Source organism: Lachnoanaerobaculum sanguinis, assembly GCF_033242365.1.
Taxonomy (GTDB): Bacteria; Bacillota; Clostridia; order Lachnospirales; family Lachnospiraceae; genus Lachnoanaerobaculum; species Lachnoanaerobaculum sanguinis.
The window spans coordinates 57,672-113,897 of record NZ_BTHK01000003.1; the positions used below are offsets into that span (position 1 = coordinate 57,672).

Annotated in this window: 67 protein-coding genes, 3 pseudogenes and 1 riboswitch (2 of these 71 running past the window's edge); of the genes and pseudogenes, 18 read left to right on the plus strand and 52 right to left on the minus strand. The window is 38.0% G+C overall.

The genetic code is table 11. The features are described from left to right. Positions 1-510, plus strand: partial view of a GNAT family N-acetyltransferase gene (locus SBH76_RS02605; RefSeq protein ID WP_317976685.1) — the 3' portion only. Its footprint begins 234 nt before the window's first position; only the last 510 of its 744 coding nucleotides appear in the window; its start codon lies beyond the left edge, outside the window; its stop codon occupies positions 508-510. Between the two features lie 109 nt (positions 511-619). Then, positions 620-1,408, plus strand: a complete 789-nt coding sequence (locus tag SBH76_RS02610) for a ZIP family metal transporter (protein ID WP_317976686.1) — start codon at positions 620-622, stop codon at positions 1,406-1,408. 80 nt (positions 1,409-1,488) lie between these two features. On the opposite strand, the gene SBH76_RS13965 is transcribed toward SBH76_RS02610, so the two are convergent. From SBH76_RS13965 to SBH76_RS02625, 3 genes and pseudogenes are all read right to left on the minus strand, one after another. Then, a complete protein-coding gene (locus tag SBH76_RS13965; RefSeq protein ID WP_490338593.1) occupies positions 1,489-1,626 on the minus strand; it encodes a hypothetical protein in 138 nt (45 codons plus the stop codon). A gap of 282 nt (positions 1,627-1,908) precedes the next feature. Further along, a pseudogene (locus tag SBH76_RS02620) lies at positions 1,909-2,163 on the minus strand (ORF6N domain-containing protein); the annotation flags it as partial. 22 nt (positions 2,164-2,185) lie between these two features. Continuing rightward, positions 2,186-2,401: a hypothetical protein gene (locus SBH76_RS02625; protein ID WP_317976688.1), complete on the minus strand. Its 216-nt coding sequence runs from the start codon at positions 2,399-2,401 to the stop codon at positions 2,186-2,188. A gap of 188 nt (positions 2,402-2,589) precedes the next feature. On the opposite strand from SBH76_RS02625, the gene SBH76_RS02630 reads away from it, so the two are divergent. Next, a complete protein-coding gene (locus SBH76_RS02630) occupies positions 2,590-3,159 on the plus strand; it encodes a nitroreductase family protein (RefSeq protein ID WP_317976689.1) in 570 nt (189 codons plus the stop codon). Between the two features lie 77 nt (positions 3,160-3,236). Here SBH76_RS02630 and SBH76_RS02635 read toward each other — a convergent pair whose 3' ends face one another. From SBH76_RS02635 to SBH76_RS02660, 6 genes are all read right to left on the minus strand, one after another. Next, positions 3,237-3,479, minus strand: a complete 243-nt coding sequence (locus tag SBH76_RS02635; RefSeq protein WP_315084866.1) for a type II toxin-antitoxin system Phd/YefM family antitoxin — start codon at positions 3,477-3,479, stop codon at positions 3,237-3,239. 97 nt (positions 3,480-3,576) lie between these two features. Next, a complete protein-coding gene (locus SBH76_RS02640; protein WP_317976690.1) occupies positions 3,577-4,668 on the minus strand; it encodes an ABC transporter substrate-binding protein in 1,092 nt (363 codons plus the stop codon). A gap of 23 nt (positions 4,669-4,691) precedes the next feature. Beyond that, complete coding sequence (locus tag SBH76_RS02645; protein ID WP_317976691.1) at positions 4,692-5,480, minus strand: ABC transporter permease; 789 nt, start codon at positions 5,478-5,480, stop codon at positions 4,692-4,694. Then, positions 5,477-6,298, minus strand: a complete 822-nt coding sequence (locus SBH76_RS02650) for an ABC transporter permease (protein WP_007593541.1) — start codon at positions 6,296-6,298, stop codon at positions 5,477-5,479. Before SBH76_RS02650 ends, SBH76_RS02645 begins: the two co-directional genes overlap by 4 nt. Next, positions 6,291-7,367 carry an ABC transporter ATP-binding protein gene (locus tag SBH76_RS02655; RefSeq protein WP_007593544.1) on the minus strand — a complete coding sequence of 359 codons (1,077 nt, stop codon included), beginning with the start codon at positions 7,365-7,367 and terminating at the stop codon, positions 6,291-6,293. Before SBH76_RS02655 ends, SBH76_RS02650 begins: the two co-directional genes overlap by 8 nt. 14 nt (positions 7,368-7,381) lie before the next feature. Next, on the minus strand, positions 7,382-7,915 hold the full coding sequence (locus tag SBH76_RS02660; RefSeq protein WP_007593546.1) for a helix-turn-helix domain-containing protein: 534 nt from the start codon (positions 7,913-7,915) through the stop codon (positions 7,382-7,384). A 313-nt stretch (positions 7,916-8,228) separates the two neighbouring features. Here SBH76_RS02660 and SBH76_RS02665 point away from each other — a divergent pair, with 313 nt between their 5' ends. The 4 genes from SBH76_RS02665 (at position 8,229) to SBH76_RS02680 (ending at position 10,059) form a co-directional block, all read left to right on the plus strand. Next, positions 8,229-8,480 carry a hypothetical protein gene (locus SBH76_RS02665; protein WP_317976692.1) on the plus strand — a complete coding sequence of 84 codons (252 nt, stop codon included), beginning with the start codon at positions 8,229-8,231 and terminating at the stop codon, positions 8,478-8,480. Positions 8,481-8,700: 220 nt separating this feature from the next. Next, positions 8,701-9,135: a hypothetical protein gene (locus tag SBH76_RS02670; protein WP_317976693.1), complete on the plus strand. Its 435-nt coding sequence runs from the start codon at positions 8,701-8,703 to the stop codon at positions 9,133-9,135. Between the two features lie 57 nt (positions 9,136-9,192). Further along, positions 9,193-9,609: a hypothetical protein gene (locus SBH76_RS02675; RefSeq protein ID WP_317976694.1), complete on the plus strand. Its 417-nt coding sequence runs from the start codon at positions 9,193-9,195 to the stop codon at positions 9,607-9,609. A 30-nt stretch (positions 9,610-9,639) separates the two neighbouring features. Further along, a complete protein-coding gene (locus SBH76_RS02680; protein WP_317976695.1) occupies positions 9,640-10,059 on the plus strand; it encodes a hypothetical protein in 420 nt (139 codons plus the stop codon). 73 nt (positions 10,060-10,132) lie between these two features. On the opposite strand, the gene SBH76_RS02685 is transcribed toward SBH76_RS02680, so the two are convergent. After that, a complete protein-coding gene (locus SBH76_RS02685) occupies positions 10,133-11,041 on the minus strand; it encodes an alpha/beta hydrolase (protein WP_317976696.1) in 909 nt (302 codons plus the stop codon). A gap of 210 nt (positions 11,042-11,251) precedes the next feature. On the opposite strand from SBH76_RS02685, the gene SBH76_RS02690 reads away from it, so the two are divergent. From SBH76_RS02690 to SBH76_RS02700, 3 genes are all read left to right on the plus strand, one after another. Next, positions 11,252-11,521 carry a type II toxin-antitoxin system RelB/DinJ family antitoxin gene (locus SBH76_RS02690; RefSeq protein ID WP_288916060.1) on the plus strand — a complete coding sequence of 90 codons (270 nt, stop codon included), beginning with the start codon at positions 11,252-11,254 and terminating at the stop codon, positions 11,519-11,521. Continuing rightward, complete coding sequence (locus tag SBH76_RS02695) at positions 11,518-11,793, plus strand: type II toxin-antitoxin system YafQ family toxin (protein ID WP_317976697.1); 276 nt, start codon at positions 11,518-11,520, stop codon at positions 11,791-11,793. The genes SBH76_RS02690 and SBH76_RS02695 overlap by 4 nt, the downstream gene beginning before the upstream one ends. A gap of 77 nt (positions 11,794-11,870) precedes the next feature. Then, complete coding sequence (locus tag SBH76_RS02700) at positions 11,871-12,119, plus strand: hypothetical protein (RefSeq protein ID WP_317976698.1); 249 nt, start codon at positions 11,871-11,873, stop codon at positions 12,117-12,119. 8 nt (positions 12,120-12,127) lie between these two features. On the opposite strand, the gene SBH76_RS02705 is transcribed toward SBH76_RS02700, so the two are convergent. The 36 genes and pseudogenes from SBH76_RS02705 to SBH76_RS02885 all read right to left on the minus strand — a co-directional run bounded on the left by SBH76_RS02705 (position 12,128) and on the right by SBH76_RS02885 (position 41,274). Then, a complete protein-coding gene (locus SBH76_RS02705) occupies positions 12,128-13,456 on the minus strand; it encodes an alpha-amylase family glycosyl hydrolase (protein WP_317976699.1) in 1,329 nt (442 codons plus the stop codon). Positions 13,457-13,532: 76 nt separating this feature from the next. Further along, complete coding sequence (aroC, locus tag SBH76_RS02710) at positions 13,533-14,639, minus strand: chorismate synthase (RefSeq protein ID WP_317976700.1); 1,107 nt, start codon at positions 14,637-14,639, stop codon at positions 13,533-13,535. Next, entirely contained in the window at positions 14,639-15,697 is a 1,059-nt protein-coding gene (locus SBH76_RS02715; protein ID WP_315084879.1) for a lactonase family protein, read from the minus strand. The genes aroC and SBH76_RS02715 overlap by 1 nt, the downstream gene beginning before the upstream one ends. Before the next feature lie 113 nt (positions 15,698-15,810). Further along, entirely contained in the window at positions 15,811-16,746 is a 936-nt protein-coding gene (gene metA, locus SBH76_RS02720) for a homoserine O-acetyltransferase MetA (RefSeq protein ID WP_317976701.1), read from the minus strand. 44 nt (positions 16,747-16,790) lie between these two features. After that, positions 16,791-18,743 carry an NAD-dependent DNA ligase LigA gene (ligA, locus tag SBH76_RS02725; protein WP_317976702.1) on the minus strand — a complete coding sequence of 651 codons (1,953 nt, stop codon included), beginning with the start codon at positions 18,741-18,743 and terminating at the stop codon, positions 16,791-16,793. Continuing rightward, a complete protein-coding gene (locus SBH76_RS02730; RefSeq protein WP_317976703.1) occupies positions 18,736-19,464 on the minus strand; it encodes a pseudouridine synthase in 729 nt (242 codons plus the stop codon). The genes ligA and SBH76_RS02730 overlap by 8 nt, the downstream gene beginning before the upstream one ends. Next, positions 19,451-20,308: a prolipoprotein diacylglyceryl transferase gene (gene lgt / locus SBH76_RS02735; protein ID WP_317976704.1), complete on the minus strand. Its 858-nt coding sequence runs from the start codon at positions 20,306-20,308 to the stop codon at positions 19,451-19,453. Before lgt ends, SBH76_RS02730 begins: the two co-directional genes overlap by 14 nt. Positions 20,309-20,829: 521 nt before the next feature. After that, positions 20,830-20,967, minus strand: coding sequence for a hypothetical protein (locus SBH76_RS13890; RefSeq protein WP_331619371.1), 138 nt, complete (start codon positions 20,965-20,967; stop codon positions 20,830-20,832). A 144-nt stretch (positions 20,968-21,111) separates the two neighbouring features. Then, positions 21,112-22,164 carry an exonuclease/endonuclease/phosphatase family protein gene (locus SBH76_RS02745; protein ID WP_315036689.1) on the minus strand — a complete coding sequence of 351 codons (1,053 nt, stop codon included), beginning with the start codon at positions 22,162-22,164 and terminating at the stop codon, positions 21,112-21,114. A 302-nt stretch (positions 22,165-22,466) separates the two neighbouring features. Next, positions 22,467-22,652, minus strand: a pseudogene (locus tag SBH76_RS13895) (conjugal transfer protein TraE); the annotation flags it as partial. A gap of 31 nt (positions 22,653-22,683) precedes the next feature. Then, positions 22,684-23,073, minus strand: a complete 390-nt coding sequence (locus SBH76_RS02755) for a PrgI family protein (protein ID WP_315036688.1) — start codon at positions 23,071-23,073, stop codon at positions 22,684-22,686. A gap of 3 nt (positions 23,074-23,076) precedes the next feature. After that, a complete protein-coding gene (locus SBH76_RS02760; protein WP_315036687.1) occupies positions 23,077-23,340 on the minus strand; it encodes a hypothetical protein in 264 nt (87 codons plus the stop codon). Between the two features lie 17 nt (positions 23,341-23,357). Further along, complete coding sequence (locus SBH76_RS02765; protein WP_317976705.1) at positions 23,358-24,221, minus strand: VirB6/TrbL-like conjugal transfer protein, CD1112 family; 864 nt, start codon at positions 24,219-24,221, stop codon at positions 23,358-23,360. Between the two features lie 11 nt (positions 24,222-24,232). Beyond that, complete coding sequence (locus tag SBH76_RS13900; RefSeq protein WP_082749901.1) at positions 24,233-24,394, minus strand: Maff2 family mobile element protein; 162 nt, start codon at positions 24,392-24,394, stop codon at positions 24,233-24,235. A gap of 21 nt (positions 24,395-24,415) precedes the next feature. Beyond that, on the minus strand, positions 24,416-26,026 hold the full coding sequence (locus SBH76_RS02775; protein ID WP_002569232.1) for a recombinase family protein: 1,611 nt from the start codon (positions 26,024-26,026) through the stop codon (positions 24,416-24,418). A 111-nt stretch (positions 26,027-26,137) separates the two neighbouring features. Next, positions 26,138-26,326: a transposon-encoded TnpW family protein gene (locus SBH76_RS02780; RefSeq protein ID WP_002569233.1), complete on the minus strand. Its 189-nt coding sequence runs from the start codon at positions 26,324-26,326 to the stop codon at positions 26,138-26,140. Further along, positions 26,323-27,177 carry an ATP-binding protein gene (locus SBH76_RS02785; protein ID WP_002569234.1) on the minus strand — a complete coding sequence of 285 codons (855 nt, stop codon included), beginning with the start codon at positions 27,175-27,177 and terminating at the stop codon, positions 26,323-26,325. The genes SBH76_RS02780 and SBH76_RS02785 overlap by 4 nt, the downstream gene beginning before the upstream one ends. Further along, a complete protein-coding gene (locus SBH76_RS02790) occupies positions 27,174-27,923 on the minus strand; it encodes a phage replisome organizer N-terminal domain-containing protein (protein WP_002569235.1) in 750 nt (249 codons plus the stop codon). The genes SBH76_RS02785 and SBH76_RS02790 overlap by 4 nt, the downstream gene beginning before the upstream one ends. Further along, positions 27,913-28,125, minus strand: a complete 213-nt coding sequence (locus SBH76_RS02795; protein ID WP_002569236.1) for a hypothetical protein — start codon at positions 28,123-28,125, stop codon at positions 27,913-27,915. The genes SBH76_RS02790 and SBH76_RS02795 overlap by 11 nt, the downstream gene beginning before the upstream one ends. 185 nt (positions 28,126-28,310) lie before the next feature. Then, complete coding sequence (locus SBH76_RS02800) at positions 28,311-29,933, minus strand: relaxase/mobilization nuclease domain-containing protein (protein WP_002569237.1); 1,623 nt, start codon at positions 29,931-29,933, stop codon at positions 28,311-28,313. After that, entirely contained in the window at positions 29,905-30,303 is a 399-nt protein-coding gene (locus tag SBH76_RS02805) for a plasmid mobilization protein (protein WP_002569238.1), read from the minus strand. Before SBH76_RS02805 ends, SBH76_RS02800 begins: the two co-directional genes overlap by 29 nt. Before the next feature lie 624 nt (positions 30,304-30,927). Next, positions 30,928-31,131 carry a helix-turn-helix domain-containing protein gene (locus tag SBH76_RS02810; protein WP_003505336.1) on the minus strand — a complete coding sequence of 68 codons (204 nt, stop codon included), beginning with the start codon at positions 31,129-31,131 and terminating at the stop codon, positions 30,928-30,930. Next, positions 31,121-31,567, minus strand: coding sequence for an RNA polymerase sigma factor (locus tag SBH76_RS02815; RefSeq protein ID WP_003505338.1), 447 nt, complete (start codon positions 31,565-31,567; stop codon positions 31,121-31,123). Before SBH76_RS02815 ends, SBH76_RS02810 begins: the two co-directional genes overlap by 11 nt. Positions 31,568-31,771: 204 nt before the next feature. Next, positions 31,772-32,539 carry a class I SAM-dependent methyltransferase gene (locus SBH76_RS02820; RefSeq protein WP_317976706.1) on the minus strand — a complete coding sequence of 256 codons (768 nt, stop codon included), beginning with the start codon at positions 32,537-32,539 and terminating at the stop codon, positions 31,772-31,774. Positions 32,540-32,752: 213 nt separating this feature from the next. After that, positions 32,753-33,208: an XRE family transcriptional regulator gene (locus tag SBH76_RS02825; RefSeq protein WP_003505401.1), complete on the minus strand. Its 456-nt coding sequence runs from the start codon at positions 33,206-33,208 to the stop codon at positions 32,753-32,755. Between the two features lie 81 nt (positions 33,209-33,289). Beyond that, complete coding sequence (gene tet(32), locus SBH76_RS02830; protein WP_003505402.1) at positions 33,290-35,209, minus strand: tetracycline resistance ribosomal protection protein Tet(32); 1,920 nt, start codon at positions 35,207-35,209, stop codon at positions 33,290-33,292. A 361-nt stretch (positions 35,210-35,570) separates the two neighbouring features. Next, a complete protein-coding gene (locus SBH76_RS02835) occupies positions 35,571-36,092 on the minus strand; it encodes a P-loop nucleotide/nucleoside kinase family protein (RefSeq protein ID WP_003505403.1) in 522 nt (173 codons plus the stop codon). Positions 36,093-36,354: 262 nt separating this feature from the next. Continuing rightward, positions 36,355-36,495, minus strand: coding sequence for a Maff2 family mobile element protein (locus tag SBH76_RS02840; protein ID WP_007593623.1), 141 nt, complete (start codon positions 36,493-36,495; stop codon positions 36,355-36,357). A 2-nt stretch (positions 36,496-36,497) separates the two neighbouring features. Continuing rightward, positions 36,498-36,809: a single-stranded DNA-binding protein gene (locus SBH76_RS02845; protein ID WP_007593624.1), complete on the minus strand. Its 312-nt coding sequence runs from the start codon at positions 36,807-36,809 to the stop codon at positions 36,498-36,500. A gap of 369 nt (positions 36,810-37,178) precedes the next feature. Further along, positions 37,179-37,532: a cupin domain-containing protein gene (locus SBH76_RS02850; RefSeq protein WP_007593636.1), complete on the minus strand. Its 354-nt coding sequence runs from the start codon at positions 37,530-37,532 to the stop codon at positions 37,179-37,181. A gap of 2 nt (positions 37,533-37,534) precedes the next feature. Continuing rightward, positions 37,535-38,968: a peptide-methionine (S)-S-oxide reductase MsrA gene (gene msrA, locus SBH76_RS02860; RefSeq protein ID WP_432706861.1), complete on the minus strand. Its 1,434-nt coding sequence runs from the start codon at positions 38,966-38,968 to the stop codon at positions 37,535-37,537. A 21-nt stretch (positions 38,969-38,989) separates the two neighbouring features. Then, positions 38,990-39,190, minus strand: a complete 201-nt coding sequence (locus tag SBH76_RS02865) for a hypothetical protein (protein ID WP_060932323.1) — start codon at positions 39,188-39,190, stop codon at positions 38,990-38,992. A gap of 30 nt (positions 39,191-39,220) precedes the next feature. Next, positions 39,221-39,727 carry a hypothetical protein gene (locus SBH76_RS02870; protein ID WP_060932322.1) on the minus strand — a complete coding sequence of 169 codons (507 nt, stop codon included), beginning with the start codon at positions 39,725-39,727 and terminating at the stop codon, positions 39,221-39,223. A gap of 97 nt (positions 39,728-39,824) precedes the next feature. After that, on the minus strand, positions 39,825-40,682 hold the full coding sequence (locus SBH76_RS02875; RefSeq protein ID WP_315035957.1) for a hypothetical protein: 858 nt from the start codon (positions 40,680-40,682) through the stop codon (positions 39,825-39,827). Positions 40,683-40,757: 75 nt separating this feature from the next. Next, positions 40,758-41,054, minus strand: a complete 297-nt coding sequence (locus SBH76_RS02880) for a hypothetical protein (protein ID WP_317976707.1) — start codon at positions 41,052-41,054, stop codon at positions 40,758-40,760. Between the two features lie 10 nt (positions 41,055-41,064). After that, positions 41,065-41,274, minus strand: coding sequence for a hypothetical protein (locus tag SBH76_RS02885; protein WP_060932320.1), 210 nt, complete (start codon positions 41,272-41,274; stop codon positions 41,065-41,067). A 149-nt stretch (positions 41,275-41,423) separates the two neighbouring features. Here SBH76_RS02885 and ychF point away from each other — a divergent pair, with 149 nt between their 5' ends. Genes ychF through SBH76_RS02905 form a run of 4 tightly spaced genes read left to right on the plus strand, consistent with a single transcriptional unit; the run spans position 41,424 to position 43,958 of the window. Beyond that, positions 41,424-42,521 (plus strand): redox-regulated ATPase YchF, encoded by a 1,098-nt coding sequence (gene ychF, locus SBH76_RS02890; protein ID WP_317976708.1) that lies wholly within the window; start codon positions 41,424-41,426, stop codon positions 42,519-42,521. Positions 42,522-42,542: 21 nt separating this feature from the next. After that, positions 42,543-43,025 carry a methyltransferase family protein gene (locus tag SBH76_RS02895; RefSeq protein ID WP_317976709.1) on the plus strand — a complete coding sequence of 161 codons (483 nt, stop codon included), beginning with the start codon at positions 42,543-42,545 and terminating at the stop codon, positions 43,023-43,025. Between the two features lie 42 nt (positions 43,026-43,067). Continuing rightward, positions 43,068-43,535, plus strand: a complete 468-nt coding sequence (locus SBH76_RS02900) for a hypothetical protein (protein WP_009663029.1) — start codon at positions 43,068-43,070, stop codon at positions 43,533-43,535. An 18-nt stretch (positions 43,536-43,553) separates the two neighbouring features. Then, positions 43,554-43,958, plus strand: a complete 405-nt coding sequence (locus SBH76_RS02905; protein ID WP_314098775.1) for a hypothetical protein — start codon at positions 43,554-43,556, stop codon at positions 43,956-43,958. A gap of 132 nt (positions 43,959-44,090) precedes the next feature. Here SBH76_RS02905 and leuS read toward each other — a convergent pair whose 3' ends face one another. The 6 genes and pseudogenes from leuS to SBH76_RS13905 all read right to left on the minus strand — a co-directional run bounded on the left by leuS (position 44,091) and on the right by SBH76_RS13905 (position 52,596). Then, positions 44,091-46,505 (minus strand): leucine--tRNA ligase, encoded by a 2,415-nt coding sequence (gene leuS / locus SBH76_RS02910; protein WP_317976710.1) that lies wholly within the window; start codon positions 46,503-46,505, stop codon positions 44,091-44,093. A gap of 96 nt (positions 46,506-46,601) precedes the next feature. Continuing rightward, a complete protein-coding gene (locus SBH76_RS02915; RefSeq protein ID WP_282669577.1) occupies positions 46,602-47,990 on the minus strand; it encodes a glycine--tRNA ligase in 1,389 nt (462 codons plus the stop codon). 11 nt (positions 47,991-48,001) lie between these two features. Beyond that, complete coding sequence (locus SBH76_RS02920) at positions 48,002-48,562, minus strand: hypothetical protein (RefSeq protein WP_317976711.1); 561 nt, start codon at positions 48,560-48,562, stop codon at positions 48,002-48,004. A gap of 229 nt (positions 48,563-48,791) precedes the next feature. After that, positions 48,792-48,905, minus strand: a riboswitch (FMN riboswitch). Positions 48,906-48,995: 90 nt separating this feature from the next. Next, a complete protein-coding gene (locus tag SBH76_RS02925; protein ID WP_317976712.1) occupies positions 48,996-50,027 on the minus strand; it encodes a hypothetical protein in 1,032 nt (343 codons plus the stop codon). Between the two features lie 15 nt (positions 50,028-50,042). Further along, positions 50,043-51,032 carry a hypothetical protein gene (locus SBH76_RS02930; protein ID WP_317976713.1) on the minus strand — a complete coding sequence of 330 codons (990 nt, stop codon included), beginning with the start codon at positions 51,030-51,032 and terminating at the stop codon, positions 50,043-50,045. A gap of 87 nt (positions 51,033-51,119) precedes the next feature. Next, a pseudogene (locus SBH76_RS13905) lies at positions 51,120-52,596 on the minus strand (transposase). A gap of 273 nt (positions 52,597-52,869) precedes the next feature. On the opposite strand from SBH76_RS13905, the gene SBH76_RS02955 reads away from it, so the two are divergent. From SBH76_RS02955 to SBH76_RS02970, 4 genes are all read left to right on the plus strand, one after another. Beyond that, the gene (locus tag SBH76_RS02955; RefSeq protein ID WP_317976718.1) at positions 52,870-53,040 is read left to right on the plus strand and encodes a hypothetical protein; all 171 of its coding nucleotides are present in this window, start codon (positions 52,870-52,872) and stop codon (positions 53,038-53,040) included. A 358-nt stretch (positions 53,041-53,398) separates the two neighbouring features. Further along, positions 53,399-53,587, plus strand: coding sequence for a helix-turn-helix domain-containing protein (locus SBH76_RS02960; RefSeq protein WP_317976719.1), 189 nt, complete (start codon positions 53,399-53,401; stop codon positions 53,585-53,587). Beyond that, positions 53,588-55,426 (plus strand): DNA methyltransferase, encoded by a 1,839-nt coding sequence (locus SBH76_RS02965; RefSeq protein WP_317976720.1) that lies wholly within the window; start codon positions 53,588-53,590, stop codon positions 55,424-55,426. It abuts the gene before it with no gap. Between the two features lies 1 nt (position 55,427). Then, positions 55,428-56,226, plus strand: partial view of a DEAD/DEAH box helicase family protein gene (locus tag SBH76_RS02970; protein ID WP_317976721.1) — the start only. Its footprint extends 1,811 nt past the window's final position; 799 of the gene's 2,610 nt are visible here — the first part of the coding sequence; its start codon is at positions 55,428-55,430; its stop codon lies off the right edge, out of view.

A 56,226-nucleotide genomic window follows, 5' to 3' on the forward strand; every position in this document is an offset into this window, starting at 1 on the left:
AAAGGTTATTTTAAAGCTGTTTTAGACTACCTTTATACTGATTTGAAAGCCGGTACAGAGCTTTCTTTTATATGCGAAAGAAACTATTCACCTTCACTTGAATGTGCAAAAAAGCTTTCATTTGACTATGAATGTACTGAAACTATGATGGAACTCGACTTATCCACATATTCCTGCAATGAGATATCCGATATCGACATTTATGAGGAAGATGATGACATTTTTTATATTTATTATAAGGATGAAGAAATAGGATCATTCAGTTTTTATACTTTTAACTTTGATGTTGGTGATATTTATTTCCACAGTTTTAATATATATGAGGAGTTTCAGAATAAAGGACTTGGAAAACTTTCTATGAGAGCTATCCTTTTATTTTTAAAGAATATAGGAAAAACAAAGATTCATTTGCAGCTGCTTTTGGAAAATACTCCTGCTTATAAAATATATACAGACTTGGGATTTAACATATCAAGTGAGATAAGTTATTATAAAACATTTATACAGTAATACATTCTTTAAGTTTATATATTGCCATTTGTATTTATAAATGTTATCATATGTATATATCGATAGCGTACAATTAAATTTATATAAATCTAATATAGGAGGTGTATTTATGTTATATGAAGCAATACAAGGAATTCTTATTCCTTTTATAGGTACATCATTAGGTGCGGCCGGTGTACTTTTTATGAAAAACGGACTGAGCAGAAGTGTCCAAAGAGCACTGACAGGCTTTGCCGCAGGTGTTATGGTAGCTGCATCCGTCTGGAGTCTTATAATTCCCGCTATTGAACAAATGGAAGAATCCGGTGCAGGCAGGCTCAGCTTTCTTCCGGCATTTATAGGCTTTTGGCTCGGAACTTTATTCTTGCTGAGTCTCGACCATATAATTCCTCATTTACATATGTATGCAAATGAAGCTGAAGGTAGAAAAAGCAAGCTTGCAAGAACAACTATGATGGTACTTGCAGTAACTCTTCACAACATACCTGAGGGAATGGCAGTCGGTATAGTATATGCAGGATTTTTAAACGGAACAATAGGTATATCTGCAGGAGCCGCTCTTGCACTCTCTCTGGGTATTGCAATTCAAAACTTCCCTGAGGGTGCCATTATATCCATGCCACTACATGCTGAAGGAGAGAGCAAAATGAAAGCACTGTTCTACGGTATTCTCTCAGGTGCGGTAGAACCTATTGCAGCTTTTATAATGCTTGGAGCATCAAAGATTTTTATCCCTGTGATGCCATATCTTCTAAGCTTTGCGGCAGGAGCTATGATGTATGTTGTAGTAGAGGAACTTATCCCTGAAATGAGTGAAGGGGAACATTCAAATATAGGAGTTATATTATTTGCCTTCGGATTTACAGTGATGATGGCACTTGATGTGGCTCTGAGCTAAAAACAATAAAACACCGGACATGCCGGTGTTTTATTGTATAAGCACAAACTCAATAAACACTAACTCAACTTCAACTACATTTAACTTCTTACAATAATAGTATCCACTATTAGGGCTATAGCAAAAGCTACGTTGATTAAAATAGTCATAGCCGAGTATTTATCATGAATATATCCACTGTTAGTTATAAGTATATTGGCTGTAAATATAACTGCCAAAATACCTCTGTATAAAGTATGCCTTTTGTCATCTTTATTCTTAATACTCTGCGTATCATTCACAAAAAAAAATGAAAAAAAACAATAAAAACTAAAAAAATGAAAAAATGCTACATTATCAAATACAAATCCTAAAAATCCTAAAAAACCTAACAATCCCAAGAATCCTAAAAATTTTTTAAATCTGTATATTTTTTTATTCTCCAAATTTTCCATCAAAACACTCCCTAATTAAATTACATGTTTTCTAATATAAGCTTTATATGTTCAGATAAATGAACTTGTCAATTTTACGCATGTTAGCTTGTTATACATTTCTTGATTTTCTACAATGTAGTCTTTTATTTGTTTAAAAGTACGAACTAAAGCTCTACTTTGCCTTAATGCAAGGTCACACTTTAATACAGTAATAAGCATATAAATCCCCTGTTCAGTAAAGGCATAAGGATTGTACTTAATATTACTCCATCGTCCGGTGCCTCTGTTCAAGGTGAAATTTTTGCACCTTGAAAGTTCCTCAACTTCCTGAGTTGTCAGTTAAAACATAAAATCTTCGCCTTCATTTATTATCCTTATTTTCATAATAATTTATAGCGGCAATTATTGCAGATACGCCGAACCATATTCCAAAAACATAAACCGCACTTTTTCCCAGCCTATAAAGGTTTAATCCCTTATATATCCACATATCCATAGGAATAACAATTACAACAAAAGAAATGATATAGATAAGTGTATTTATAAGAAACCTTCTATGCCTTTTTATAAACTCCATACTTCCCTCCTTTATTCCATGCAAACAACATATATGGTAACAACTATATTGTATCACAAACCGAAAATAAAAACCCGGTTTTATATATTAAAAGTATCTTACTTTAAAATAATTAAAAAATAGACTATAATAATCAGACATTCCATATTGCATACATGTTTATTATATAGGAATAGATTGGAGATTTTATGAAACTTATAGATAATTTAAAACAAAGAAGGACTTACTATAATCTAAACAAAAAACTTCCGGTATCAAATGCTGAAGTCAAAAAGGTCATTGAAGAGATCACCAAACTGATACCTGATGCCTTTAATATGAAGAGTGCTCGTGTACTTGTAGTTATGGATAAGAAACAGGATGAGCTTTGGGATAGAATATTTGATACCTTTGATGGCAAGGTCCCTCGTGAAAAAATCGACGGATTTAAGGCTGCAGCAGGTACAATACTTTATTTTTATGATGAAGAAGTTGTGAGAGCACTGCAAAAAAAGTTCCCGACATATGCAGATAACTTTCCGGTTTGGGCTAATCAAGCAAACGGAATGCTGCAAATAAATATATGGACAGGTCTTAGAGAGCTTGGAATCGGTGCAAACTTACAGCACTATAATCCTGTAATTGACAACCTTGTGCAAGAAATGTTTGAAGTTCCTAAGTCATGGAAGTTAATCGCACAAATGCCTTTTGGAGGAATTGTTGCAGAACCTGATCCTAAGGAAAAAGAAAATATCGCTGATAGGGTAAGATTTGTTTAAAACCAAATAAAACTTTACATTTATAAAACATCCCACAGACTACACTAAGTCTGTGGGAGTATTTTCTATTATTTTAACTATTTATCCTTCAATTTTTCCATTACTTCTTTTCCATCATTTATTTTCTCATTTGCAAAATCCACAATACCTTCATTGATAAAATCAGCCTCTGCAATTTTAGCAATCTTAGACTCGTAGTATTCCATGTTCATAACTACAAGCTTTCCGTAACCGTTTTTAGTCACAAATACCGGGCCGTTTTGACATTTCTTCTCAATCTGCACAGTATCTTTCAAATCCCTCATAGGCACAATCTGCATAATATCACCTCCGAATTATGCCTAAATTATATACCAAATTTGGTCATAAGTAAACACAATAAAAAACGCCATGGACTAAGTCCACGGCAGTACTTTTCTAGTTTCCTTTCACTTCTTTCCAAAGGTCATTGTAAAGGCTGTCGCCCTCATCTCCGAGATATTTAAATACTTCGCTGTTCTTTAACATATCATCTGTCGGGAAGAGCGCCGTATTGTCCTGCAAATCCTTATCAAGTAAATCATATGCAGCCTTGTTAGGTGTAGGGTATGTAATATATTCAAAGTTTTTCTTTGCAATCTCAGGTCTGTTTAAGAAGTCTATCCACTTCTCCGCATTTTCCTTATTCTTTGCATTCTTCGGAATTACCCATGAATCAATCCATACATTTGTACCCTCTTTAGGTATCACATACTTAAGTTCAAAGTCTCCGCCGGCCTTTGCAACCTCATTTTGAACATAGAGCATCTCACCTGAATAGATAACTCCTATAGCAGCCTCACCGCCGATCATCTTATCTCTAACCTGATCCACAACATAAGCCTGAACAAGAGGCTTTTGCTCTATAAGTTTATCCTTTACCTTTTCAAGTTCCGACTTGTCGGTAGTGTTCATAGAATATCCGAGCAGCTTCTCACCCACCATAAAAGCGTCTCTTACAGAGTCCTGCATAAGGATGTTTCCCTGATACTTGGGATTCCAAAGGTCTCCCCAGCTTGTTATATCGTCCTTTACCATGGAAGTGTTATAAAGTATACCCACAGTTCCCCATGTATACGGTACCGAGTACTTGTTCTCAGGGTCGAAAGCCTTTGACATCTCCATATATTTAGGGTCGATATTCTTTACATTCGGAACATTGTTAAAGTCAATCTCTGCAAGCATATCATTTTGTATCATCTTCTCAATCATATAATCTGAAGGGCATACTACATCATATACCACACCGCCTGCCTCAAGTACCGGATACATCTCCTCATTGGTCTCAAACATATCATAAACAACCTTGATACCGGTTTCTTTTTCAAACTCCTCTACAACACTCTCGTCAATATACTCACCCCAGTTGTATACATAAAGCTCGCCTGCACTGCCTGCCTTGGCACCTGCATCGCTTTTTCCGCACCCTGATAATACAGCCACAGAAAGCAGGCTCATCAATGTCATTATACTTACAAATTTCTTTTTCACGTTTATTTCCTCTTATCTTCTATTTATTTTTTCTTTATTTTATTCTGTGCAATATTTGATACTATCAGCAGTATCAAAACGGTAGCAAAAATGATTGTAGAAAGGGCGTACAGACTCGGCTTTATACCTCTTCTAACCTCTGAATATACCAGAGTTGATATAGTGTTTATACCTGCACCCTTTGTAAAATGTGTTATTATAAAATCATCCAGTGACATGGTAAAGGCAAGTAAAAATCCCGATATTACTCCCGGTAATATATCCGGAAATACCACCTTAAAAAATGCCGTAACAGGTGTAGCACCAAGATCCAGCGCCGCCTCATATGTAACTCTCTCAGTCTGCTTAAGCTTCGGCATTACAGACAGTATTACATACGGAATATTAAATGTTATATGACTTATAAGAATAGTCTTAAATCCAAGGCTTATTCCGAAAGCTATAAATCCAAGCATCAAAGAGATACCTGTTACAATATCCGCATTCAACATAGGAATATTGTTGACAGCCATTACCACAGTTTTAGGTACCTTTCTCATATTGTTGATACCTAATGCCGCTACAGTTCCTATAATGGTTGCAATAAGTGCCGATAAAAATGCAATAACCAATGTGTTTCTGAAGGCAGACATTATTGTGGCGCTTTTAAAAAGCTCTCCATACCAGTCAAAAGTAAATCCACCCCATCTGTTCCTTGACTTTGAAGCATTAAAACTCAGTATCATAAGAGTTGCTATCGGGGCATATAAAAAAATCAATATAAATACCAGGTAAAAATCCCCCAGTACTTTTCTTATCTTTGAATATATCAAACGCTCATGCCCTCCCCGTCTTTATCATACTTGGCAATAAATGCCATACTGATAAGTATAAAGATCATCATTACCAGTGAGAGTCCGGAACCGAGATTCCAATTGCTTCCCTTTGTAAATTCCTGCTCTATTACATTTCCTATCAAAAGCACCTTGCTTCCGCCAAGGATATTACTGATAACAAATGTTGTCAGTGCCGGCACAAATACCATTGTTATGCCGCTGACAATACCCGGAATGCTCAGAGGAATTATTACCTTTGTAAGTGTCTGCATTGTATTTGCACCAAGATCTCTTGCGGCATTTATTGTATTGTCATCTATCTTTTCAAGTACATTGTATATAGGAAGTACCATAAAAGGCAGATAGTTGTAAACCATACCGAGTATAATAGCTGCCGGTGTATTGATGATATTTAAACTCGGCAGATGCAAGAAGTTTAAAATCGTATTTATTATTCCGTTTTTCTCCAAAAGTGAAAGCCATGCTAGAGTTCTAAGCAGGAAGTTCATCCACATAGGTAAAATAAATATAAATACTATAAGACTTCCCTTATTAAGCTTTTTGCTTTTCAAAGTAAGTGCCAGCGGAAATGCCATTACAAGGCAAATAGCCGTACTTACAATTGATAATATTATGGACAGTACAAGTGCCTTAAAATGGTCCTTTGCAAATATTGAAAGCACATTTGCCGCTGTAAAGCTTCCGCTCCTATCAGTCAATCCATATATAAAAATCAGTGAAAGAGGTATTATTGTAAAACCTATCATCCAAAGAATATATGGGAATGCAAGTACTTTTCTTAAATCCTTATTCATTTACACCCACAGCCTCCTCATCCTCAGACTCAGGCTTGTTCATTATCTGTATATCAAAAGGATCCACACTGATGCCGACTTCCTTGCCTACCGGGAACATATCTGTAGAATGTACCAGCCACTCATATCCGTTCGGAGTAGTAACTTCCATCTCATAATGCACTCCCTTAAATATCAAATGAGTAACTCTTCCTACCAAAGTTCCCTTTTCAGGTTCTACAAGGTCAATATCCTCAGGTCTTATTACAACGTCAACAGGCTTATTTGTTCCAAATCCCACGTCCACACAGGCAAATTTTGCTCCGAATATATCTACAAGCTTATCCTGTACCATAGTTCCGCCGATTATATTTGATTCACCTATAAAGTCCGCTACAAAGGCATTTTCAGGCTCGTTATATATCTGCTCAGGAGTACCCATCTGCTGTATATATCCCTGATTCATAACCACAATAGTATCGGACATTGTAAGTGCCTCTTCCTGATCATGTGTAACATAGACGAAAGTAATACCCAGCTCATTTTTAAGTCTGATAAGTTCATATTGCATATCCTGACGAAGTTTTAAATCAAGTGCCCCAAGCGGCTCATCAAGTAAGAGTACCTTCGGCTCATTTACTATAGCTCTTGCAATTGCAATTCTTTGCTGCTGTCCGCCTGAGAGTAAATTTATATTTCTGTTTTCATATCCGGAGAGATTTACCAGCTTAAGCGCATATTTTATCTTATCATCAATATATGCCTTTGATTTATTCTTTATCTTCAAACCGAAGGCTATATTTTCCGCAATGTTCATATGAGGAAATAATGCATACTTTTGAAATACCGTATTTAAATTTCTTTTATTCGGCGGCAGATTTGATATATCCTTGCCGTCAAAAATTACTCTTCCGGTATCCGCCTGTGCAAATCCACCTATTATTCTAAGGGTGGTCGTCTTACCGCAACCAGAAGGACCGAGTAAAGTTACAAATGAGTTTTCTTTAATTGATAAATTTAAATCATCCAAAACAATCTCTCCGTCAAAACTCTTTGAGATATGCTCCAAATCAATAAGGGATGTCGACATACTTCCTCCAATTTTTAAAAATTAGGCGGTGTGCTGACCCAAATAAGTCTTGCACCTCGCTTTGAGCTGATATAATGCTTTTTATCAGATGTAAAATAAAAAGCCTCTCCTTTTTTTGCCAAATACACATCATTTCCCCTATGTATCTCCACAGTTCCGGAAAGAATATATCCGAACTCCTCTCCGTCATGTGGATTGTCAGGATATGTCATACCTCCCGGTTCAATAGTCTGAAGTATAGGTTCCATCATATTTTTTTGTGCATTCGGTATTATCCATTCGATGGTATTATTAAGTTCTTTATCCTCTTTAATAAAGTAGTCTTCTTCGGTAAAAACCACCTGCGTTTCGGTTTCTTCATCAAAGAAGTCCTTTATTTCCACTCCAAGGCATTGCAAAATATCAAGAAGAGTTGCTATAGACGGTGAAGTCAGATCATTCTCCAGCTGCGAAATAAATCCTTTGGACAATTCCGCTCTATCAGCAAGCTCTTCTTGTGTAAGTCCCGCAAGCACTCTGAGTCTTTTTAGTTTTGAACCAATCTCCATAAAAAGCCTTTCTTTGTGTTGCACACTATTTCTAAGTAAAAAGTTTAGTGTTATTAAACAAAGAATATTATACATTATCTTAAGCAACTGTCAAGCACTTTATTTTTATTCATTATTTTATTTTTTACTAACTTCCTAAATAAATTTTATAGCACTATGCATAAATAAATCTGTAAAGTTATATTAAACCGAAAAATAAACTTTTATCATTTTCTTTATGTTTTTTAAATTGTACTTTGATACTTGCTATGATATATTGAAGTCAGTAATGCATAATTTATTTTATATCATTGTAAAGGGGGATTTATATTATATGAATAAAACTGATAATTTTAACCTTAATTTAAGCCTGTCTGTAAAAGTTGTTATACTGATATTATTGATTATATGCATACTTAACGGAAGTAAAATCTCCGATTTTATTTATTCCTTAAATACCGAAGGTTTTAGTGAATTTGAGGGAATGAGAACATATATATCGATACAAATCATCCTAAGTATTTTATCAATCCTTGATGCATTGTTGATAGCTGTGGATTATTACAAACTTTCAAAAACTTCATAGATTATGTATTTATAAATATAGCAGGTGTAGATAGACTGTATGGGGTGATATTTTTTGGAATGGAACTAATAATGTACAATCTATTAAAGCTTCTATGACATAGATTTTGGATTAATACAGGAGAACTTTATGGATCAATACATTTGTAATTATCGTACTATCAGAGATATATCTACTACAGATAGCAGTTTTTTGCCGTCGGTTTATAACTTTTATAAAAATGATATCATTATACCAAAAAAAATCACAGGATGATATAATTTTACTGCTTGGCAAAGAATATGGACTGAATAAAGTATTATATAGTGAACTTGACAGGATGACAGCAGACTCAGCTATCTCATTGATTAATTATAACAAACCTGAAAATACCCGGAATATTCATACTCATGATATTTGGCAACTTCCACAAAATTTAGCGACTTCCCGCTTTTATAAGGATTTTTATGAGAGATTTGTAAAAATAGGAGATTCTCCTAAGATTATATTAGTTTATATACCGGATAAAGATTATTTTATGTCTAATTCATCCTTTTTTGAAATTGCAATTTATGTTTATAGAGGAATAAACGAAGATGACTTTAATAAAAAAGGGCCGGAGTATAAACATTATCTCAACAGTATGTTTTTATTAAGTGAAGCTCTAAAAAACTAAAATCAGTCTTGATCCTATAGTTTTATAATAGACAATTTTATAGAGGAGATTAAACCATTGCTAAAGTACTATAGTTTTGAGCTTGATGACTGGCAAGATAATGGGTGGCTACTTGAAGTATTGAAGCTGTTTTTAGATAAAGAAAGAGAAGTGGAAATAAATTGCTGGAATGATGAAATTGATGCTATAAATCTGGCAATTGATTTGGGCTTTAGAGTAATAGAGATAAAACAATTCTTAATCAGACTTATTGGGACTACAGATATGCTCGATTTAAATAAAATTATGAGTCTAAAAAGTTTTGTTCAAACTACAGAAGAAGATGTAGAAGAAAATTTGTTGCCGTTTTTCTCCCTATTTATTAAAGATGAAATATTCATTGAACACTATGCCAGAGAAAATTATGTTTATAAAAAAGAAAAGTTTGATTTGACTGTAGATATCTTGAATCGTCATAATGTAGAATTTCACTAATTTGGTATCGTAAGAAAGATATGTGTATATATGAATAATGATTTATCAAATAGTACCGCTAAAAAAACAGTTAATTTCTTGCTAATTGATGACCTGCAAGATAAAAATTTACCTGTTGAGGTATTGAAACTATTTTTATATGAAGAAAAGGAAATAGAACTTGATTGCTTAAATAATGAAATTGACACTATAAATCTGGCATTTGATTTGGGCTTTAGGCTAATAGAGATAAAACCATCTTTGATTAGATTAAAAGGGACTACAAGTATGCTTGATTTGAGAAAAATCATGAACATTAAAGAAGATAGTTTGTTTCCATTTTTCTTTGTAAATATAGACGACAGCATTATAGCCGACCAATATTTTAAAGAATTATTGATTTACAAAAAAGATAAATTTGATTTGATTACAGATATACTAAAGCGTAATAATGTAAATTTCCATTACTAGAGGAGTTTATATCCTGACAAGTCACAGTGCCAATGCCTTTTGCTTGTCAGGATATTTTTAATCTCAAAAATCTTTATTTAAAGTCTATATTATTTAAAAAATCACCGATTATACCCCTGTACTCCGCCTCTCCAAGTACTTCTCTTGACTGTGCATGTGCCGCATTCGGTACCAAATGAAGCTCTGAATACCCTGCTGTAGCTGCCTTATTTACCTGCGAATTCTCAGGCAAAATAAAGGTATCCGCCTCACCGTGTATAAAGCATACAGGTACTTCATTTCCGACAAGAGCATCCTTTGGCGAAGTCTTTTTAAGATCATAGCCATATCTTAATTTCATTGCTAAATTTACACTTGGAAGTACTGCGCCCACCTTTGCCACATCATAGGCTGCATGAAGCAAATCATACAAGTTTGAAAATCCGCAATCTGCCACAACAAAATCTACCTTCGGCTTTTTTGCAAGTACCATCAAAGAAGTGGCTGCACCCATAGACTCTCCGTGAAGCCCAAGCTTAATATTGCCATATCTGTTATAGCTGTCTTCGATAAGCTTTTCAAGATCTTCCGACTCAAACTGTCCGAGGCTTAAGGCTGTTTTTGCATTCTCACCATGATCCCTTAAATCATAAATAATACAGTTAAATCCAAGGTCCATATATGTATCCACATATTTTACAGCACCATATCTGTTTGACTTAAAACCGTGGCTTATAATCACATATTTATCGGTCTCTACAGGATTTTTTACAAGAGTCACATGGAGCTCATAGTCTTTATATCCCTTTACTGTATATTCTTCCTTTTCATAGGAATCATAATTTCCCCAAAGTCCATGTTCCTTTTCCCAAGATATCTCTTTATCAAGTGTGGATACCTCAGGTGCGGCTATTTGAGATGCAAGCCCCAGAATAAATCTGCAATACCATCCGATTGCAACCAGTACAATTACTATTGCAATCGCAATTATTATTTTCTTCATCTAATTTATATCACCTTTCTATAAATACAAAGCTAAAAATCAATCGCTAACAGTATAAACATTTCAATTGTATCTATCAAGTTTTTTATTCTGTTTTCAATATAAAATATATACTTATAAATATGGCTTATAATAAACTGTTTATTATTATTACAATGTATTGACATTGCACGAATTTTAAACTATATTTTAGATATTGGAGGTAGATGTATGACTACAAATCTAAATATAAGAACAGATAAAAATATAAAGGATCAGGCTGAAGAAATTTTCAACCAACTTGGTCTCAATATGACAACAGCTATAAATATGTTTTTGAGAACAGCAGTCAGAGAAAACGGCATACCGTTTGAGCTGAAGCTTGACACACCTAACAATAATACAAAGGCTGCTATTGAAGAAGGACGCAAGCTCTTTAATGACGATTCTGTCAAAGGATATAAAAGCATTAAAGAACTAAGAGATGCTTTGGATGTATGAAGTACACTATAAAATTTACTACTCAGTTTAAAAGAGATTTGAAACTTGCAAAAAAGCAAAATAAGAATATCGATAAACTGTTTGAGATAATTGAGATTTTAGCAGACGGAAATCAATTGCCGGCAAAGTATAGAGATCACGAGCTTACAGGTAATTATAAAGATACCAGAGAATGTCATATAGAACCGGATTGGTTACTTATATATGAAATTCGTGAAGAGATACTTGTACTGATGTTAAATAGGGTGGGAAGTCATTCTGAATTGTTCTAATGACAGATATCTTTGCTGTAATAGAGTAGATTAACATTTTTCAGTAGTGGACTGTGAATACATTTGAACAATTATTTATGAATAGAAACGATGATAACAGCATAACCTATATAGCTTACAAGGGTGCAATACTGCTTGTACTGTTAATATTGATATTTAATGCGGATAACATTGCACCACGTATATTCCTTTATTATTATGCAGATAACAACTACAGTTATTTCGAATTTATGCAGGCATATATTACAACACAGATAATACTTTCTCTTTTGTCTGTTTTGGATATAGGTTTGATAGTAGTTGATTATCTTAAATTAAAGAAATAGGATAGGTTTTACCCTATCCATACCTGTCCGGAATTTCCGGGGATATTCACATGCATATTCCCGTCGAAATTCCTTTTTTCTCCCGAAAAGATTTCTGTAAATTCACCGTTAATATTTAAATGAATATCTGCATTATTGTCATCATTATTTACTATGGCAACAAGTCTTTTATCTCCATATTCTCTTAAAAATGCATACTGTCTGTTTGTAAGCAAAAGCTCTCTATAGCCTGCCTCTCCAACCCATGGATTTGAAATTCTCATATTTCCCAAAGCTGCAATCAATTTGGTATTTTCATTTGATTCTAAGGCAGTCTTATAATCCTCAAAATTTAACTCAGGTCTAAGTATTTCATCCGCATAAGGTTTCTTCTCACCCTCAATAGCAAACTCAGAACCATAGTATATGGACGGCTTTCCCGGCAATGTATATAAAAGCACATGTACAGGTGCAAAATGATTCTTATTATTTAGCTTTGTATAAATTCTTGCCACATCATGATTGTCAACAAAGTTATAAAAAGCATTGGCGATATGCATTCCCATATCTGTACAACGCTTTACGGTATGTGCTATCTCAAAGTAGTTGTGATCATTGTGTCCTGAATAAAGAGCCTTGTGCAACCAATAATTGGTTACCGACTGAAGCATATTTTCATTTACCCATCTGGTGTAATCTCCGTGAATCACTTCACCCATAAGCCAAAAATCCTGCTTGCAAGAATCCGTCACAGACCTCAGCTCACTCATAAAGTTAAAGTCAAGTACATCTGCAGCATCAAGTCTTATACCGTCTATATTAAATTCACTTATCCAAAATCTTACCACATCCAGCATATACTCTCTTACTGCCGGATTTTGATGATTAAGATTTACAAGAGTACCGTGCCCGTCCCAGCTGTCATAATATAATCCGTCATTATAATCATTATTCCAATCAAAATGCAGGTTTTTAAACCAGTCCTTGTATGCACTGTTTTCTCTTTTCTCTTTTACATCCTTAAATGCAAAGAATTCTCTGCCTACATGATTGAATACACCGTCCACTATAACTTTTATATCATTTTCATGACAGGTATTTATAAAGGCCTTTAAGTCCTCATTGTCTCCAAGTCTTGAATCAAGCTTTTTATAGTCTACAGTCTCATAACCATGTCCTACAGACTCAAATAGCGGCCCGATATATATCGCATTGCAACCAAGCTTTTTTATATGACCTATCCAAGGTATAAGCTTATTTAATCTGTGCTCGCTTATTTCAAATGAATTTGTTCTCGGTGCTCCTGTCATTCCGATAGGATAGATATGATAAAACACCGCACTGTCATACCACTTCATAGTATCTCCTTAAAAACAAGGCTTTTAAATCCACAAATCCATCGTGAATTAAAAGCCCCTATACTCATATTTATATTTAATTTTTGTAAACCTTCAAAACATTATCCATTTTGGATTTCATATTCTCAAGTACCATATCAAACAAGGTAATTGCAACCATGCTCTCTACCACCACTACAGCTCTTGGAACTATAACTGGGTCATGTCTGCCCTTTATCTCAAGTTCCACCTCTTCATTTATCGCATTCACAGTTTCCTGCTCTCTTGTAATAGATGGTGTGGGCTTTACTGCCGCATTGATAATTATAGGAGAACCGTCACTGATTCCTCCAAGTATACCGCCTGACATATTTGTCTTTTTTCTGATATGAAGTCCGGTATCATCCTCATCTACAAAGAAAGGATCATTATTTTGTGAGCCCTTCATAGTACTTACATGAAAGCCTGCACCGAACTCCACTCCCTTTATAGCACCTATACTCATAACAGCTGCAGAAAGTCTTGCATCAAGCTTATCAAATACAGGTTCTCCAAGTCCCGGCATTACACCTGTAGCTATACATCCTATGATACCGCCCAAAGAATCTTTCTCTTCCTTGGCTCTTTTTATAAGCTCTATTGCCTGACCGGCAGCTTCATTATCCGGCATATATACATCATTTTCACTGCACTCTTCAAGATTAAACTTTTCGGCATATACATTTCCGATGCTTTGAGTAAATGCCTGTACCTTGATACCCAGCATTTCAAGTGCCTTTATGGCTATGGCACCTCCTATTACTCTGCCTATTGTTTCTCTGCCCGAGCTTCTTCCTCCACCACGGTAATCTCTGAAACCGTACTTTGAATCAAATGAAAAGTCTGCATGTCCCGGTCTGTAAGTAATAGCCAGTTCATCGTAGTCCTGTGACCTTTGAGACTGATTTTCAAGCATCACCATAATAGGTGTACCTGTTGTTTTACCGCCAAACACTCCGGAATAAATACGACATTTGTCGTTTTCATTTCTGGATGTGGTAACAGTACTCTGTCCCGGTTTTCTTCTGTCCAGAAACTTTTGGATATCCTCTTCACTTAATTCTATACCTGCCGGCACACCGTCCACTATAGCACCCAAAGCTACTCCATGTGACTCTCCAAAAGTTGTAACTACAAAGCTTTTTCCAAAACTTGAACCTGCCATTATACCTCCACTATGACACAGCAATTAGGCTGATTAACTCTTATTATATTTGAGCACATCACAATCAGACCTGTTGAATAATCTATCTTAAAGAATGTAATACTTCCGCTCTCATGATTTATGGATGCAATATGATGATTATCAGGGAAAATTGCCACATCCTTCGGATACTCACCGCTTATTGGAAGACACATCTTCTCTTTTAAAAGTCCTGTCTCGGCATCTCTCTCATACAGACATACCGAATTGTCACCTGCATTTGTTGTAAACAGGAATTTCTCATCGGCATTAAGTGTCAATGTGGTTGCGGCTGTAAGTTCCGACAGCTTATTGCTTCCTGTTGTAGGAACTGTTTGAATCTTCTCAATCTGAGGCATCCTGCAACCCGGCTTAGCTTCATAAGTAAATACATCCACCACATTTTTCATCTCATACATCAGGTATAGAAACTTTCCGTCCCTTGAAAATTCAAAAAATCTCGGTGCGGAATTTATATCGCATGGAATCATATCAACAAGGGAGAGTCTCTCATCTTTATTGTCAAAATGATATATTTTCACCTGATCTATTCCAAGGTCGGCAGCCATAACAAAATGTCCGTCAGGAGTTGTTCTTGTACAGCTTACATGAGGTCTGAAATTTCTCTCCGCTATGGAACCGAGTCCTTTGTGATAAACTTCATCCACTATCTTTCCCACACTTCCGTCCTTATGGAGCTTTAAAACTGTGATTTTTCCGTCATGATATCCGGATACAAATATAAATTTATCATTTACATCTGTTGAAAGATGACAACCTCTCATTCCGTTTATCTTTACAGAGTTTAATCTTTCAAGACCTCCGTCAGGCAAAATTCTGAATGAAACGATTCCTTCATCAGCAATTGAATACAATGTCTTCTGGTCTCTTGATTTGATGACATAGGAAGAGTTGTCTACATCCACTTCATCTTTTTTGACAAAACAGCCCTTCTTTGTATCCACATCATATATTGTAATTCCCTTTGCTTTTCCTGTATATGAATAAGATCCCACATAGGCAACATATTTTCCGCTCATAAACATACTCCTTTAAATTATATAGCTCAATTCTATCATAAAATCCATATTTTTTGAACTTATTTACTCAAAATAATCTTGTATTCAAAAAATATTTTGACACCTTTCGGGATTTAAATTACCCAATCAAAATTGTTGGAAAGCTCATACGGTGTGTTCTGATATACGTAGAAATTCAGCCAGTTTCCGTATAGTGTATTGGAAAAATTTCTCCAGCTTAATACAGGTCTTGAAAAAGGATCGTTGTCACTGAAATAGTTCTTCGGCAATGAAGGATTCAAACCCTTGGCCACATCTCTGTGATACTCATTACCGAGAGTCATTCTGTCATACTCGGGATGTCCCTGTATAAAAACTTGAGATCCGCTGCCATACTCATTAAGCACAAGGAGTACTCCGGCTTCGTCAGACTTGGCCAAAACCTGAAGCTCAGGATGTTTTAATACATCTTCCAATTTAACTTCCGTATTTCTTGAATGTGGGCAGTTTACAAAATCATCCATGCTTCTGACCAAAGGAACTTTTTTCTTTAAAATCTCATGCACGAACACTCCTGCCAGCTTTTCTTTTCTCTCATATTTTGGTATTCCGAAATGATAATAAAGCCCGGCCTGTGCCGCCCAGCAAATATGCAGAGTGGATGTTACATGAGTCTTTGACCATTCCATTATTTCACAAAGCTCACTCCAATAATTCACCTTATCGTAATCCATAAGTTCCACAGGCGCACCGGTAATTATCATACCGTCATATTTATCATTCTTTATATCTTCAAAAAATGTATAAAACTTATTCAGATGACTTTGACTTGTATTCTTTGAATGATGACTTTTCATCATCAAAAATGAACAGTCCACCTGCAACGGAGTATTTGATAACGCTCTGAGAATCTGTGTCTCGGTATCCTCCTTTATAGGCATCAGATTAAGTATCAATATCTGCAATGGACGAATATCTTGGGCTATAGCCCTCTCCTCATCCATTACAAATATATTCTCAGATTCAAGTATTGCTTTTGCAGGTAGTCCTTTTTGTATTTTTATCGGCATATTACCTCTTTTCCGGTAGACAAAGCTGTCTACAAATAAACATATTATCCTTCTAAAAGTTTTAAGAAATCCTCTTCCGAGATTATCTCAACTCCCAGTTCTTTAGCCTTTTTATTTTTAGAAGAATTTGATGCGGTATCATTATTTATCAGGAAGTTTGTCTTGCTTGATACACTTCCGGATACCTTTCCTCCATTCTTTTCTATTAACTCTTTCAACTCATTTCTGTTTGTAAAATGTTCAAGTGAGCCTGTGATTACAAAAACTTTTCCGTCAAATGAATCACTTCCGGCAGACTCTTCCGCTTCAAATATTAGAATCTCTCTAAGGCTCTTTACATTTTCTATATTCTTAGAATCCTTAAAGAACTCAACTATGGAATTTGCCAACACTTCACCGATTCCCTCTATTTCAAGCAGCTCATCTTTTCCTGCAGTAATGATTTTGTCGATATCATTGTCGAAATACTTTGCAATCATCTTGGCATTGGCACTTCCTATTCCGTTGATTCCCAGTGAATATAAAAATCTTGCCACATTTGTATGTTTTGCCTCTTCAAGTGCCGCCATAAGCTTCTCATAACTTCTCTTTCCGAAGCCCTCCATATTTACAATCTCATCTTTATATCTGTCAAGCTTAAATATATCACTGTCGTTTTTTATAAAGCCCTTTGAAAGGAATTTCTCCAATGTGGACTCTGAAAGCCCGTCAATATTTAATGCATCTCTGGATGCCATAAGAGCATACTGCTTTATATGCTTTATCTGACAGTCCGGATTTGTACATAAAAGTACCTTGGACTCATTGTCCTGCTTTATAGTTGCATGGCTTCCACACGCAGGGCAGGTATCGGGAACTTTTTCAGTATTTGATTTTGTAAGATTCTCATATACCTGTGGAATTATCATATTGGCCTTATATACGGAAATTTCATCACCGACTCCAAGCATCAAATCTTCAAATATACTTACATTGTGAAGGCTGGCTCTTGAAACTGTAGTTCCCTCAAGTTCTACAGGCTCAAATACAGCCACCGGATTTATAAGTCCTGTTCTTGACGGACTCCACTCAATATATTTAAGTCTTGTTACCTGTCTTTCATCACTCCATTTAAATGCCATAGCATTTCTCGGGAATTTTGAAGTACTTCCAAGTCTCTCTCCAAGTGCGATATCATCAAGTAAAAGTACCAATCCGTCTGAAGGAATATCATTGCTCTCTATCTTTGACTCAAACTCGGCTATATCATCTGCAATGCTTTTGCTGTCTGTGAATTTATATTCCACTACATCAAAGCCTTCATTTTTTACCCATTCAAACTGCTTTGCCTTTGAGTTTTCAAAGTCTATGCCGTCGGCTTTTACCACATTGAAAATATTACAATATACCATCCTTGACTTTGTAACGGCAGGATTAAGCTGTCTTACAGAACCCGAGCAAAGATTTCTCGGATTCTTATACTTGGCAGCTGCATCCTCTATGGCATCATTTATTCTCTTAAAGTCGGAATATTTTATAATCGCCTCACCTCTAAGTATCAACTCACCCTTAAACTCTATCTTTAGAGGTATATTTTGGAAATTTTTGGCATTATTTGTAATGACCTCTCCTATAGTTCCGTTACCTCTTGTAACGGCCTCCGCCAGTTCACCGTCTCTGTAGGTCAATACTATAGTAAGTCCGTCCATCTTCCATGAGAGTAATGCTTTATTATCACCCAGCCATTCTCTAAGATCTTCCACACTTTTAGTCTTATCCAGTGAAAGCATAGGGCTTTCATGGGCTTTCTTTGGAAGTTCACCTGCTATTTCATAGCCTACATTCTGAGTAGGTGAATTAGATAAAACCACATTCGTTTCTTTTTCCAATTCTAAAAGCTCATCATAGAGTTTGTCATATTCTATATTTGGCATTATCTCAACTGCATCCACATAGTAGCTTTTTGCAGCCTTATTAAGTATTTCAACCAGTTCCTTAATTCTCTTTTTCTTATCCATTTTCCCTTATCCCAAGTTCCTTGTATAATTTCTTTACTTCCTCATCACTTAGGTTTCTGTAATCACCTACTGCAAGTCCGTCAAGCTTTATATTTACTATTCTTACTCTGTTCAGCTTTTGAACTTTCATCCCACAGGCAAGACACATTCGTCTTATCTGTCTGTTTAGACCTTGAGTCAAAACGATACTGAAAGTGTTTTTATTCAGCTTTTTTACCTTACATTTTCTTGTCTTAGTCTTTAACTCATACAGATATATCCCGTTTGCCATTTTATTTATAAAGGCATCATCTATATCCTTATTTACTTTTACTATATATTCTTTTTCGTGATAGTTTGCAGCTCTTAAAAGGGAATTTGTAAGACTACCCTGATTTGTCAAAAGCAACAATCCGCTTGAATCCTTATCAAGTCTTCCTACGGGATATATTCTCTCCTTCATTCCTATATAATCCACTACATTCATTGCACCGTCATTATCCGATGTGGTACATACCAGTCCCTCAGGCTTATTAAATGCTATTATTATAGGCTTTATCTTCTCTACATCCTTGCCCATACCTATATATCTGCCGTCAAAGCTTACAAAGTCCTCATCACCCACTGTAGCTCCAAGTTCTACCACCTGTCCGTTTATCATAACTCTGCCGGCCTCTATAGCTTTGTCCGCTTCTCTTCTGGAGCAGACACCTATACTTGCCAGAAATTTATTTAGTCGCATTCTTTACTCTCTTTCTTCCAACTGTTATACACACTATAGAAACCACAAAACAAAGCCCTGCCAATAATTGTGATACGGCGATATTGGTATTTGGCAAAAGCAGGCTGTCTATTCTAAGACTTTCTATTATCATTCTTCCAAGACCGTATCCTCCAAGATAGATAAAGAATACCTCGCCGTCAAATTTCTTTCTCTTTCTGTACCACAACATAAAAGCAAGTACCATCAAATTCCAGCAGCTCTCATACAGGAAAGTAGGGTGAACCTGGATATACTTTATCCCGTCAATCTCTGTTACATGGTTTAATACATCATCATTTAACATTCCGGCACCGACTATATCAAGCTTATACCTTAGTGCAAAAAGTGAGTCTGTATATCCTCCAAATGCCTCGGCATTAAAAAAATTCCCCCATCTCCCTATCGCCTGTCCTAGTATAAGTCCCAAAACTCCGGTGTCAGCCATTGAAAAAAACGACTGTTTTTTTACTTTGCAGTATACTGTAAGTGTAATTACAGCAGCTATTACGCCACCGTATATGGCAAGTCCTCCACCACGAAGATTTAATATTTGAAGCAGGTCATTTTTATACATATCCCACTCGAATACTACATAGTAGATTCTTGCACCTATTATTGAAAAAACTATCGCATACATGGCAAAATCCAAATATATATCAGGATTTTGTCCTCTTCTTTTTGCATCTGCACAGGCAATATTGATACCTGCAAGCATTCCAAGCCCTATTATTATGCCATAAAAAGCAATACTGAATCCAAATACATCAATATGATTTACCAAATGTTTTATATAAATCCCTAAATGTGGAAAAGCAACGTCCATCATAACCTCCTAAGTGTTTTTATATCTTCATAGTATAGCATATTAGAAGGGATATGACACTGCGAAAATTAGTATAAAATATGTTAAAGAAATTAACACGAAAACTTTGCAAAGAAAAACACCCTATGTTTTTACATAGAGTGAATACTTTTATATAATGTGATTTTAACAGCTATTGTACTTTTTTATCTTTTTTGTTTTTACCATATTTTATTCTTATTATATGAACAAATATCCTGCATACCGCATATGCCCTCCAAAATATTATAAAGGCATCGTCGGATACCAGTTCTTCTATAGTCCATCCTCGTTTTATAAAATACATAAAAACCAACATTTGTACAATTAATATCAAAAATAAGTACAATAACTCTTTTATAATTGTCTTCATAAATTGATTTCCTTCTCTGATATCAAGATTTTTGCAACGCCTTAATACCATTACACGGAAATATTATTTTTAGGAATAAATTGTATCCTAAGTTCCATTCCCATTCCTTCAGCCAATCTTTTCAAAAGACTTACCGTTGGATTCCTTGTGCCGTTCTGGCATCAACAATAGCCCTTATAACATCCATTTCCGGTTGTATATCTTCGTACTCTTTTCTGAAATTTATATCTTTAAGCTGTTCATTCAACATATCATCAAACGTTCTCATTTTCCACTTATCCTTTCTATGTAATCTTTTCTTCTATCTTTTGCAAGTTTTATTTCTTCGTTTAATTATATGGCATATATAACATATCGTCAATATTATAATCTTCTATGCTATTAAGCTTTATATACTTGTACGATATTGCCTCTACCTTTTCATAATCCTTATAACTCTTCTAAAAAAGTCATAGCCCCCATTTATATACTCGCCTATCTCTTCATCTTTTTCTTCAAAATATAGTGAAACCGGGAAATATCCCCATACAGGCCCCATTCCTCCACATATATTTCGGCCTCCATCTCCACCTTTATATGAAAACACTCCATCATCATATACAATCTCTCTGCAATATGGATCATCCGCTATATAAAGTCCAAAGAAGTTTTCTTTCTCCAAGGAATACTCTTCGTCATCATCCATAAACTCTATATGTCTAAGCTTCATAGAAAAATCCATATTATTGCCCCAAGGAAAGATAGTTCTACAGCCCTTACCTGCCAAATACTCCCACTCTCTTTTTGTCGGAAGAAAATAATCATTATCTGTTATATCTTGTAAAAGTTCCTTAAATTTAGATTCTCTATAAACTTTACCATGCCAACTTTCATTTTCTTTATATAGACAAATACTCTTATGAACTGTTATTTCAGATATGCCCTTCTGTTCGGCATTTTCAATCATTGTTTGCCATTCTTTGTTTTCTTTAAGTTCCTCATCCAAAATATCCTTCCAACAGGTTTCACTATAGTCCTTTTGGACTAATAGAGGATGTATTAAAATTGTCTCCTCCTTACTGAAATTGTTATTAAGATAGTCTTCTATTGTTGATATAAATTCATCATCTTCAAGCTTTTCTTTGATCTTCTCTGTAATAGAATCCTGACTGTCATCTTCATCCTCATCTATAAATGAGTATGCGAGATAATATAAATTTTCTTCATTAAAAATTTCAGAAAGCTTTTTACCTTTAAAGTCAATTCCCAGCTTAACACTCTCACCGGGAACAAATATAAATTCTATACCATCTTTTGATCTAAACTCTGCTGTATATGTAGATTTATTAAAAGCTGCAAATTCTTTAAAACAAAGTATTTCCAAATCATAGGTACCGGCAAGATTATTTAATAATTCTTGTTTCTCAGATATGGAAAGAGAATCGTATATGGGATTATATAATTTTTCTGTTGATATTCTGTTCATTGATTGGCTTCTCCTTAACATAAAAAGGCTCTTATAGTTTTTCTATAAATTATTATTTTTTCAAATTATGCCACTCATTTACGACAGCTTCTACATGTGCAATTAATTATTCTTTATTTGGAATATAACGTGATGCAATTGTATTTTTTTTATAAACATAGTTTCTTTTTCATAAAAGCTATATTTATCTAAATCTAATATTGTAAACAGTTCGCAATAATGTGACCACGACAATTTTCTTAACGTTATATTACTTTATACTATTCGATATTTTAGACAAATAAAACCACCTCTATCCCTAAAAACTGATTAAAAATCAAATCTCTGTCCTCATCTAAGGCAAGCTGGTAGTTAATATCCTGAAAGGAAACAGTCTTACTAAAATGCCTTTCATCAAGCTGGCAAATGCCATTTTTTAGAAGTCTGATATAGGGCAATGTATCTTCTACGGTATAACGCTTTGGCTCTTTCTTAAGAACCAACTTTAAAAATCCTTTGCTCTCCTTAGAAACTGTCAGCTTACTGTAGTCTTTCTCCTGTAGCCTTCTTTTTAATACCCTTTTGTTTTTCTTTAACATGATTGTTTGCAATCTTCTTTTGTTCTGCAAGGTAAACCTCCTTTCTCACTCTTTTCCCCGGTTGATAAAACTTATGAAGATATATGAGCTTAAAATACTGTTCGAAAACCAAGCCATCTTTTTCAAAAAGCGTAATAAAAAATACTGGAAGGGTAGCGGTAATCAAAAACAGGACGGCAATATCATTTGGCACCAGTTTCCGTACAAAGATATAAGCTGAAAAGCCCAACAATCCTGCAATGGAAAAGCCGATAAGCTGTCTTTTTGTAAGATTAAAGGCAACTTTTGTTTTCACTCTCTTTAAATCCTTTGGAATCGGTACATACGCCATGGCTTAGATCCTCTCTTCTCTTTCCTTGGATAATTCTTCCATATGCTCATATACTGCTCCAATTTCTTCCTGAATTCTTGCAATATCCCCTTCTGTCCTTCTATTCTGTCTTTCCTGCGTTAGCTGGAGATTATTTTGAGAAGCAATCAGACTCTCATTCACCTCCTCTAAATCTTCCAGTCTTTGATTTAGGCTAAGCCATTTGATAGCTGCCCAACTTGCTAAAACCATTGTTCCTACTAAAAATCCTGTTTTTCTTTTGTTCATCTTCTTCCCTCTCTTTCCTAATGTGCATTTAATACACTCTTTGCTAATGTTCCGCTCTTTAACATCATGAGTCCCAATAAAACCGCATAGCAAAGAATCATCATCATGCTTTTGTGCATATCCGTAATTTCTATCGTTTTTACCAATACTGCGTATATTCCAAGGCAAACCATGATAAAGAGTCCTTGTAGTCCCAGGGCAAACAAGCCTTTAATGTAGTTCGTTCCAATCTGTCCCCATTCCTTATTTCCCATAGTGGCAAAGGGAATCGCCGAAACAGAAGCATAAACATAGATTTCAAACATTCTTCCGTAGACAATAACCATAACTAAGATAGAGATTGCCTGCATGGCAACTTTGATTAAGGAGATTTCAAAAAGAATCGTTATAAGCTCTCCTAAGGTTTTTCCCTTTATGGAATCCACCATAGCGATAATTTCATCTCCTGAAACAACAGCAGTTGTATTGATAACTCCCGCTGCCTTATTGACCATGTTTTGAGCCACATCAAAGACTGCCATGGAAAACTCAAAGGAATGAGATACTAACCAAACAGCAATCCACATCTTGATAATGTATTTGAAAAACTCAAAGGTATCGGTATCCTGCATATTATTTTTCTGCATAACCATGTTGATAAGTTCAATACATAGGATTGCTGTTATGATTAGCCCGGCTATCGGAATAATGACGGTATCGTTAATGCTTTTAATGAATTGAAACACATCACTATTCCAGCCCATTGGCGTTTGTCCTACATCTGTTGCCACTGACTCAACCTTATCGTTTAGATCAAGGAACATAGACTCTAAGTTTGCTTGGATACTGCCCAGTAGAAGCTCTCTGAAAAATTCTTCTATCTTGTCTAATATCTCAAACATACTCTCTCCTTTTACTTAATCACATTGGCAAGAAGCGGAATTAGTTTTAATCCGATAAGGGCAATGCCTCCCCCTGCCATAAGCTGCTTAATGCCTTGGGATTTTACTGATGTGCGATAAAGAAGTAATAGAAGTGTAAAAAATTTTGCCGTTCCTATCCGGCACTTGCGCATTGTGTCGGATAGGTCGGGCGGTTATTCGGGCAAGTCCACCTTGCCAACAAAAGAATAATAAATCTCAATGTCCTGTCTGCGGGTCTTGTTCTCGTCATAGCTGCACTCATGCACAACGATTTTCTCTACAAACTCCCGCAGCAGAGTAGGGGTAAGTTCTTCAAAGCTGGTATGCCGCCGGACAACATTCATAAACTTTTCTGCGTTCACGGTGGCTTCCTGTGCTTTGGAAAGCTCCGCTTGAATAGCAGCGGCTCTTTCTTTCAGCTCCCGTTGCTCTGCTTCATAGTCTGCCGACAGCTCTGTGAAACGCTCGTCTGATATGCGCCCGGTCACGCTGTCCTCATACAGCCGCTTGAAGATAGCGGATAACTCGGCTATGCGTTTCTCGGAGGCTTCCAGTTCCTTTTTCTTGGCGGCGTTCCTGCGTTTGCCCCCGTCCTCGTTCTGCTCAATCAAGAGTTTCATAAACCGGGCTTCATGCTTTGCCGCATAGCTGGTCACTTTCCGCAGATTGGAGAGTACACCAGCGGTCAAGAGGTCGGTGCGGATAAAGTGCGCCGTACAGTCATGGGTGCGTTTCTTGTAGTTGCCGCAGATATAACAGTCCTGCTTGCGCTTGTCCGTCTGGTATCGCTGCTGATACATCACGCTGCCGCAGTCCGCACAGAACAGTATGCCGGAGAACAAACCCACTTCATCATAGCGGTTTGGGCGTTTGCGCTGTTTGCGAAGCTCCTGCACCCGTTCCCATGTTTGGGTGTCTATGATAGGCTCGTGGTGGTTCTCGAAAATCACTTGCTTTTCCGGGGGATTTTCTACACTGTGCTTGACTTTGTAAGAAAGTTTTTCTGTCTTGAAATTTACCAGACAGCCTGTGTATTCCCGGTTTTCAAGGATATGCACTACGGTATTGGTCGCCCACTTGCACTCATAGCCGGGGTGGTAGCGGCGGGTGCTGCCCGTCCTGCGGTATTCAAGCGTTCCCGGCGTGGGGATTTGCTGCTCTGTGAGCATACGGGCTATCTTGGTCGGACCATTCCCGGCAAGACAGAGGTTGTATATCTGCTTGACTACGGGTGCAGCTTCCTCGTCAATAATGAAATTTTCATCCTCGTCCATGAGGTAGCCATACACAGGCTTGCTTGTGATGGGCTTGCCATTCATGCCTTTTGAGCGTTTTACTGCTTTGATTTTCTTGCTCGTATCTCTCACCAGCCATTCGTTAAAGATATTCCGCAGCGGGGCAAAGTCATTGTCGCCCTGTGCGCTGTCCACTCCGTCATTGATAGCGATGAAGCGGACACCTTTCTGTGGGAAAATCATTTCCGTGTACATTCCCACTTGCAGGTAGTTTCGCCCTAACCTCGACATATCCTTTACGATAACTGTCCCGACTTTTCCGGCTTCAATGTCCGCAAGCATGGCTTGAAAACCGGGTCTTTGAAAGTTCGCACCAGAATAACCGTCGTCCGTGTACCAGCGCAGATTGGAAAAGCCGTTCTGCTTTGCATAGGTTTCAAGGATACGCTTCTGATTGGAAATGGAATTGCTTTCGCCTTGCAGCTCGTCCTCATGGGATAGTCTTGGGTAAAGGGCGGTAATTGGTTGTTGGTTGGTCTGTCTTAACATAAAATCCTCCGTTTCCGACAGCCAGCCCCACTATTCCGTACCTTGATTGTACCACATGGGGCGGCTGTCTGTATAGCGGCAAAAGCGTCAAATCTGCTTCTTTATGGTCGGTCAAATCGCCGTTTTTTGTGTAGCAGCTTCCGCTTCCAGCACTTTCATCATCTTGTCGGCTGCGGTGTCGGTTGCGCCCTGCTTGAAGAAGCCGGAAACGGTAAGGACGGAGTTGCCCATGCGGATTTCCGTCACACAGTCCGGGCGGCGGTCTGTTTTGGTGGTGCTTGTCTGTTTCGTTTCTGTCATAGGCTCTCCTTTCGCTGCTTCATCAGTTGCTTTAAGCGTTCCAGCTTTTCCTGTGCGGTTTCCTTTCGGAAGTTGCTGCCCGTGAAGCGGACGGGGGCGCACATGGAAGTCAGCCTGTCATAGATACGGGCGTGGGGCGTGTCCTGCGGGTGCTGCAATTCCTCCAGCGTGAGGTTGGTCGTGGCGATCAGCGGCTTGCCGCTTCGGTAACGGCTGTCAATCACGCTGTAAACCTGTTCCAGCCCGTATTCTGTTCCTCGCTCCATACCGAAATCATCAAGTATCAGCAGAGGGTAGCTGCAAAGGCGGGAAATATATTCGTTCCTGCCCTCAAAGCTGGCGGCAAGGTCACCCAGTATCGTTGCAAAGTTTGTCATGCAGACGGCAACCTCTTTTTCCATAAGGGCGTTGGCGATACAGGCGGCAAGGTAGCTTTTTCCCGTCCCCACGCCGCCCCAAAACAGGTAGCCGATATTTTCAGCCTGCATGGTTTCCCAGCTCTCCACATAAAAGCGGGCGGTTTCGGTCTGCGGGTTTCTGCCGTTGTCATGCTCAAATGTCCAGTTCCGCATAGCAGGGTCGGTAAAGCCCCGGCGTTTCAAGTCCTCCACTTTTTCAAGGTGCTTCTGTCGGCTTTCGGCGGCTTGCTGCTTTTCACGGGCTGCCCGCTGGCAGTCGCACTCTGCCGGGTGGCGGTCACGCCCGAAACAAGTCTTTCCCTCTGCAAAATAGGCTTCTTTGGGCGTATGGCACTTACCGCAGTATAAAAGCCCGTCCTCGCCTGTGTAGTCCTCCGCTTCGGCGGTAGTGGCTGTAATGTCCGTAATCATAGCTTCAATTCCGTTTTTCATAAGCTCTCGCCCTCCTTGCATGAATAATCGGGTATGCCCTGTTTCGGGGCAGCCTTGCCTTTGGCAGCGTCCTCCTGCGCCCACTTGTAAATGGTGGCTGCATGGCTGTGGTACTGTTTCCCGGTGGAAGCGATATGGCAGGAAAGCCGGTCAATATAATACTCCCACTTGTCGGGCAACTCTGTTTTTAGCCCGGAAAGCTCTGTATCGGTCAGTATCACATTGTTGTATCTGCCATAAGCGGCGGGGGCGGGGTGTCCCGTTTCTCCCTCTCTCTCTTTTTCTATCTCTATCTCTTTCTCTAACTCTATCTCTATCTCTGGTGGACGAATGTCGGACAAATGTCCGCCTTTTGTCCGGGGCGGTAAAAGTGCCTTGTTTTCCAGTCTTGCAGCCCGTTTCCGCTCGGCTTCGGTAGAGGACTGTCCTATCATCAGCTCAATGTCGGTCATATAGAAAGCCCCGCTGTCAAGCTGCTCCACAAGCCCCAACTGCCGGAAAATCTCTAAAGCCCTCTCAACCGTCCCTATCTGGTGGCGGGTCAGTGTCGCTATCATCTGCGCTGTGTAGGGGATATGCTCGTCAAGCTGCAATTTCCCGCCGTTTTTCAGCGATTTTAAGTACAGCTTCAAGAGGATATTGGAGTATAAAATCCCGTCTTTCATATCTTCCAGCAGCACAATGGAGTCGCTGTCAAAAAAGTTCTCTTTCAGCTTGAGGTAGTAATACTTGCGGTTATCTGCCATTGTCCCTGTCCTCCTTTTTCCGGCGTTTGGAGTAGTAGTGGGGGCAGAGTATGATAACCGCCCGGAAGCTCTGCTTGCAGCTATGGGTACAGCCCCGGCAGAGGTCATTGTATGTGATACGATCGCAGGTGGAATTCCCGACTTTCACTTGCCGCAGGAAAAAAGACCATTCCAGCCGCCGTTTCTTGCTCATTCTTGGCATGGGTGCGCTCCTTTCTGCCGTTTCCGCTGGTGTGGCGGTATCGGCGGTAATTCTGTATCATCTCGGTATCATTTTCGGGTTTTTTCTGCCCTATAAGCCCGTTAAAAAATCCTTTGGTATTTGCGGATAGGGTACGGGGCAGCCCCCTTGTTCTGTATAGGTTCGGGTACATTTTGGGGCGGTTTTTATCGTTCCTGTTCCTGCCTTTTCACAGGCTTGCGCTCCCGGTGTAAAATCTGGTCGATATTGCCCTTGACAGTCTGTAAGCGGCGGTATTCCTCCCGTTTTGCCCGGTAATCGTTGTAGCCGCTGTTTTTCTCTTGGATAAGGGTTTCAATCTCTGCTTGCAGGGCTTTATAGCTCGGCAGCTTGGAAATGCCGTTTTCCCTGAAATAGCGGGCGGCTGCGTCTGCTATGATAAAGTCGCTTTCGTACTTCTGACGGTAGGCTGCTTTTGCTTTGGCGTTTTTCTGCTGTTTCAGCCCGTCCCGGACAGGGCGGGTCTTGGAATAGGCAAGCACCTGCCGTTGCAGCTCCTTTTTCCCGTTCAGCGTCTTTTCCATCTGCTTCAGCTCTGTAAGGCTTTCCCGCATGGCGGTATAGGCGGCAGAACAGGCTTCGTCCAGTTCCTCCGGGGAAGAAAAGCCGTACTGCTGATAGGCGGTAACGGTAGCTGCCATTTGCTTTAGGTTGTGCTTTGCCGCCCAGCGGTCATAGCCCACGCCCTTGCCCTCGGCTCGCTTGGCTTCCCGGTCAACCATGCGCTGCAAGGTGTTGTCTGCCGGGGTGGTTTTTGTGGTTTTTTCCCCTTGTGACAGCTTTTTAACCGCGGCAGGGTATTCGAGTATGGCTTTGCTCTGTTCGGCGGCTCTGTGGGCGTTCTGCGTAAGCAGGACAAGGACAGCAGCCTTGTCAAAATCGTCCCCCAGCTTCCGGGCTGTGATAGGCTTTGTCCTGTCCGGCGTGAGGTAGGAAAGCCGCCCCCGGCTCTCCTTGACGGTCACACCCTCCCGCAGCAAAAGGGAAGAAAATTCGTCAAAGCTGCCAGCTTGGGAAAGTGCCTGCCGTATCGTCCGGCGCAGCTTCGCCTTGTCCGTTTCAAACTTGGTGGGCTTGGTCGGCTGTCCTGCGGCTTCTCTGACAGCGTTCTCTTTATCAAGGGCAAGCTGTCCTTTCTTTGCCGCCCAGTATTCCCGTTCGGTTATCCGTTCCTTGCTGCCGCTTAGGAGGTCGATTTGGTAAAGCCCCTCCCGGTGGCACATCTCCATGACTTCACTCTTGAAATATTCCATAGCGGCGTTGGTGCAGCGGTGCTTGCAGCCCTCCCGTGTGTCGGCTGGTCTGTCCATGTAGGGCAGAAGCGGGACTTCATAAATCCGCAGGGAGTTGATGACGATATGCACATGGATATTGCCGCTGTGGTTATGCCCGTCCGGGTGGGTGCAGACTAAGGCTTGGTGTCCGGGGAAATGCTCTTTACAGAACTGCTCGCCCAGCTCCTGCGCCCGGTCTACGGTCAAGCCGTTGTCTGTCCCGTCCCGTGGGTCAAAGCTGATGATATAGTGGTGGCTTTTCACATCTTCCCGTTTTTGGTTTTTCTCATAGCGGAGATTAGCCCGCATACAGGCAACAGCGAAATCCTCGCCCCCACAGTTGAGGGAAGAAATGCGGTAATCCTCCCTCGGTATCAGCCGCCCGTTTTCATCAAGGGTGGGCTTCATGGTAAACTCGTCATGCTCAAATGTGAGATAGGCTTCCGCTGCGCCATAGTCCGCATTTTTAGAGCTGATATGTTTGAATGTTGCCAACAGCGTCACCCACTTTCTGCAAGACTTCAAACTTTAGGGCAGCAAGGTCGGAAACCGCCGCCCGTACCTCCCCGGCAAGCTGCGGGTAGGGGCTGTGCCACTCGTTCAGCGTCCGGGCTATCTGGTTTAAGTTGCCGCCGATCCTGCCGTATTCGGCGGTCAGCTTCCCGACAGCGGCAAGCAACTCGTCATTGACGGGGGAAACGGTTATGATGGGGCGTATGGCTGCCCCGGTTATGGCTTGCCGGATAAACTCGGCTTGGCTCATGTTGTAAGCAGAAAGCCTTTCCGCAAACTCGGCGTATTCTTCCTCGGTCATGCGTGTCTTGACTACCCGGCTGCGGTGCGGCGTGTTATATCGTTTTCGCATGGTAAAACCTCCTTCGGCTGTGCGTGGTGTCCTCTCACTAATAGGAGAAAAACAGGGTGTAAAGCGGAACTGTTTTTGAAAAATCCGAAAAATTATTTTGAGGGATTTTCCAGCGGCGTAAGCCGCATAAGCAGGGTTTGGGGAAGGCACTCCCCAACAAGATTCCCGCAGGGGCAAAATGAGCGATAAGCGAATTTTGGTACTGCGGTAGAATCTTGCTCTGAAAAACTCCGGCGTTCCCCGGCTTCCGTACTTTCCGCTAACAAGACGTTTCAAAAGGGCTTTGCTACCCGCTATTCCGGCATATCTTGAAAATTTTCCTTTCACTACCTACAACACCACGCAAAGCAAAATGGACGGAGATTTTTAGAATTTCCCCTTATTCCCTACAACACCACGCAAGCCGAAAAAGGCGGACAATGGCAGTATTTTTTTCTTTGATACCCTCCACGGATAAGTAAGGGATTTTGCCAACTGCGGCGGCAATTTTCCCTTTTGTTTTTTCATACTGGGGATTTTCAAAAATGCCAAACAGGAACGAAAAAAAGCAGCAAATCTGTTGAATAGATTTACTGCTTTCTGGTTGCCGGCGAAGCGGCGGTTATTCAGTTGTAGGCGGTAGGGCTATCTCCCAAAGCGGAACTTGAAAATAGCTGTGAGAAGCGTCTGGGTGATGTAGTCCTCTGTATCTTGGTCTACCCGTCCATTCACACGGGCGGCACATTGTATGCGGCGGCGGTAATACTGCAATACAGTTCCCACCGCTTCCGGCTCCCCGCTGGTGGCTTGGACGATTGTTTCATAGGGGAGAAGCCTATTATTTCTCATATGCCATTCCCTCCATTTCCGCTTGGAGCTGCCGTAGGACTTTTCGGATATGGTAGCCCGCTGTGCTGCGGCTGCGCCCGTACTGTCTGCCAATTTCGTGCTGTGGAATACGCTTGAAAAAGGACAGGTAAATCATTTCCCGCTCCCGTTCGTCCAGCCGTGACAGGGCTTCCGCAAGTAAGCCGCTGCTGAAAATGACCGTATCGCCGCAAAGGGTAAGTATGTATTCCTCGTCCGGCTCCGGGGCTTGGAAATATTCATCTGTCGTGCCTAAAGGGTAGTGCTTTTCGTCTGTGAGGTATTCAAGGGATATTTCTCTTTTGTGCTTCCTGCTCCGTGTCCTCGCTGCGTTGATCGTTGCATTTCGGATAACGACTTTGCAAAAGGCATGGAAAGTGTACTCGATATGTTCCCGATATTCTTCTGTACAGGTCATGGAAAATCCCCCTTTCCTCCCAAAAGGGCTGTGGCTGGTTAGTAGTTGCTTTTTATGATAGTAAGGGGCGGCAGCACTTTAGGCTGTCGCTCCTTGACTGCCTAACTGCAAAACCGGGCGGGGCTGTCAACGGCGGGCGAAGCCCGTTCATCTTGACCGTTGACTGGCTCGGCCAGGTTTGCTATTTATCCGGCAAACTTGAATTTATTTTAAGCTATCACGTTTTACCTTTTTAAGCCTTACTATCATTACCATAGGAATTTCTTTGTTGTTTTTGAAACATTCTTCATAAAATCCATCAATGACAAATCCAGCTCTAAAACAAAGGTTAAAAATATCTTGTATGGAACGATGATAATAAATCTGCTCCTCCGGTTGCCCTTCAATCGCTATACCATAGTAACTGTGCGGTGTCATATATTTTTCAGTCAACGTGATAAAACAAGGGTGTTGCGTTGCAAAGACAAAAATTTCGCTTTCCTCCAACAGTTCATAAACAGCCATAAGAAGTGGTTCAATATCCGTAATATCCATAATTGCCATATTAGAAACTGCTTTCGTAAAGGCTCGATTTCTTTTTAATTCTAATATACTTTCTCTATTGGTCGCATCCGCTACACAAAATTCAATTTGTTTTGCATATTGTGATTGCCGTCTTTTAGCCAATTCTATCATTTTTTTGCTGTAATCAAAAGCGACAATCGAAGCGCCTCTTTGTGCAAGATACGAAGAATAATTTCCATTGCCACACGCAATATCCAAAATGTAATCCGCAGGATTAGGAGATAGAAGTTCCGTTACTTTGGGACGCACTACCTCTCTGTGAAATTCATTAGATTTGTCACCCATTGCATTATCCCAAAATTGTGCGTTTTTCTCCCAGATTTTTTTACTTTCCTCTGTTCCCATGTTCTCTCCCACTCCCAAAATTTGCCTTTTTGCTTCCATTAAATCTTCCTTACTATATTCCATTGTTACCCTCCATAACTTCTGATTGTTGCCGTCTTGACTATTATGTATCTTTTCTTTCCAAAATGGTATAGGCTTTTATTTTTATAATGCTGCAAAACTTTTCTTCTGTAAGGTATTCAAAGGATATTTCCCTTTGCCGCCGCTATTGGAAAGCCAAAAGCAGCGGCTTTTTTACGCGATATGACCGAAAAGTCTAGAAAGCAGGATATGTCATCATTTGTCATTTCTTCTCAATGTAATAACTGCATGGCATATCAAGCCAAATACAAGAGAAAAACAGCCACCGCCAAATAGTGATGCTCCCCACCCTGCACCCGACATTGTCATAAAACCGCCAACAAAGAAAATACCAATGCCAAGAAATATCCCGACACCATAAAAAAGTCCAATTGCCATATCATACTTATTAAATTGTCGTTTCTCTTTTTTTTCACATGTTTCCATTTTTGTTATTACCTCCTTCGCAAAATCGTCCATGTGGACTCCAAAAAGAAAACAAATTTTTTTCAACGTATTTAAATCGGGTTCATTAACATCTCTCTCCCAATTCGATAGCGCCTGCCGGGTAACATTCAATTCCCCAGCCAGTTCTTCCTGTGTCATTCCCGATTGTGTTCGCAGATGACGTATTTGCTTTCCTGTTGTAATATCCGTCTGTTTCTGGTTCAAAATGGTTCCTCCTCTCTGATGCTGATTTTATCAATGATATTTCGCAATAGCCAGCAATGAACGCTTGCATTGCGCAAGACGTTACATTATCTTCTGAAACATATGCCGGATCTTGTCTAAACGGCTGTTCGGGCGGCGTGGCTGAAATACAGGCTCGCCGGAAGTTTCCTGATACCCTTTTAATTCTGTAATGCAGACACTTCTTCCATTTGTATAAAAATTCAGATCATTCCTATATTCACCGATACAACGGGCAGGGATTTCACCCTTAAAAATAACTTCATCTTTTTCAAGTCTGGTTGATTCAATGATTGCGCAATACTTTGGTGCATCATTATAAGCCCGTGAAAGATATTCCTGCGGTGCAAAAAGGGTAAAGGAAAGGTATGGTTCCAACAGTTGTGTCCCTGCTTTTTTCAATGCCTGCTCCAACACGACAGGCGCAAGAAAACGAAAATCAGCGGGGGTGCTGACCGGGCTGTAATAAACTCCATAATCAAAACAAATTTGGCAGTCTGTCACTCCCCAGCCATATAAGCCCTGCTCCATTCCATAACGCACACCCTCCATGACGGCATTTTGAAAACTTTGGTTTAAATAGCCGAGAGATACCTCGCTTTTATATTGTGTTCCGCTTCCAACAGGAAGCGGTGTTACAGTCAAACCAATAGATGCCCAAAACGGATTCGGCGGCACTTCAATATGAATCGTGCAGCTCGCTTTTTTTTGCGGTCTTTCCAGATAAATAACCGAAGGCTCTTTCATAGCCACGCCCACATGATATTTTTCTTCTAATAGCGAACAAATAACTTCTAACTGTACTTTTCCCAAAAAAGATAACATAATCTCATGGGTAACAGTATCAATGTCAAAATGCAAAAGAGGGTCTGTATCAGCAATCTCTGCGAGGGCATTTAACAGGGCTTCCCTTTGCTCCGGCTTTTGCGGCTCTACCGTTGTCCGAAGTAATGGCATGGGATTATCAATCCGTGTTTTGTGAGGCAGGAGTTTTTCATTTCCCAGGATATCGTTCAGTTTCAAAGTATCATCAGCTAAAATAACAATTTCTCCCGGACAGGCATGGTCAGCCGGGACGATTTCACCATTTGACGGAATACACATTTCTGTAATCTTTATTTTTTCCTTTTTTGACAGCAGCAGGGTATCCCGTAAATGGAGCGTCCCATGATACAGGCGTAAATAAGAAAGCCGTTTTTTCCGCTCTGTATACTCAACCTTAAAAACATATCCACATAATTCAGACTGAATATCGTCCGTTTCTGTAATGAAAGTTTCTATAATCGCTTCAATCAGTTTTTCTGTTCCTAAATTGTCTTTTGCACTCCCATGATAAACAGGAAACAAAGAGCAGCATCTGGTTCTTTTGCACTTTTCATATTGTAATTCCTGTATATCCAAAGAATCCTCTGCAACATATCGTTCTAATAGTTCATCGCTTCCGGAAATAATCATATCCCATTTGTCTAAATCAGAAATATCGGTCATGGTTATCTTTGGCGACAGGGAAACCTCCTGCATGACAATCATATCACTGGTAAGTTTATCTTTAATGCTTTGGTAAACACACTGCAGGTCGATCCCATTTTGGTCTATCTTATTTATAAAGATAATTGTCGGAATGTCCATTTTCTGAAGCGCATGGAATAATATACGGGTTTGTGCCTGTACGCCGTCTTTTGCTGAAATGACTAAAACAGCTCCGTCAAGGACAGATAAAGAGCGGTATGCTTCGGTTAAAAAATCCATATGACCGGGAGTGTCCACGATATTGATTTTATAATCATTCCAATAAAAAGAAGTAACCGCTGTCTGAATGGTAATTCCCCGTTGCCGTTCCAAAATCATAGTGTCTGTTCTTGTGGTCCCTTTATCCACGTTTCCCTGTTCCGCAATCGCTCCACTGGTGTATAGCAGACTTTCTGTCAATGTAGTTTTTCCTGCGTCTACATGGGCCAGAATGCCGATATTGATTATTTTCATGTGATTGTCCTCCCTTTACAGCCCCAAAGGGCATAAAAATCCCCAGCAGTAAAATACTTTTACCACTGGGGATTCTAATTTGCGGACATACACATATACAGCATACACCTATTTGTGATTGCTGTTTTTTGAATATGTCAAAATTGATAAGGCAAAAGTATTCTTAAATTGGGTACAAAAAACCAAGCCCCCACAAAAGGAGCTATCATAATTCTTTGTTCCCACTATTTGATTATAGTTTTATTTAAGAATACCTTGCCGCATATTTTTTACTCCTTTTCTGGAATGAAGCTATTATATCACATCAGTTTTAGGAAAGAAAGTACTTAAAAGAAATTTTTCTTCCCCTTATATGTAACAATCATACCGGCTTCCTGGTGTTCAGAATGGTTTCTGCTGTCTGCTGTGGTGTTTGATTGGAATTGTCCAGCCAAAAGCCGATCCGTGGTGTTGTCTGCATAAATGTATCGTATAAGGTTTCAACCGTAAAGCCGGAATAGCCTGTTTTCTCCCTGTATCGTTCCCTTTCTTTTATTGTTTCCACATCTGGACAAAGAACGACAACCTCAACAGGGTATTTATGCAGATAATTTATCATTCGGTTTAATTCATCACCGTAGTAGTTATCTTGGATCACTACAGAAAAGCCGTTGTCAAAGTATGACCTTGCCGCATCAGCAGTCAATTTGTATCGAAGGTACAGCTGGCGGACTGCTTCCGCTGATGGGGTAGCTGACATATTTTCTCTGCCTGAAATAATCATTTTTCGGAACACATCACCACGAAGATGGACGCATTTTTCTATTGATTTTGCCAGTAAATCGGAAACTGTAGATTTTCCAGAAGCCATTAAGCCTGTAATGAGATAAATTTTTTGTTTCATTTCACTTCCTCCGGCACAAAAAATATGTACATGTAACTAATTCAACACATTTATAATTTGAATAGGGACATTATAGCATTTACTAAATACAAATTCAATGTATACGGAAAGAAAGATATAAGGAGTGGGAGGGATTCCGCCGTAGTCGGCATTGTAGGAAAATCCAAAAGTTTAGATTTTCCCACAATGCTTATCTTTTGGTCTTTGGTTCGGAATAGTGTAGTGCTGGCGGTCTATCTCTTGTTTTCGGTTGCTTGCTTCCTTACCGTACATGAGCATTTGCTCCTGGATTATCATTTCCATATCCCTCCATAAGGTTAATGACTCCCCAGGCTCCAAGTCCGGCTCCTACTGCCATAACCAAAATCTGTAATACATTGACTGCCTGAACAAAAAAATCCATATTTATTCCTCCTCGTTTTCTTCCTTCTTTTCAATCTTGTTATATGACTTCACTACAAAGTTTTTGTAAGTCTTTCCCTCTTTTTCACGCTTCTTAAAGTAGCCGAAGATATGAATCAAATCGCCTTTCTCAAAGGCTTTTGCTATTTCTGTCTTTTCTCCATAAGCTGCACAGTTGATATACTCCTTACCCTTACCGTACTTTTTTACAAGCGTAAAATTTGCAACTTCTACCGTTTCTCCGTCTTTTTCAAAGTTTGAGAAAGTAGGTTCCGCCAATAAGTTGGCGTTGATGTTAATCATTTCTTGTTTCATCTTTTTAAATTTCTCCTTTTCATTTCAATAAAAAAAGCGACCAGAAGTATTACTTTTCCAATCGCTGATACTCTTACTATTTAGTTTTTTCTTAGTGGGACTTCTGATCCTTATCATCTTATCTCCTTTATTGTCTTTAACATATTTAAGGGAATTAGCATTTTGTCGTGTATATATTAGTGAAAGGTACTTGAAATACTAGTTCGCTAATTAGTGAGTTTCCCCTATTTATTGATCGCAATATAAATTGAAAATAGGCATGAAAAAAGACGATAGATTTTTTTCTTTTCTATCGTCTTACGCATTTAGTATTCAATTTTTCAGTTCGACAAACTTGAATGTATCAAAACACATTCAAAAAAATGTATTTCATTCGCCTATAGGATCATAATCTGCCGGAACCGGTGCAACGATACTCACAAAAACTATATCCTCTGTTCCTGTGTTCATTGCGCCGTGACATGCACCTTTAGGAGAAACGATAACCTGTCCTTTTTTTAAGGGAATCTCTTTATCCGGTTCGGGATAGAATATTCCTTCTCCCTGTAAAATGATCCAGATATCATCAGAATTGTGGTGACGGTGCTTCTGCAAGGTTTGTCCCGGTTTAATCACCCACACCGACCCTCCTGTAGATTCTGTTTGGTAAAAAGGTGTTTTCTTTGCAGCTTTTTTGTCTTCTTGTTTTACCATGTCCATTTCATAGATTCTTTTTTCTTCCATTGCTATATGCCTCCTTGTATTGATTTTTGATTATTCTTACTCAAAGAGCTTCCGATACTCCCCATACCCTTGTTCTTCCAGTTCATCGTAGGGAATGAATCTAAGAGCTGCCGAGTTGATGCAATAACGCAGCCCGCCGGACTCGCGGGGACCATCGTTGAACACGTGACCCAGATGGGAATCCGCGCCGCTGCTGCGCACTTCCGTCCGGACCATACCATGTGAAGTGTCCACGGCCTCAGTGACAGCATCTTCCGCGATCGGCCTGGTGAACGCCGGCCAGCCACACCCAGAGTTATACTATACTTGTCCATGGATGTAAAGAGCGGTTCGCCGCTGACAATGTCGACATAAAGGCCCTTTTCAAAGAAGTCGTCATACTCGCCGGTGAAGGCGTACTCCGTGGCGGCGTGCTGTGTGACCTCAAAGGCCAAATCGCCGATCCGCACCCGAAGTTCATCTGCAGATTCTTCTGCGCTGTTTTGCTGAAGATCAAAGTAACTGCGCGGGATATGGCAGTAGCCGCCGGGATTCTTGTCCAGATACTTCTGGTGATACTCTTCTGCGGGGAAGAAGTTTTCCAACGGAAGCAGTTCAACAGCAAGCCTGGCTCCGGCTTTCTCTTCCTCCGCCCGATAAACCGCTTCGATCTCCGGAAGCTGGTCTTCTTCCGTATAATAGATCCCCGTCCGGTACTGGATGCCTCGATCATTGCCCTGTTTGTTTACAGAGAGCGGATCGATCACCATGAAATAGTAATTCAGCAAATCAGTCAGAGAAATTACAGCAGGGTCATAGTCGACCCGCACTGTCTCGGCATGCCCGCTGCTGTTACAGACGTCCTGATAGGTCGGAGCTTCGTCAGGTCCGTTTGCATAACCTGCTTCTGTTCGGATTACGCCGACAAACTGATCAAAGAACTTCTGCGTTCCCCAGAAGCAGCCGCCTGCAAGATAGATTGTTTTTATATCCTCCGGTATCTCCATAGTAGTTTCTCCTGTCACGATCTCTCCGGACCAGGTGTTGATCCCGCCGAATTCGTAGATGTTGGTATATCCCATGTTCGCAAGCTTTTGCGCTGCTTGCTTGGATCTGTTCCCGCTTCGGCAGTAAATCAGGATGATCTGATCCAGATCCGGGAGTTCTTCCGGCCGCTCCGCTTCAATGCTCTCATTCGGAATTAGAATTGCGCCAGGAATATGGCCTGCATCGTATTCATCTTGCCTGCGGGCATCTACAACCACATGCCCGTCATCCCGGGTCATCATCTGCTTTGCCATATCTTGATCGATCTGATGATAGCTCTCGACCTCTTGCACTGAACCGGCAGTATTTACCAAACAACCAGTCAGAAGAAAAATAGTCATCAAAATCAAAAACAACAGTCTTGGAACACCTGAGCGCCCTTTTTCCACTATTGCTCTCATCTTTTTCATTCTATGTTACCTCGGTAAATTCTAATTTGTACTGTTCATATTAAAATAAGCTTTTACATACTCAAGTAGTATTTCATCCGAATAATCACCCCCGGTAGAATATGCTATATTCATTATTTCTAATGTAGATTCATCTAAATTCTTGTCATTATTTGTAAATTCTGAAACTATTTTTTTTATATTTTCAAAATCATCTTCATTTGCTCCATACGGCAATTTCATCCGGTCATCCTTTCCACAAAAGCTCCTTGCTTATCTTCCTAAAAAAACAATAAACAAAGCCTGAATTGCCGATACAACCGGAATAAATAAGAAAGGAATCACTAGAAAATGTTCAACAACTGCCAAATGTTTCATCCAGTTATTAAATTCATAATCCTTGTGCCCTTCTGTTCCTGGGATGACAATTTTGTTTTTATACTTTCCCTGAAACAACAGAAAGTCTAACAAGAAAAAATCACCTAAGTTTAATATGCTCCACTGAATATATCCCGTCCAAAACACATTCCAAAAACCGGTAATCCCTTTGTGTAAAATGCTTGCTGTCGAATGGGAAAAACAAATTCCAACAATGAAAACGGTTAATATCCTGTTTATCTTCTTCTCCTGTTTTGTCATTTGTTCGGGTGCAGCCTTTTGTATGTCCTTTGGATAAGAATTAAAAAAGAATCTTGGATTAATGAGTACCAAGGTAGCTACCGCCCCGTTAAAAATAGCCGCTATAGCAACACCATCAAGAAACGCTTGTATTACATCCATAAAATTCCTCCTTGTAAAGTTTGAATTTAACCATATCTTGCTAAACTGGGATTTATTAATAAATCTTTGTCTAAAATACTTTTCAAAATTTAATACTCTATAATTTATATGGATTAAAATCGCTAATCTCATATTCATTTGGATTAATTGCACGTTCAAGACTTTCTACAATTAAGATAGCCATATTACGAAAAAAATTCAAATGTTTATCAGTAATAGAAATAACAGTGTTCTCAAAAGGTGATTTGAAAAATATCTCTTCTGGGCATTCTATAAACATAGCATTACTAATGCTCTCCAATTCCTTACTATTTTTACTTATTACTTCTTCCATTTTAGCCTTCATTATTTCTGTGGTTCGTCCCCCTGCATGAGCTAAGGTATGTCGAAACAATGTATAATATCTCCATGCAGATATTAATTCGTTTTGAGATGTAATAATTGAAGAAGAACCTTTTTTTATTTCCTTAATAAAGTTATCTTTTAAATTGCTTGTTCCTAATTCATCAAAGAGAGTATATAGGAGTGTATCTTCTTTTATTTTTCTACTATTATTCCCTTTAGAAACTAAATATTCTTTAACAGCTTGTTCGCAGATAGCATATACCATTAAGAATTCAAATGCTTTTATGTGCCAATCCAACGGATCTAAATTCTCTAACTTTAAGCAATTAAATAATTCTATAGATATGCCTCTATTCTCTTTCCTTTTCCTCATTAGTCCTTCATTCATTATTCCTGCTCCAAGACTAAAAGCTACCGCCATATCTATATCTTCATGAGAGTTATTAAGTGTATTTAGTAATTCGTCCTTTTCCTCTTCTGCAAGATGTTCTTTTAACAATCTTAAAAAAACATCATTGACTTGAATGAAACAAAACTGATTATAAAATTTAGCATAAAAACTCTCACTTGCATCCGTAGGAACTAATGGACTAAATGTTACTTCTAACATTCAAGGTTACCTCCTTCTTTTTAAACATTAGTTATCTAATTGTTTTACTTCTGCTGTCCTGTAACATAAAGACTCTTAAATTTTAATTTGTCTTTTCAAAGCATCTAAACTACTGCTTGTTTTAGATGCTATCCATCCCGCCTCCAACTTAAGCAATCTGCGATATGGCGTCCAAAATGATATTATTGTATCTGCATAAAGTGCTTCTTCCTTTTCCAATCCCACAATTTTATGGTAATACTTCGCATCATCATCATATTCTAATCTCAGTTCATTTTTACGATCCTGAGAAAGACTGTCATAGTTAATTTCTATTTTCTTTTTTTCCCACTTAAGATATGATTCCAAAATATTTAAAACAAAATCTTCCATTTTAAAGCCCTCACAAATCCTGATTTGTACTATTCATTTCAAAATATGCTTTTACATAAGCAAGTAATGTTTCATCCGAATAATCGCCTCCGGTAGAATATGCTATATTCATTATTTCTAATGTAGATTCATCTAAATTCTTGTCATTATTTGTAAATTCTGAAACTATTTTTTTTATATTTTCAAAATCATCTTCATTTGCTCCATACGGCAATTTCATCCGTCCATCCTTTCCACAAAAGCTCCTTGCTTTACTCTTTTAAATTATATACCTATATGTTAAAATATAACAGGTTAACCTTGATATTTATTCAGGTTTTATTGCGAATATAATTATTCAAACAAAAATATTTTAAAGAAGGTTTTTATATGAAACTAGGAATCGTTGGCTTACCGAATGTAGGTAAGAGTACATTATTTAACTCATTGACAAAGGCAGGTGCCACTGCTGCAAACTATCCTTTTGCTACTATTGACCCTAATGTAGGTGTTGTAGCGGTGCCGGATGACAGATTAAAAGAACTTGGCAAATTATATAATACAAAAAAGGTAACACCTGCACTTATAGACTTTGTGGATATCGCCGGTCTTGTAAAGGGTGCCAGCAAGGGTGAAGGACTTGGAAACCAGTTTTTATCAAATATTCGTGAATGTGATGCCATCATCCATGTTGTAAGATGCTTTGATGATTCAAATATCATCCATGTAGAGGGAAGTGTTGATCCTATCAGAGATATCGAAACTATCAATCTTGAGCTTATATTCTCCGATATTGAGATTTTGGAAAGAAGAATTGCAAAGACAAAGAAAGCTGCAATGAATGACAAAGCTCTAAAGCATGAGCTTGATATCCTTTTGGAGCTCAAGGATATACTTGAAAACGACAATATGGCAAGCAGCTATACATCTTCTGATGAAGAGGACTTAGCATTCGTAAAGTCACTAGGACTTATCACATATATGCCTGTTATCTTTGCCGCAAATGTAGCTGAGGATGACCTTGCTGATGACGGTGCGTCAAATGAGTATGTGGCTAAGGTAAAAGAATATGCCGCAAAATCAAATGCAAAGGTATTTGTTGTATGTGCAGCCATTGAAGAAGACATTTCACAGCTGGATGATGAGGAAAAGGCAGAATATCTTGATGCTCTTGGTATCTCGGTGTCAGGTCTTGATAAGCTTATTGCAGCCAGCTATGATCTGCTTGGACTTTTAAGCTATCTTACAGCCGGTGAGGATGAGTGCAGAGCCTGGACTATAAAGAAAGGCACAAAGGCTCCGGGAGCGGCAGGAAAGATTCACTCAGACTTTGAGCGTGGATTTATCAAAGCTGAGGTTATCAACTATCAGGATCTTCTTGACTGTGGCTCTACATCTGCTGCCAAGGAAAAGGGGCTTGTTCGTATAGAAGGTAAAGAATATGTAGTACAGGATGGAGATGTAATACTCTTTAGATTTAATGTATAAATTTATATAAAGGGGGCTTATATGAAAAAAAATACATTACCTGTTTTTGGTGTCGGTCCTATTTATGCCGTCAGTTGTTTACTTCTAACCGCCTTCGGACTTTTCTTAAAAAAGAAAGGATTTCTAAATGGCGGAGATCTTCCCGGCTTAAAATCTGAAGCAATGCGTATAGGCTTTATGCTCATTTTTATCGGAGTCGCATTGTGGATATATGCTGTGATCATTCAAAGAATCAGTAAAGAGATAAGCAGCGGGCATTTGGTAACAATCGGAATATATTCCATTGTCAGAAACCCTATATATCTCGCATTTTTATGTGTGTGTACAGGTATTCTGATAACTGCACATAATGTGTACTTGCTTATAATTCCGGTAGTTTTATATATATTCTTAACTGTACTGATGAAGCTGACCGAAGAAAAGTGGTTGCTTGATAAATTCGGATCGGAATATATAGAGTATTGTAAACATGTTAACAGGGTCATACCCTGGTTTAGACATTAATATATTTATGCCATCACATGTGATGACGGAATGGAGATTATTATGGCGCTAATGGATTTATTTAAAAAGGCTTTTATGGGGGCAACTGACGAGGAAAATCGAAAAAATAAAGCCAGAATGAGAGAAATATTTAACAGCAGTGTTGCAAACGGTGATGATTACAAGCTGATTTATTGCCATATGGAAAACTGTACCAATGCTGTTATAGTTCAGGTTACAAGACATAGTAACTTTATTGTAGGATACAAGGAAGGCGAAGTTGTAGTTATTCCTGTAAATGCAGAACTTACAGAGTATGGGGATGCAATGGTATTTAATAAAGCAAATGAGAGCTTCACAAAAACATCTCTAGGTTTTTGTTTTGTAGGAAATCCTGAAGTTTCTCTGCAGTTTGTTCCTATGACATACGAACCCGGTATAACCGCAGGTGCAAGACACTCAGTTTCAATCACTCAATCATCTGCAGAAGTGGCTGAGTTCAAGAATTTCTTTAAAAAGGGATTACAATAATTTGTAAATGTGAGAATTATGAATAAAGAAGATATAATTACTGCACTAAAAGAAGCTGTGGTACCCGATGAAGAGTATTATATTAATAGTGAAATAATAGATGCAATGCTTGAGTATCCCGATTCATTCCAATTTGTGAAGCCTATCTTGGAAATAATATCACAAAACCCAAGTGTTGACTTCGGGTCACCCGGAGAATTGGTCCACTTTGTAGAAAAGTTTTATAAAAAGGGCTATGAAGAAGCACTGATTGAATCGGTAAAGAAAAATCCTACATTTCATAATATATGGATGATTCATCGTTGCTATAATGATGCAAGCTGCACTTTCCATAATGACTTTTTATCGCTGATAAATGAGATTAAAGAAAACCCTTCTACATCTGCCGATATTAAAAAGGCGATTGAAATGTTTAATTGGTAATTATTTAATAAAAAATCTTGGAGCCGGCAAATGCCGATTCCAAGATTTTTTTATGCTTTTTTACATTATAATTTTAAGAATGCGACAATATAATGTCGGTTTGAATGTCGGTTAAATGTCGCTTTAATTATTTTATCCAACCACTATATTTATAATCTTCTTTGGAACATAAATTTCTTTTCTTATTGTTCCTTCAAGCTTTCCGGCTTCAGATAAAGCTTTCTTACCTGCCTCTATAGCATCTTCCTTGCTTACATTGGCATCAAGCTCAATAACAAGCTTTGTCTTTCCGTTTATCTGAACAGGAACCTCTATTGTATCCACTTCCTTATGGCTTTCATCAAATGTAGGCCACTCTGCATGGAATACCGAGCCTTCTCCACCAAGCTCCTCCCAAAGCTCCTCACCTATATGAGGTGCAAAAGGTGCAAGCAATATAGTAAATGCCTTTAGTGTTTCCTTATCCACGCCGTTCTTTTTGCTGAGCTCATTAAGCTTATTATTGTACTCCATAAAGCCTGCGATAACTGTATTTAAGCTGAAAGAATTAAATCTCTGCTCAATATCGGAGATAAGATTTGCGCGAACTCTTAAGAGTTCTCTGTCAGCCTCTACATTCTTATCCTTATTGTCCATTACAAGCTTATAGAACTTATTTAAAAATCTTGATACACCCTCGATACCTCTGTCATCCCAGTCAGCATCAAGCTCAGGCGGTCCTACGAAAAGCTCATACATTCTAAGAGCATCACAGCCATAGTCACGAACCAGATCATCAGGTGAAACCACATTTCCCTTACTCTTACTCATCTTCTGTCCGTCACTGCCGTTTATCATCCCCTGGTTGAAAAGCTTTGTGAAAGGCTCATCAAAATCAACCACACCTATATCATTTAAGAACTTGGTGTAGAATCTTGAGTAAAGCAAATGAAGTACCGCATGCTCAACGCCACCTATATACATATCTACAGGAAGGTATTTATCTGCCATCTCCTTGCTTACAAGCTCATTATCATTGTGAGGATCCACATATCTTAAGAAATACCAGCTTGAACCTGCCCACTGAGGCATGGTATTTGTCTCACGCTTTGCAGGTGCACCACATACAGGACATGTTGTATTTACCCACTCGTCAATAGCCGCAAGCGGTGACTCACCGGTTCCTGTAGGCTGATAGCTCTCTACCTTAGGAAGCTCTAAAGGAAGCTGATCCTCAGGTACAGGCACATTTCCACAATGTGGACAATGAATTATCGGAATAGGCTCTCCCCAGTAACGCTGTCTTGAGAATACCCAGTCACGAAGCTTGTAGTTGGTAGTCTTCTTACCATAACCCTTTTCTTCAATCATCTGTGGTGCTTCAAGCTTTAACTTGGCACTTTCCATACCGTTCCAGTCACCTGAATTTATCATTGTTCCTACAGCATCTGTGTAGGCTTCTGTCATATTTTTAATCTCTTTACCGTCTTTTGCTATAACCTGAACTATAGGAAGATCAAATTTCTTTGCAAACTCAAAGTCTCTGTCATCATGTGCAGGTACACACATAATAGCTCCTGTACCATAGTCAGCCAAAACATAGTCCGAAAGCCATATAGGTGTCTTCGCACCGTTTAAAGGATTGATTGCGTAAGAGCCTGTAAATACACCTGTCTTTTCCTTTGACTGCATTCTGTCTACATTTGACTTCATAGAGCTGTCAAAGATATACTTCTCTACCGCCTCTCTTGTCTCATCTGTAGCCAGAGATTTTGCAAGCTCATGCTCAGGTGAAAGTACCATAAAAGTAGCACCGTAAAGAGTATCAGGTCTTGTAGTATAAACAACTATATTCTCATCTCTACCGTCTACTTTGAAGTTTACCTCTGCACCGTAGCTCTTTCCGATCCAGTCCGACTGCATCTTTTTAACCTTCTCAGGCCAATCAAGCTTGTCAAGATCATTAAGAAGTCTGTCTGCATATGCTGTTATCTTTAACATCCACTGACGAAGATTCTTCTTTGTAACAGGAGTTCCACATCTCTCACATTTTCCGTCTACTACTTCTTCGTTTGCAAGACCTGTCTTACATGAAGGACACCAGTTGATAGGGAATTCTTTCTCATAGGCAAGGCCTTTTTTGAACATCTGAACAAATATCCACTGTGTCCACTTATAGAAGTTAGGATCTGTAGTATTTACTTCTCTGTCCCAATCATAAAGTGCCGCAATTTCATTTATCTGTCTTTTGATATTAGCTACATTTTCTGCTGTAGACTTAGCAGGATGAACTCCCATCTTTATTGCGTAGTTCTCTGCAGGAAGACCGAATGCATCCCAACCCATAGGATGTATTACATAATTACCCTTCAGTACCTGATATCTGCTCCATACATCAGATATTACATATCCTCTCCAGTGTCCTACATGAAGTCCTGAACCTGAAGGATATGGGAACATATCCAAGCAATAGTACTTTGGCTTTTTTCCATCATCAACATTTACAGGGTTTGCTTCCCAGTTTTTCTTCCATTTCTTCTCTATTGCACTATGATTATAATGTGCCATAATCTCTTCCTTTCGCTACCGGTTTAAAGTTGATTAGAGCTTCCCTTCACAAAAGTGAAGTTAAAGCTCTACTCAAAATAAGTTAAATTTTATAAATTAGAATCTGAATTTATCCTCAAAGTAAGCCTTAAGCTCCGCTATCGGAATTCTTACCTGCTCCATACTGTCTCTGTCTCTTACAGTTACAGCATTGTCATTCTCAGAATCAAAGTCATATGTAATACAGAACGGTGTGCCTATTTCATCCTGTCTACGATATCTCTTACCGATATTTCCTCTGTCATCAAACTCTACATTGTAATACTTTGATAATTCTTCAGATATCTTAAGAGCACCCTCATTAAGCTTCTTTGAAAGCGGTAAAATACCGATCTTAACAGGAGCAAGTGCAGGGTGGAAGTGAAGAACCGTTCTGGTATCACCACCCTCAAGAGTCTCCTCATCATATGCCGCACAAAGGAATGCTAAAGTAACTCTGTCTGCACCAAGTGAAGGCTCTACTACATATGGAATGTATCTCTCACTTGTCTCATCATCAAAATATGTAAGATCCTGTCCTGAAACTTCCTGATGACGACCAAGATCATAATCTGTTCTGTCTGCGATTCCCCAAAGCTCACCCCAACCGAACGGGAATAGGAATTCTATATCCGTTGTAGCATTTGAATAGAAACTAAGCTCCTCTTTGTCATGGTCTCTAAGTCTCATCTGCTCCTCTTTGATACCGAGAGCTATAAGCCAGTCTCTACAGAAGCCTCTCCAATACTCAAACCACTCAAGGTCTGTACCCGGCTTACAGAAAAACTCAAGCTCCATCTGCTCAAACTCTCTTGTTCTGAACGTGAAGTTACCCGGAGTAATCTCATTTCTGAATGACTTACCAATCTGTCCTATACCGAAAGGTACTTTCTTTCTTGAGGTTCTTTGTACATTCTTAAAGTTTACAAAAATACCCTGTGCTGTTTCGGGTCTTAAATAAACCACATTTTTAGCATCCTCTGTTACACCCTGGAAAGTCTTAAACATAAGATTGAACTGACGGATATCTGTAAAATTGTGCTTACCACAGGTCGGACAAGCTATTTCATGCTCATCAATGTACTTTTTCATCTCATCATTTGACCATGCATCCACGCTACCGTCTATAGTAACATTATTTTCCTGCATATAGTCCTCAATAATCTTGTCCGCTCTAAATCTCTCATGGCATTCCTTACAGTCCATAAGAGGATCTGAGAAGCTTCCCAAATGTCCTGACGCTATCCATGTCTGTGGATTCATCAAAATGGCACAGTCAACACCTACATTGTATGGTGACTCCTTTATAAACTTCTGCCACCAGGCAGCTTTAACATTATTCTTTAATTCAACACCCAAGTTACCATAGTCCCAGGTATTTGCAAGACCGCCGTATATCTCTGAACCCGGATATACAAATCCTCTTGATTTAGCCAGTGCTATGATTTTTTCCATGCTATATTCCATGAATTTCTCCTTTATTTAAATATAATATAATTAAAGCCATCTACCTTGGCAGTATTATCATCAAACTCGATATCATTTGATACATAGGTGATCTTCCCATCTGTATACACATCGGCCTTACCGTCTATTAGCGCAATATAATTGCCTTTGATCCCCTCAGGTATCTCTATTGAATCCATCTTTGATACATCAATATCTTTAAGATTGTATACCTCTACAGAATTCAAATCAAAGCTGTTGTCTTGAGTGAACTTTGCAAACTCTTTCATACATTCAAATGAGCTGTATGAAAATACCAGTTTTGCCACATTCTTTTTTATTGCGGCATCTTCAAGTTTTACCTGATTATCCGCATTTAACTTATTAAAGTCTTCTATCTCTGCGTTGGCAAAGCTTTCAAGCTCATCGCTCTTCGCTTCCGTATCTATTTCTTCAACCAAGGCGGACTTTAGTGTGCCGTCCCCGGATATAAATATAGAGCTTTGATCAGGATGGTATGAATATGACTTGTTTCCACCACAGCCTGTCAAAAATAACAGCAACGCTGCAGCCGCCAAATATCCCTTTTTCATGAGCACTCCTCTTCTATATAAATTTATCAGCCCAAAAGCAGTATAACAATTAAACTATGTCAGAATATTCAAATTTTTATTAAGACACTAGAAACAAGTATGCCACAAAAACGGCTCATTTTCAAGGTAGGAGAGATTTTTTATTGTATTTTTGTTCGACTTAAAAAGCTCCGATTTAAACATAGTCGGAGCTTTTTATAATTAATTTTTATCTACAAATTAACCGTATCAAAATCTTCTTTCATCCAGACTGTACTGTCAGCTCCGGAATCTCACCGGATCATGCCATAGGCTCACGGGCTTTACCGCCGGTAGGGACTTTCACCCTGCCCTGAAGATATCTTTTTATTAATCGTAATACTTAATTTGCGACTTGTAAAGTGTGTATCTTTTCTTCATTTGACATAATATTTTGTTTTTATACATTTATTATCTACTTTTTATCCGGTTTTATATACTTCCTTAACTCTTCCATACTATGCACTTGATGACTCAACCCGTCATAAGAATCTTCCGCTTTTACTATAATACCGTCAAACACAAGCTTATGTCCTTCAGGGCTCATCAGTTCCAGTATTTCTTCAGCCTTAATATCTTTGGGAAATACAAATATAATGTTTGCAAAAATATTTTTTCTTTTAAGATAAGCTACCTCATCTTTCAGTTTAGGAAACATTGTATACAATTTTTCGTTATTATATGGCAAACTCCTCACCGATGTAATTATTCTAATTTTATTATCGTAAATTGAATCATTTATTCTAAACATGTTTTTTACAGCTATATTTAAAGTAATTAGATTTTTAGGTAATAGCTTTTTGATTGGTATATATTCTTCTATACTTTCACTTGAATCTGAGTATTCTACTTCATTAGGAAGCTCTCCGTCATAAAAACTCATATCATCAAGGCATAAATAAAATTTTCTGCCACGATCGTCGTATCTGTCTCCACTGAATTCAGAATTTTTTACCATAAAGCAAACAAAGTTTTTACCATTGAACTTCGTTATAAAAAATTCTTGGTCTGAATCCGGTTGAATATTATCTAAACCCAATCTTTCAAATTTATTTTTCATATCTATTGTTCTTATTTTTCTACCTGTTTTTATATTATATACATCTACAGTAAATTTTATAAATCCGTTATTTCCAATATAATATGTATCTGCCGCATCATTACCTGTTTGCTTTCTAATTATTTTTGCTCCTACTTTCGTATGAATATCAAATGTGTAGTTATTATCAGTATCAATACTTACTATATATCCGTCATCATATTTGTCGTCATATGATTGTATGACATAACTGCTACTGTCTTCTTTATTTGACTCACAGAATACATATCCACTGTCTTTACTATCAACATAATACGAACTGTATGATTCGACCAATTTACCGTTAAACCAAGGACATACTATTATAATAATCAAAAAAATGATAAAATAAACTTTCCTTTTATCCAATTATGTAACCCTCTTTCACTTTGAAATATCTGACTCAATTATATTTAAAATTTCATCATCGCTTGGATTTCCACTAAGTACTATATCTAATGAAAAACTATTATTATATTCATTACTTATTTTCTTATAGTTCTCCTTCAAATCAGGAAACATATAATTTATTTTTTCATTATTTTCTATAGTATTAGAAACATCCATCAGATGTATTTTTCTATATCCTTCCCAAAAACCGAAGTTCTCTACTGAATATCTTTCATCGCTGTCATATAGATCCGAGTATCTTTTATTTTTTTCTGTAAAACCGTCAATTTTTTTCAAGAAGTCTAAATTATTCTTATTTTTACTTTCAATATTTTCTTTTAGATTATAATATTTTTCTTCAAAAAGTTCAGATGATTCAAGATCTATATATATTATACTTTTTGAATTATCATAACCGTCCATGGCTTCAGCGTCAAAAGCCAAGCATGGCTTCCCATTATAGTTGCATGTTACAAAACCTGTACAATCAAACGGTATAACATTCAAATTATGCAATTTAAGTATTCTGTCTATATATATTGTATTTAATAGTTCTCCTGTTTCCAAATCAAATACCGATGCGGCAAATTCTACCATTTCTCTTTCTATAACTATGCTTCCCGTCTTACCGATAGTCGAATCAGATTCTCTTTTAGATACCATCTCAAGATTTACTTCAACTGCATATTTTGTAGGTACTGTGAGCATATATGTCACTTTTGACTCTTCATTATTATTATTGGTATCTTGTATTGTATAATAAGACTTTTGATCTCTACCTATCCCACTTGCACAAAATTTATTTTTTATACCCCAAGTTATATAATTCGGTAGTTCCTCTGCATTCTTAAGGTCATATACTCTTATCTTCTCTTGGAGTTCTCTATATTTTCTGTTTTCTTTAGAATCATTCCAGTTTGTTATATAAATTACTATACAAAGCGAAAATATCAATAATAATGATATCTGTATATCTCTTTTCATTCTTCCTCCAATAAAACAAGCTCAAACAACATCTAACTTTATTATACTTTATATATAGATAATGTAAACTAAAAATAATTATTGTAATTATTTATATAAATTATGGACTATCGCCACAAGTAAAACTTCCGGTTTGACTGAATGAATACCTCTTCGGACAATTCTCTTGTACCAACGGTTGCTTTTCATAATTCCGAAAGTGCCTTCTGCTTGTATCGAACGGTTCATTCGTAATAACGCATCGTGGATACTTTCCAGGTTTTCGATTACTTCCTGATGCATGGAGGTTAGTTCCTGATTGATCCGAACAGTTCGATTCTTATCTGTCTTCTTACATTTCTTTGCATATGGACATCCGCTACAGTCTTCGCATTCATACAGTTCTTCCTTGCGTCCGTACTGATTTCCCCTCACATTTTTTCTGCATAAAAAATGGAATGCTTTATCGTTAGGACATCTCATAAATCCTTGATCATCAATTCTGAAGTTAACTGCAGAAATGGATCTTCATGATATTTCCGATCCTTAGTTTCCTTTTTAAACATTGGAAATTTCATATACTTTTCAATGCCGTTCTGTTCACAGAAAATATAATTGTTGTACGAGCCATATCCGAACGATAATGGTTTACGTCAACAACTGCAATATATTCATCTGCTACACCAATCTGTACATTATATGCCGGCAGAAGCTGATCATTTCCCATGTAATCTGTTTTGATACGTATAAAGGTAGCTGAGTTATCTGTTTTAGAGTAAATGTTTCGGTCAGGACCACAGATTTCAATTTTTTGTATGTATTCTTGAAGTTTCTGACAGAAAGTAGTCAAGTGTTCATAATGACGCTGTTCTTTGGATTTTCGCTTTCCGCTTCCGTAAACAAATGTACTTGTATCTAGTTTCCATAAAAGTACTAGCCGCTCAACGATTTCACTCAAATAATCCGGTACATACTCTGTGTTTGTTGTAATCTGCACCCCGCTCCATGCGATTCCTGTATTAATTTTCTCAATCTCCGCAGTGATTTTTTTGTAAAGCTTGTAACGGAACTTTTCGGTAGCCTTCTTCCATACCCGGGTATACTTGTTTGCGTTTGCTTCAAACTTGGAGCCGTCGATATAGAGATGTTGCAGATCTACATGCTCCTCATTAAAGATAGCATATTTATGTCGTTAAAAATGTTTTCAATCTTATCTTGAAGTATTTCATTGATGAAATATCCAAAGGTTCTGTATGACGGAGTCCGGTGATACATGAGATACATGAATCTGATATTAACTTTGCAGTTGTCTTCCGGTTCTCTTAGAGAGCAGTAACCGCTAGTCATAAATCCGAAAAGTACTGTTTTAACATGTTGACCGGATTATATCTGAATCGTCCGGTTGTGTACTCCGTAATATCGGTCAGATACTTGTTTAAATCGATTCCTCCCATCAATCTGTCAAATGTTAAAACAGGATCCGCAGATCCAAACAATCTGAAAGAAACAGATCCAAACAATCTGAAAGAAACAGTGGTAAATATCCTTGTTTTGAATTACAATAATTAGTGTGTAAAGTTTTCATTCCAAGTTAATTTTACCACAAAAATAGGACCTTTCGCATTAACGAATGGTCCTATTTCTTTTAGGGACTTATCTCACAGCCCCTATGGAAGCATTGAAAAAAAGAAAGCCCCAAAATATTATTTCAAAAAATGAATTGAAACAAGAATTCTGATAAGCTGTTATGGGAGCAAAAAAGGATAAAGGAAGTTTTTAAACATATTCAAATCTATATAAGTAAATGAAAACATTATGAAAGCTGCCGAAAAATCTAAACAATAAGATTTATAGTATTATGAGCAGAAAAGATGTGGAAGCCTATCAGAAGTCTTATGAAGAAATAGATATTTTTATAAAGCAATTTCCGCATTTAAGACATGTTGTAGTAGTAGAGTTAAAGATAAAATTTAGCAAACATCTTTTCGGAAAATTGAATGAATATTCTAAAGAATTACAAGCTAAATAAGAGGAAATAATCAAGAAAAATAATCCATTGTTAAAAAAGTGCGATGAATTGGAGTATCTAAAAAATAATATGAATGAGTATCTTGGAAGGACTAAAAATGACAAAAGGGAATCGGTTATTGGTACAATTAATAAGCATCGGTTAAAAGATATTGGAAAACCTAAAGTAAGGAAGAAAACAATAAAAGAAATTTAAAGATAAATATTTGATTGGTGTGGTATTAGAAATGCATCAATTGTTTTTTCTTTGTGCAATAGCTAAAAGATGGGACTTATGTTATAATTTATGGATAAAAAGTCCAGTGAGTTGGAGTTTTGTGGTTATAATAATGAAATTTAACTACAATGGTCTTTGAAAAGTGCTGATAGATAATAATATGAAGAAAAAAGACCTAATTGATAAAACGGGGGTATCGCCTACTACAATATCGAAAATGGTTAGGGGAGATGCCGTATCGCTTACGATTATCGAAAAAATTTGCGAAGAACTTGGAACAGATATTGGGGATTTAATCTGTATTGAAAAAAATAGATTGGAGGATAAATAAATGAATAAAAACATTTTTGAAATAGTCGAGGAAGTATTAAAGACACATTCAAAATACATTTCTGATGATGGTAAATTGCTCAAGGCGATGGTTTATAGCGATGTAATGACAATGGATAAAGAATTGTTGTGTTTGCTTTTATCAAATGAAAAAATCAAAGAAAGATTTTTTAAGGATGTAAATGGAACACTCGTTTTCGATAAACAAGGTTTTGCTTGGTTTATTGAATCTAAGGAATTCTTACCGGACTCATATACGAGATATACAAACAAAATCGGATTAACTAATGGAGGAGACTTCATCTCAAAGTCGAATGATGTGGTATTAGACTTTCCGTATAAAGATTGTGTCCTTGAAGGTGGTCAGGATAAGGAAGATCAGAAGCGTAAAGAAATTTTCTATAATGAGACCATTGCAAGCGATGAGATTAGCAAAATGCTTGCTCCGAAGGTTTTATCGAACGCAAAGAGATATACGAAAAATGGAGTCGAAGAAAATATTACTTTTGATGAGAATGACAATCTAATTATCAAGGGAAATAATTTGATTGCACTTTCAAGTTTGCTGAAACGGTACGAGGGTAAAGTTAAGTGCATTTATATTGATCCGCCTTACAATACGGGTTCAGATAGCTTTAATTATAATGATGCATTTAATCATTCCAGCTGGCTTGTCTTTATGAAAAATAGGTTAGAAATAGCTAAAAAGTTGTTGAGTGATACGGGATCAATATTTATACAAATAGATTCCTTTGAACAAGCGTACTTAAAGGTCATTATGGATGAATTATTTGGAAGAGAAAACTTCAGAAATGCAATAACTTGGAAGCGTAGAGGAGGTAGTGCCAATCCGTCTAATCAATTAAATAATGTGGTTGAATGGATTTTATGGTACTCAAAAGACAGTGCTACTATGGAATACAAGCCTGTATTTTCTCTAAATGATGATAATACGCAGAAATATATAAAAGAAAGGTTTACTTTTGTAGAAGAAAATGGGAGAAAGTATATGAAGTCTCCTATCCAAAGTCCGAATTATCGAGAAAACCTGATATATGATTATAAAGGTTATAAAACACCTGCAAAAGGATATTCAATCTCAAGAGAAGTGATGGAACAATGGGATAAGGAAGGGAAATTAGCATTTCCAGATTCAAAAGATAAGAATATTAATCGTAAAATATTTTTAGATGAATATAAAGGGCAACCAATTAATTCTCTTTGGTCAGATATTTTTGTTATAAACCCCATGTCGTCAGAACGCATAGAATTCGGAGCGGGGCAAAAACCAGAAGCACTGATTGAACGAATATTTTCTATGGTTACCAATGTGGGCGATATAGTATTAGACTATCATCTTGGCTCTGGCACAACCTGTGCAGTTGCTCATAAACTGGGGCGTAGATATATAGGCGTTGAACAAATGAGTTATATTGAGGATATTACAGTTGAAAGAATGAAAAAAGTTATTGATGGAGAACAAACAGGTATTTCTAAAACTGTTGATTGGCAAGGTGGAGGCTCATTTATTTACTGCGAGCTTCTTGAAAATGCAAGTACACTCATTGAAAAGATTCAGTCAGCTTCAGAAGAGACAATCAATGAAATAAAGAATGAAATCTATGCAGATGAACGCATTGTTCCATATATTACAAGGGAAGAGCTTAAGAAAGCTGATGAAGAATTTAATTCACTTGAACTTCAAAAAAAGAAAAAGGCTCTTATTAGCTTAGTTGATAAGAATAAGCTATATGTCAATTACTCGGATATGGACGATGAAAGTTATGATATAAGTGAGTCGGATAAGGCGTTCACCAAATCTTTCTATGCGGAGGTCTAATATGGCGGAACAATTTTTATACGAAAAATTAGATGTCGCAAAAGAAGTTGGTATGAGTATCGATTTTCCTGAAATTATCAAAAGTGGACTCTCAAAGAAAATCTCTCTAAGAGAGTATCAGATTGATGCCTTTACAAACTTTGCTTTATATTTTGACAATGATGGATTAAGAAAAAATAAGCAAGTCCATACTCTTTTTCATATGGCGACAGGCAGCGGTAAAACTGTCATTATGGCAGGTCTGATATTGTACTTATATACAAAAGGGTATAGAAAGTTTTTATTCTTCGTAAATCAGACTAATGTTCTTGAAAAAACGATTGATAATTTCATCAATCCGCTTTCAAATAAGTATCTATTCAATGATGTTGTAGAGTACTTAGGGAAAAAGGTCAAGATAAAAAGGGCTGAAAATTTTAGTGGTAATATTTTAGATGATGACATCGAAATATTGTTTACTACTACGCAAAAGCTTCATATGGATTTATTTGAAGCGAGAGAAAATTCGCTGACCTATGATGACTTTGAAAATAATAAAGTGGTTTTTATTTCTGATGAGAGCCATCATATCAATTCACTAACTAAGAAACCGACTAAAGACGAAGAAGAAGCTGCTAAAAGTTGGGAATACTCTGTTACAAATGCTTTGTTACGAAATAGAGATAGTATTATGTTTGAATTCACAGCTACTTGCGATTTAAAAGATGCAAATGTGCTACAGAAATATAAGGATAAAATCATCTTTAACTATCCGCTTATTTCTTTTAGGGAAAGCGGATATACAAAAGACTTCCAGAACT

Bases quoted from the DNA above. Each gene is read 5' to 3' on its own strand.
- SBH76_RS02955 (WP_317976718.1), top strand. From the start codon at position 52,870: ATGAGCAGAAAAGATGTGGAAGCCTATCAGAAGTCTTATGAAGAAATA.
- SBH76_RS02760 (WP_315036687.1), bottom strand. From the start codon at position 23,340: ATGAACAAAAGAAAAACAGGATTTTTAGTAGGAACAATGGTTTTAGCA.
- SBH76_RS02780 (WP_002569233.1), bottom strand. From the start codon at position 26,326: ATGACAGAAACGAAACAGACAAGCACCACCAAAACAGACCGCCGCCCG.
- SBH76_RS02705 (WP_317976699.1), bottom strand. From the start codon at position 13,456: ATGAAGTGGTATGACAGTGCGGTGTTTTATCATATCTATCCTATCGGA.
- SBH76_RS02920 (WP_317976711.1), bottom strand. From the start codon at position 48,562: ATGAAAAAGGGATATTTGGCGGCTGCAGCGTTGCTGTTATTTTTGACA.
- SBH76_RS02880 (WP_317976707.1), bottom strand. From the start codon at position 41,054: ATGGAAGATTTTGTTTTAAATATTTTGGAATCATATCTTAAGTGGGAA.
- SBH76_RS02650 (WP_007593541.1), bottom strand. From the start codon at position 6,298: ATGAATAAGGATTTAAGAAAAGTACTTGCATTCCCATATATTCTTTGG.
- SBH76_RS02905 (WP_314098775.1), top strand. From the start codon at position 43,554: ATGAATAAAGAAGATATAATTACTGCACTAAAAGAAGCTGTGGTACCC.
- metA (WP_317976701.1), bottom strand. From the start codon at position 16,746: ATGCCGATAAAAATACAAAAAGGACTACCTGCAAAAGCAATACTTGAA.
- SBH76_RS02790 (WP_002569235.1), bottom strand. From the start codon at position 27,923: ATGGCAGATAACCGCAAGTATTACTACCTCAAGCTGAAAGAGAACTTT.
- SBH76_RS02795 (WP_002569236.1), bottom strand. From the start codon at position 28,125: ATGCCAAGAATGAGCAAGAAACGGCGGCTGGAATGGTCTTTTTTCCTG.
- SBH76_RS02870 (WP_060932322.1), bottom strand. From the start codon at position 39,727: ATGGATGTAATACAAGCGTTTCTTGATGGTGTTGCTATAGCGGCTATT.
- SBH76_RS13890 (WP_331619371.1), bottom strand. From the start codon at position 20,967: ATGAGAACGTTTGATGATATGTTGAATGAACAGCTTAAAGATATAAAT.
- SBH76_RS02635 (WP_315084866.1), bottom strand. From the start codon at position 3,479: ATGCAGATTGTGCCTATGAGGGATTTGAAAGATACTGTGCAGATTGAG.
- SBH76_RS02815 (WP_003505338.1), bottom strand. From the start codon at position 31,567: ATGACCTGTACAGAAGAATATCGGGAACATATCGAGTACACTTTCCAT.
- SBH76_RS02875 (WP_315035957.1), bottom strand. From the start codon at position 40,682: ATGTTAGAAGTAACATTTAGTCCATTAGTTCCTACGGATGCAAGTGAG.
- SBH76_RS02930 (WP_317976713.1), bottom strand. From the start codon at position 51,032: ATGAAAAGAGATATACAGATATCATTATTATTGATATTTTCGCTTTGT.
- SBH76_RS02755 (WP_315036688.1), bottom strand. From the start codon at position 23,073: ATGGCGTATGTACCGATTCCAAAGGATTTAAAGAGAGTGAAAACAAAA.
- ychF (WP_317976708.1), top strand. From the start codon at position 41,424: ATGAAACTAGGAATCGTTGGCTTACCGAATGTAGGTAAGAGTACATTA.
- SBH76_RS02630 (WP_317976689.1), top strand. From the start codon at position 2,590: ATGAAACTTATAGATAATTTAAAACAAAGAAGGACTTACTATAATCTA.
- aroC (WP_317976700.1), bottom strand. From the start codon at position 14,639: ATGGCAGGTTCAAGTTTTGGAAAAAGCTTTGTAGTTACAACTTTTGGA.
- SBH76_RS02850 (WP_007593636.1), bottom strand. From the start codon at position 37,532: ATGGAAGAAAAAAGAATCTATGAAATGGACATGGTAAAACAAGAAGAC.
- ligA (WP_317976702.1), bottom strand. From the start codon at position 18,743: ATGGATAAGAAAAAGAGAATTAAGGAACTGGTTGAAATACTTAATAAG.
- SBH76_RS02845 (WP_007593624.1), bottom strand. From the start codon at position 36,809: ATGAAACAAGAAATGATTAACATCAACGCCAACTTATTGGCGGAACCT.
- SBH76_RS02610 (WP_317976686.1), top strand. From the start codon at position 620: ATGTTATATGAAGCAATACAAGGAATTCTTATTCCTTTTATAGGTACA.
- SBH76_RS02665 (WP_317976692.1), top strand. From the start codon at position 8,229: ATGAATAAAACTGATAATTTTAACCTTAATTTAAGCCTGTCTGTAAAA.
- SBH76_RS02885 (WP_060932320.1), bottom strand. From the start codon at position 41,274: ATGAAATTGCCGTATGGAGCAAATGAAGATGATTTTGAAAATATAAAA.
- SBH76_RS02835 (WP_003505403.1), bottom strand. From the start codon at position 36,092: ATGAAACAAAAAATTTATCTCATTACAGGCTTAATGGCTTCTGGAAAA.
- SBH76_RS02715 (WP_315084879.1), bottom strand. From the start codon at position 15,697: ATGAGCGGAAAATATGTTGCCTATGTGGGATCTTATTCATATACAGGA.
- SBH76_RS02965 (WP_317976720.1), top strand. From the start codon at position 53,588: ATGAATAAAAACATTTTTGAAATAGTCGAGGAAGTATTAAAGACACAT.
- SBH76_RS02690 (WP_288916060.1), top strand. From the start codon at position 11,252: ATGACTACAAATCTAAATATAAGAACAGATAAAAATATAAAGGATCAG.
- SBH76_RS02745 (WP_315036689.1), bottom strand. From the start codon at position 22,164: ATGAACAGAATATCAACAGAAAAATTATATAATCCCATATACGATTCT.
- SBH76_RS02915 (WP_282669577.1), bottom strand. From the start codon at position 47,990: ATGGAATATAGCATGGAAAAAATCATAGCACTGGCTAAATCAAGAGGA.
- lgt (WP_317976704.1), bottom strand. From the start codon at position 20,308: ATGGACGTTGCTTTTCCACATTTAGGGATTTATATAAAACATTTGGTA.
- msrA (WP_432706861.1), bottom strand. From the start codon at position 38,968: ATGAAAAAGATGAGAGCAATAGTGGAAAAAGGGCGCTCAGGTGTTCCA.
- SBH76_RS02785 (WP_002569234.1), bottom strand. From the start codon at position 27,177: ATGAAAAACGGAATTGAAGCTATGATTACGGACATTACAGCCACTACC.
- SBH76_RS02895 (WP_317976709.1), top strand. From the start codon at position 42,543: ATGAAAAAAAATACATTACCTGTTTTTGGTGTCGGTCCTATTTATGCC.
- SBH76_RS02695 (WP_317976697.1), top strand. From the start codon at position 11,518: ATGAAGTACACTATAAAATTTACTACTCAGTTTAAAAGAGATTTGAAA.
- SBH76_RS02660 (WP_007593546.1), bottom strand. From the start codon at position 7,915: ATGGAGATTGGTTCAAAACTAAAAAGACTCAGAGTGCTTGCGGGACTT.
- SBH76_RS02765 (WP_317976705.1), bottom strand. From the start codon at position 24,221: ATGTTTGAGATATTAGACAAGATAGAAGAATTTTTCAGAGAGCTTCTA.
- SBH76_RS02820 (WP_317976706.1), bottom strand. From the start codon at position 32,539: ATGGAATATAGTAAGGAAGATTTAATGGAAGCAAAAAGGCAAATTTTG.
- SBH76_RS02685 (WP_317976696.1), bottom strand. From the start codon at position 11,041: ATGAAGAAAATAATAATTGCGATTGCAATAGTAATTGTACTGGTTGCA.
- SBH76_RS02730 (WP_317976703.1), bottom strand. From the start codon at position 19,464: ATGCGACTAAATAAATTTCTGGCAAGTATAGGTGTCTGCTCCAGAAGA.
- SBH76_RS13900 (WP_082749901.1), bottom strand. From the start codon at position 24,394: ATGCGCAAGTGCCGGATAGGAACGGCAAAATTTTTTACACTTCTATTA.
- leuS (WP_317976710.1), bottom strand. From the start codon at position 46,505: ATGGCACATTATAATCATAGTGCAATAGAGAAGAAATGGAAGAAAAAC.
- SBH76_RS02655 (WP_007593544.1), bottom strand. From the start codon at position 7,367: ATGTCGACATCCCTTATTGATTTGGAGCATATCTCAAAGAGTTTTGAC.
- SBH76_RS02625 (WP_317976688.1), bottom strand. From the start codon at position 2,401: ATGGAGTTTATAAAAAGGCATAGAAGGTTTCTTATAAATACACTTATC.
- SBH76_RS02680 (WP_317976695.1), top strand. From the start codon at position 9,640: ATGAATAATGATTTATCAAATAGTACCGCTAAAAAAACAGTTAATTTC.
- SBH76_RS02900 (WP_009663029.1), top strand. From the start codon at position 43,068: ATGGCGCTAATGGATTTATTTAAAAAGGCTTTTATGGGGGCAACTGAC.
- SBH76_RS02840 (WP_007593623.1), bottom strand. From the start codon at position 36,495: ATGGATTTTTTTGTTCAGGCAGTCAATGTATTACAGATTTTGGTTATG.
- SBH76_RS02670 (WP_317976693.1), top strand. From the start codon at position 8,701: ATGATATCATTATACCAAAAAAAATCACAGGATGATATAATTTTACTG.
- SBH76_RS02865 (WP_060932323.1), bottom strand. From the start codon at position 39,190: ATGAAATTGCCGTATGGAGCAAATGAAGATGATTTTGAAAATATAAAA.
- SBH76_RS02810 (WP_003505336.1), bottom strand. From the start codon at position 31,131: ATGAGAAATAATAGGCTTCTCCCCTATGAAACAATCGTCCAAGCCACC.
- SBH76_RS02700 (WP_317976698.1), top strand. From the start codon at position 11,871: ATGAATAGAAACGATGATAACAGCATAACCTATATAGCTTACAAGGGT.
- SBH76_RS02775 (WP_002569232.1), bottom strand. From the start codon at position 26,026: ATGTTAAGACAGACCAACCAACAACCAATTACCGCCCTTTACCCAAGA.
- SBH76_RS02805 (WP_002569238.1), bottom strand. From the start codon at position 30,303: ATGCGAAAACGATATAACACGCCGCACCGCAGCCGGGTAGTCAAGACA.